Source organism: Aeromonas eucrenophila (assembly GCF_000819865.1).
GTDB lineage: Bacteria > Pseudomonadota > Gammaproteobacteria > Enterobacterales > Aeromonadaceae > Aeromonas > Aeromonas eucrenophila.
Genome location: NZ_CDDF01000001.1, coordinates 57,672 through 115,342, shown reverse-complemented (window position 1 = coordinate 115,342; position 57,671 = coordinate 57,672). Strand labels below are relative to the sequence as shown.

At 60.8% G+C, this 57,671-nt stretch carries 45 protein-coding genes and 1 tRNA gene (2 of these 46 cut by a window edge); 28 read left to right on the top strand and 18 right to left on the bottom strand.

Annotation, left to right across the window (positions count from 1 at the left end):
• Positions 1-245, bottom strand: the start of a protein-coding gene (locus tag BN1124_RS00415; protein ID WP_042638082.1) for a DUF5718 family protein. Its footprint begins 601 nt before the window's first position; 245 of the gene's 846 nt are visible here — the first part of the coding sequence; its start codon is at positions 243-245; the stop codon falls past the left edge of the window.
• A 268-nt stretch (positions 246-513) separates the two neighbouring features.
• On the opposite strand from BN1124_RS00415, the gene cyaB reads away from it, so the two are divergent.
• From cyaB to BN1124_RS00395, 4 genes are all read left to right on the top strand, one after another.
• Complete coding sequence (gene cyaB, locus BN1124_RS00410) at positions 514-1,068, top strand: class IV adenylate cyclase (protein WP_042638080.1); 555 nt, start codon at positions 514-516, stop codon at positions 1,066-1,068.
• A gap of 11 nt (positions 1,069-1,079) precedes the next feature.
• Positions 1,080-1,472 carry an NUDIX hydrolase gene (locus BN1124_RS00405; RefSeq protein WP_042638078.1) on the top strand — a complete coding sequence of 131 codons (393 nt, stop codon included), beginning with the start codon at positions 1,080-1,082 and terminating at the stop codon, positions 1,470-1,472.
• Positions 1,473-1,755: 283 nt separating this feature from the next.
• On the top strand, positions 1,756-2,262 hold the full coding sequence (locus BN1124_RS00400) for a GNAT family N-acetyltransferase (RefSeq protein ID WP_042638076.1): 507 nt from the start codon (positions 1,756-1,758) through the stop codon (positions 2,260-2,262).
• Between the two features lie 112 nt (positions 2,263-2,374).
• Entirely contained in the window at positions 2,375-2,689 is a 315-nt protein-coding gene (locus tag BN1124_RS00395) for an antibiotic biosynthesis monooxygenase family protein (RefSeq protein WP_042638074.1), read from the top strand.
• A gap of 40 nt (positions 2,690-2,729) precedes the next feature.
• Here the strand turns inward: BN1124_RS00395 and pdxY are convergent, their stop codons facing one another.
• The 3 genes from pdxY to BN1124_RS00380 form a co-directional block, all read right to left on the bottom strand.
• Entirely contained in the window at positions 2,730-3,593 is an 864-nt protein-coding gene (pdxY, locus tag BN1124_RS00390; RefSeq protein ID WP_042638072.1) for a pyridoxal kinase PdxY, read from the bottom strand.
• A 368-nt stretch (positions 3,594-3,961) separates the two neighbouring features.
• Positions 3,962-4,717: a DUF429 domain-containing protein gene (locus BN1124_RS00385; RefSeq protein WP_042638070.1), complete on the bottom strand. Its 756-nt coding sequence runs from the start codon at positions 4,715-4,717 to the stop codon at positions 3,962-3,964.
• Positions 4,718-4,794: 77 nt separating this feature from the next.
• A complete protein-coding gene (locus tag BN1124_RS00380; RefSeq protein ID WP_042638069.1) occupies positions 4,795-5,358 on the bottom strand; it encodes a VC2662 family protein in 564 nt (187 codons plus the stop codon).
• Positions 5,359-5,663: 305 nt separating this feature from the next.
• Here BN1124_RS00380 and BN1124_RS00375 point away from each other — a divergent pair, with 305 nt between their 5' ends.
• The 4 genes from BN1124_RS00375 to ybcJ all read left to right on the top strand — a co-directional run bounded on the left by BN1124_RS00375 (position 5,664) and on the right by ybcJ (position 8,706).
• A complete protein-coding gene (locus BN1124_RS00375) occupies positions 5,664-6,014 on the top strand; it encodes a phasin family protein (RefSeq protein ID WP_042638067.1) in 351 nt (116 codons plus the stop codon).
• A gap of 92 nt (positions 6,015-6,106) precedes the next feature.
• Positions 6,107-7,903: a class I poly(R)-hydroxyalkanoic acid synthase gene (locus BN1124_RS00370; RefSeq protein ID WP_042638065.1), complete on the top strand. Its 1,797-nt coding sequence runs from the start codon at positions 6,107-6,109 to the stop codon at positions 7,901-7,903.
• Positions 7,900-8,298, top strand: a complete 399-nt coding sequence (locus tag BN1124_RS00365) for a MaoC family dehydratase (RefSeq protein ID WP_042638062.1) — start codon at positions 7,900-7,902, stop codon at positions 8,296-8,298. The genes BN1124_RS00370 and BN1124_RS00365 overlap by 4 nt, the downstream gene beginning before the upstream one ends.
• A 174-nt stretch (positions 8,299-8,472) precedes the next feature.
• Positions 8,473-8,706 carry a ribosome-associated protein YbcJ gene (ybcJ, locus tag BN1124_RS00360; protein ID WP_042638060.1) on the top strand — a complete coding sequence of 78 codons (234 nt, stop codon included), beginning with the start codon at positions 8,473-8,475 and terminating at the stop codon, positions 8,704-8,706.
• Between the two features lie 71 nt (positions 8,707-8,777).
• Here the strand turns inward: ybcJ and BN1124_RS00355 are convergent, their stop codons facing one another.
• Positions 8,778-9,251, bottom strand: a complete 474-nt coding sequence (locus BN1124_RS00355; RefSeq protein ID WP_042638058.1) for a DUF4442 domain-containing protein — start codon at positions 9,249-9,251, stop codon at positions 8,778-8,780.
• Positions 9,252-9,801: 550 nt separating this feature from the next.
• On the opposite strand from BN1124_RS00355, the gene BN1124_RS00350 reads away from it, so the two are divergent.
• On the top strand, positions 9,802-10,983 hold the full coding sequence (locus BN1124_RS00350) for a hypothetical protein (RefSeq protein ID WP_048822913.1): 1,182 nt from the start codon (positions 9,802-9,804) through the stop codon (positions 10,981-10,983).
• Positions 10,984-11,042: 59 nt separating this feature from the next.
• Here the strand turns inward: BN1124_RS00350 and BN1124_RS00345 are convergent, their stop codons facing one another.
• From BN1124_RS00345 to BN1124_RS00335, 3 genes are all read right to left on the bottom strand, one after another.
• On the bottom strand, positions 11,043-12,794 hold the full coding sequence (locus tag BN1124_RS00345; RefSeq protein ID WP_042638056.1) for an ABC transporter transmembrane domain-containing protein: 1,752 nt from the start codon (positions 12,792-12,794) through the stop codon (positions 11,043-11,045).
• 106 nt (positions 12,795-12,900) lie between these two features.
• Positions 12,901-14,637: an ABC transporter transmembrane domain-containing protein gene (locus tag BN1124_RS00340; protein WP_042638054.1), complete on the bottom strand. Its 1,737-nt coding sequence runs from the start codon at positions 14,635-14,637 to the stop codon at positions 12,901-12,903.
• Positions 14,638-14,778: 141 nt separating this feature from the next.
• A complete protein-coding gene (locus BN1124_RS00335; RefSeq protein ID WP_042638052.1) occupies positions 14,779-17,580 on the bottom strand; it encodes a hybrid sensor histidine kinase/response regulator in 2,802 nt (933 codons plus the stop codon).
• 140 nt (positions 17,581-17,720) lie between these two features.
• Between BN1124_RS00335 and trxC the strand changes: the two genes are divergently transcribed.
• Together trxC and BN1124_RS00325 are read left to right on the top strand one after the other, a co-directional pair.
• Positions 17,721-18,161, top strand: coding sequence for a thioredoxin TrxC (trxC, locus tag BN1124_RS00330; protein ID WP_042638050.1), 441 nt, complete (start codon positions 17,721-17,723; stop codon positions 18,159-18,161).
• Between the two features lie 154 nt (positions 18,162-18,315).
• Positions 18,316-19,701 carry an SLC13 family permease gene (locus tag BN1124_RS00325; protein ID WP_042638048.1) on the top strand — a complete coding sequence of 462 codons (1,386 nt, stop codon included), beginning with the start codon at positions 18,316-18,318 and terminating at the stop codon, positions 19,699-19,701.
• Between the two features lie 195 nt (positions 19,702-19,896).
• On the opposite strand, the gene BN1124_RS00320 is transcribed toward BN1124_RS00325, so the two are convergent.
• Both BN1124_RS00320 and BN1124_RS00315 read right to left on the bottom strand, forming a co-directional pair.
• Positions 19,897-22,371, bottom strand: coding sequence for a glycogen/starch/alpha-glucan phosphorylase (locus BN1124_RS00320; RefSeq protein ID WP_042638046.1), 2,475 nt, complete (start codon positions 22,369-22,371; stop codon positions 19,897-19,899).
• A 396-nt stretch (positions 22,372-22,767) separates the two neighbouring features.
• Complete coding sequence (locus BN1124_RS00315) at positions 22,768-22,965, bottom strand: DUF4250 domain-containing protein (RefSeq protein ID WP_005323525.1); 198 nt, start codon at positions 22,963-22,965, stop codon at positions 22,768-22,770.
• Positions 22,966-23,198: 233 nt separating this feature from the next.
• On the opposite strand from BN1124_RS00315, the gene BN1124_RS00310 reads away from it, so the two are divergent.
• Positions 23,199-23,690, top strand: a complete 492-nt coding sequence (locus BN1124_RS00310; RefSeq protein WP_042638041.1) for a cell division inhibitor — start codon at positions 23,199-23,201, stop codon at positions 23,688-23,690.
• Between the two features lie 225 nt (positions 23,691-23,915).
• Here BN1124_RS00310 and BN1124_RS00305 read toward each other — a convergent pair whose 3' ends face one another.
• Positions 23,916-25,439 carry a fumarate hydratase gene (locus tag BN1124_RS00305; RefSeq protein ID WP_042638039.1) on the bottom strand — a complete coding sequence of 508 codons (1,524 nt, stop codon included), beginning with the start codon at positions 25,437-25,439 and terminating at the stop codon, positions 23,916-23,918.
• 208 nt (positions 25,440-25,647) lie between these two features.
• Here BN1124_RS00305 and pabB point away from each other — a divergent pair, with 208 nt between their 5' ends.
• The 3 genes from pabB (at position 25,648) to BN1124_RS00290 (ending at position 29,163) form a co-directional block, all read left to right on the top strand.
• A complete protein-coding gene (gene pabB / locus BN1124_RS00300) occupies positions 25,648-27,033 on the top strand; it encodes an aminodeoxychorismate synthase component I (protein WP_082041380.1) in 1,386 nt (461 codons plus the stop codon).
• A 50-nt stretch (positions 27,034-27,083) separates the two neighbouring features.
• The gene (locus BN1124_RS00295) at positions 27,084-27,650 is read left to right on the top strand and encodes a CoA pyrophosphatase (RefSeq protein WP_042638915.1); all 567 of its coding nucleotides are present in this window, start codon (positions 27,084-27,086) and stop codon (positions 27,648-27,650) included.
• Positions 27,651-27,864: 214 nt separating this feature from the next.
• Complete coding sequence (locus BN1124_RS00290; protein ID WP_042638037.1) at positions 27,865-29,163, top strand: serine/threonine transporter; 1,299 nt, start codon at positions 27,865-27,867, stop codon at positions 29,161-29,163.
• Positions 29,164-29,844: 681 nt separating this feature from the next.
• Here the strand turns inward: BN1124_RS00290 and sstT are convergent.
• Positions 29,845-31,092, bottom strand: a complete 1,248-nt coding sequence (sstT, locus tag BN1124_RS00285) for a serine/threonine transporter SstT (RefSeq protein ID WP_042638035.1) — start codon at positions 31,090-31,092, stop codon at positions 29,845-29,847.
• Between the two features lie 340 nt (positions 31,093-31,432).
• Between sstT and BN1124_RS00280 the strand changes: the two genes are divergently transcribed.
• The 4 genes from BN1124_RS00280 (at position 31,433) to BN1124_RS00265 (ending at position 38,668) form a co-directional block, all read left to right on the top strand.
• Positions 31,433-33,355 carry a RecQ family ATP-dependent DNA helicase gene (locus BN1124_RS00280; protein WP_042638913.1) on the top strand — a complete coding sequence of 641 codons (1,923 nt, stop codon included), beginning with the start codon at positions 31,433-31,435 and terminating at the stop codon, positions 33,353-33,355.
• Between the two features lie 563 nt (positions 33,356-33,918).
• Complete coding sequence (locus BN1124_RS00275; protein WP_042638034.1) at positions 33,919-35,841, top strand: PrkA family serine protein kinase; 1,923 nt, start codon at positions 33,919-33,921, stop codon at positions 35,839-35,841.
• A gap of 24 nt (positions 35,842-35,865) precedes the next feature.
• A complete protein-coding gene (locus BN1124_RS00270) occupies positions 35,866-37,137 on the top strand; it encodes a YeaH/YhbH family protein (protein WP_042638032.1) in 1,272 nt (423 codons plus the stop codon).
• Between the two features lie 10 nt (positions 37,138-37,147).
• Complete coding sequence (locus BN1124_RS00265; protein WP_042638030.1) at positions 37,148-38,668, top strand: SpoVR family protein; 1,521 nt, start codon at positions 37,148-37,150, stop codon at positions 38,666-38,668.
• Positions 38,669-38,723: 55 nt separating this feature from the next.
• Here the strand turns inward: BN1124_RS00265 and fadR are convergent, their stop codons facing one another.
• The gene (fadR, locus tag BN1124_RS00260; protein WP_042638027.1) at positions 38,724-39,437 is read right to left on the bottom strand and encodes a fatty acid metabolism transcriptional regulator FadR; all 714 of its coding nucleotides are present in this window, start codon (positions 39,435-39,437) and stop codon (positions 38,724-38,726) included.
• Between the two features lie 335 nt (positions 39,438-39,772).
• On the opposite strand from fadR, the gene nhaB reads away from it, so the two are divergent.
• Together nhaB and dsbB are read left to right on the top strand one after the other, a co-directional pair.
• Positions 39,773-41,347 (top strand): Na(+)/H(+) antiporter NhaB, encoded by a 1,575-nt coding sequence (gene nhaB, locus BN1124_RS00255; protein WP_042638025.1) that lies wholly within the window; start codon positions 39,773-39,775, stop codon positions 41,345-41,347.
• 85 nt (positions 41,348-41,432) lie between these two features.
• Entirely contained in the window at positions 41,433-41,954 is a 522-nt protein-coding gene (gene dsbB / locus BN1124_RS00250; RefSeq protein WP_042638023.1) for a disulfide bond formation protein DsbB, read from the top strand.
• A 264-nt stretch (positions 41,955-42,218) separates the two neighbouring features.
• Here dsbB and BN1124_RS00245 read toward each other — a convergent pair whose 3' ends face one another.
• The 3 genes from BN1124_RS00245 to uvrB form a co-directional block, all read right to left on the bottom strand.
• The gene (locus tag BN1124_RS00245) at positions 42,219-42,866 is read right to left on the bottom strand and encodes a DedA family protein (RefSeq protein WP_042638021.1); all 648 of its coding nucleotides are present in this window, start codon (positions 42,864-42,866) and stop codon (positions 42,219-42,221) included.
• Between the two features lie 146 nt (positions 42,867-43,012).
• Positions 43,013-43,270, bottom strand: a complete 258-nt coding sequence (locus BN1124_RS00240) for a YkvA family protein (protein WP_042638019.1) — start codon at positions 43,268-43,270, stop codon at positions 43,013-43,015.
• A gap of 10 nt (positions 43,271-43,280) precedes the next feature.
• On the bottom strand, positions 43,281-45,293 hold the full coding sequence (gene uvrB / locus BN1124_RS00235) for an excinuclease ABC subunit UvrB (RefSeq protein WP_042638017.1): 2,013 nt from the start codon (positions 45,291-45,293) through the stop codon (positions 43,281-43,283).
• Between the two features lie 133 nt (positions 45,294-45,426).
• Between uvrB and BN1124_RS00230 the strand changes: the two genes are divergently transcribed.
• From BN1124_RS00230 to BN1124_RS00220, 3 genes are all read left to right on the top strand, one after another.
• Positions 45,427-45,502, top strand: a tRNA-Asn gene (locus tag BN1124_RS00230).
• 775 nt (positions 45,503-46,277) lie between these two features.
• Entirely contained in the window at positions 46,278-47,963 is a 1,686-nt protein-coding gene (locus BN1124_RS00225) for an aspartate:alanine antiporter (protein ID WP_042638015.1), read from the top strand.
• 192 nt (positions 47,964-48,155) lie between these two features.
• Positions 48,156-49,685 carry an MltF family protein gene (locus tag BN1124_RS00220; protein WP_033130047.1) on the top strand — a complete coding sequence of 510 codons (1,530 nt, stop codon included), beginning with the start codon at positions 48,156-48,158 and terminating at the stop codon, positions 49,683-49,685.
• Positions 49,686-49,864: 179 nt separating this feature from the next.
• Here BN1124_RS00220 and BN1124_RS00215 read toward each other — a convergent pair whose 3' ends face one another.
• The gene (locus BN1124_RS00215) at positions 49,865-51,076 is read right to left on the bottom strand and encodes an ROK family protein (protein ID WP_033130048.1); all 1,212 of its coding nucleotides are present in this window, start codon (positions 51,074-51,076) and stop codon (positions 49,865-49,867) included.
• Positions 51,077-51,181: 105 nt separating this feature from the next.
• Positions 51,182-52,849: a methyl-accepting chemotaxis protein gene (locus tag BN1124_RS00210; RefSeq protein WP_042638011.1), complete on the bottom strand. Its 1,668-nt coding sequence runs from the start codon at positions 52,847-52,849 to the stop codon at positions 51,182-51,184.
• Positions 52,850-52,973: 124 nt separating this feature from the next.
• Here BN1124_RS00210 and BN1124_RS00205 point away from each other — a divergent pair, with 124 nt between their 5' ends.
• The 4 genes from BN1124_RS00205 to glpC form a co-directional block, all read left to right on the top strand.
• Positions 52,974-53,429 (top strand): YchJ family protein, encoded by a 456-nt coding sequence (locus BN1124_RS00205; RefSeq protein WP_082041379.1) that lies wholly within the window; start codon positions 52,974-52,976, stop codon positions 53,427-53,429.
• A gap of 274 nt (positions 53,430-53,703) precedes the next feature.
• The gene (gene glpA / locus BN1124_RS00200) at positions 53,704-55,374 is read left to right on the top strand and encodes an anaerobic glycerol-3-phosphate dehydrogenase subunit A (protein WP_042638007.1); all 1,671 of its coding nucleotides are present in this window, start codon (positions 53,704-53,706) and stop codon (positions 55,372-55,374) included.
• Entirely contained in the window at positions 55,371-56,648 is a 1,278-nt protein-coding gene (gene glpB / locus BN1124_RS00195; RefSeq protein WP_042638005.1) for a glycerol-3-phosphate dehydrogenase subunit GlpB, read from the top strand. Before glpA ends, glpB begins: the two co-directional genes overlap by 4 nt.
• Before the next feature lie 103 nt (positions 56,649-56,751).
• Positions 56,752-57,671 carry the 5' portion of an anaerobic glycerol-3-phosphate dehydrogenase subunit GlpC gene (gene glpC / locus BN1124_RS00190; protein WP_042638003.1) on the top strand. 283 nt of this gene lie beyond the right edge of the window, so 920 of the gene's 1,203 nt are visible here — the first part of the coding sequence; it begins with the start codon at positions 56,752-56,754; its stop codon lies off the right edge, out of view.

The following is a 57,671-nucleotide window of genomic DNA, read 5'->3' as shown; positions in this document are numbered from 1 at the left end:
ATCTGTACCTTCTCATCGCCGCTCACCGCCGCCTCCGGCAGGAAGATGGCGTCGCCGCTCAAGGGGAAGACGCCGAGCTGGCCCGGGTGGGAAGGTACATAGAAGGGGAACAGCGCCTTGGGGGCCACCTTGTCCACCACCTTGACGGCGACGAAGTCCGCCGCCTCGCCCGCCTGCTCCAGGTGGCCGGCAAAGTTGCCCGCCACACCCAATCCGATAAAGTTGCTCAATTGCGTGATCTGCATCTATGGCTCCACTCGCGTCGGCCTGTTCACCGCCGCTGTCGTTGTTCATGGGCGGCACCCTACCGCCAAAGAGGGGCTTATTAGAGCACAGCCCCAGAGCGGCGCCCAGCCACCCTGCCGCGGGCTGTGCGCCAGCCCGAATTTTCACGAACCAGGTGCGCATAAAGGCGGCGATCAGCATCAGGCTGTGATCCAGGCGCTTGGGCGAGGCTCGCGCTTTTGCTAGTCTGCCCTATTCATTTGCCGTCTTGTCGTCGAGCACATTGCCATGAGCACACATTTTCAGGGTCGTTTCGAGGTGGAGTTCAAGTATCGCCTCACCGATCGCACCGCCTTCCTTGCCACTCTAGGGCGCCTCAACCCCGAGGTGATGCTGGAGGACAATCATGAGCGGGACTGCTACTTCGACACCCCCGAGCGCACCCTGGCACGCCTGGACAAGAGCCTGCTGATCCGCATCATGCAGCCCTCCGGCATCCGGCTGTGGATAGTCAAGGGACCGGGGCCGGATCGCTGCGAGGCGGTCAATATCAGCGACACGGACAAGGCCATCAGCATGCTGCACAGCCTGGGCTACCAGCAGGTGCTGACCATCGACAAACGGCGCAGCATCTACTTCCTCGGCCCCTTTCACCTGACGTTGGATCACCTGGCCGGGATCGGGGATTTTGCCGAGCTGGCCATCATGACCGACGACGAGTCGGCCCTGCCCGCTTATCGCCAGCAGTTGCTGACGCTGGCAACCGAGCTCGATCTCCACCACGAACAACGGGAGACCCGCTCCTATCGCACCCTGTGCGAGCAGCAGGGTTCACTTAAATGACAGGAGTTTGCATGATAGACAAACTGGCATGGCTCAGTTTCCAGGATAAAAAGCTGCTGTGCGCGCGTTCCCACGGCAAGGAAATCTACTACATCCCCGGCGGCAAGCGTGAGCCCGGGGAGAGCGACGAGATGGCCCTGATCCGGGAGATCGACGAGGAGCTGGCGGTCAGCCTGAGTCCGGACACCCTGCGCTTCGCCTGCGAGTTTAGTGCCCAGGCCGATGGCAAGCCGGACGGCGTGCTGGTCAAACTGCGCTGTTACACCGGCGAGGCGGATGGCGCCCCCACCGCCTCGGCGGAAATAGCCGAGCTGCGCTGGCTCGACAGCCGCCATCTGGACGAGATCTCCCCCGTCTCCCGCCTGCTGTTTAAATGGCTCGCCGAACAGGGGTTGATCCGCTAGGCAAAGGCCATGGACAAGATCTCACCTGTGCCTCTCGCCTGCAGTTTCACTGGCTCGCCGAGCAGAAGCTGATCCGTTAAGCAAAGGTCATGGACGAGATCTCTCCTGTACCTCTCGCCTGTTGTTTCACTGGCTGGTCGAGCAGGGGCTGATCCGCCAGGTGCTGGTACGCTGGATCAGGGATCTCCGCTCCCTCCTGCAGTTCTACTGGCTGGTGAAGCGGACGTTAATCCGTTAACATCTGATTTTATTGTAAAAAATTCATAAACAATGAGGAGTGTCGATGGAGATCCTTGAGGTCGATAGCACCAGAGGCATCAAGCCTGCGTTGATCAGCCTGCTGCAAGACAGCGTGGCCAACGGTGCCTCCGTGGGCTTCTTGCCTCCCCTGCAGGAAGAGCAGGGGCTGGAGTACTGGCAAGGCATAGAAGCCGAGCTGGCCGACGGGGTGCGCAGACTCTGGGTGGCCTTCGATCAGCATCACCTGGTCGGCGCCCTGCAATTGTCGCTCTGCACCAAGGCCAACGGCGGTCACAGGGCCGAGGTGGAAAAACTCATGGTACACAGCCAGGCTCGCGGCAAGGGAGTGGGCCGCGCCCTGATGGAGGCCATGGAGCAAGGGGCCCGCGACGCCCATCGCACCCTGCTGGTGCTGGACTCCCGGGTGGGCGATGTGGCCTCCAGCCTCTATCGCCAGCTCGGTTATCAGGAGGCGGGCCAGATCCCGGCTTTCGCCAAAAGCGCGGACGGCACTCTGGCGGCGACCCAGTTCTTCTACAAGCAGCTGTGAGTCAGGCGTCATCGACGCCCCCAATAAACAAGGCCAGCCGCGAGGCTGGCCTTGTTTATTGCGCCATAGCTTGTTGAAATGACGCTTCTTTTGACTCAGGCAAGGAGCCATCATGATATTGGAAGTCGCCCCGCTGAAAATCATCCCGGGCCAGAGCGCCGCCTTCGAGCAGGCCTTTGCCCAGGCGCAGCACATCATCAGCGCCATGCCGGGCTACGCCGGCCACCAGTTGCAGCGCTCATTGACCGATCCCCACCGCTACCTGCTGCTGGTCAACTGGCAGCGGCTCGAGGATCACACCCAGGGCTTTCGGGGCTCCCCCCAATACCAGCAGTGGAAGGCGCTGCTGCACCACTTCTACGATCCCTTCCCCACGGTCGAGCATTTTCAGGCGGTCGCCTTGGGGGAAGCTGCGCAGGAGAGGTAAAAATTGATCAGCCCGCCATGTGGCGGGCTGATCCTCCTCCTCAGGCCAGTCGCTCGGCCCTGTGCTCAATCTGCGGCTCGGCGAACGCCGATTGTGCATCGATGAGCTGCAGCTCGTAGGCATCCGCCTGCCAGGTGCGCAGCAGCACGGCATCCACCGCCGCATTGGTGCGCTCGAAGGCGGCCACCGCCTCGAAGCCCGCCTGCAGGTTCGCCAGCATCAAGGCGCTGATGAGATCCCCCACCCCCACCGGTTGGCGGGCAAACTCGTAGAGCGGGCGGGCGATCAGGTAATCCCCCTCGTTGGTGGCCAGCAACATCTCGAAACGCCCGGCCTGGCTCGCGGCGCGGCCAAGGTGCTTGACCAGCACCATCTTCACCCCCCTGGCCAGCAGCCGATGAGCGGCGGCGCGAGTCTGGGCAAGATCCGCCAGCTGGGTATCGCACAGGGTCTCCAGCTCCAGCAGGTTCGGCGCCATGATGTCCGCCACCGGCAGAGCCTGCTCGGTCAGGAAGCGGGTCACGCCGGGGGCGACGATGCAACCCTTCTCCGGGTGGCCCATCACGGGATCGCAGAAATAGATGGCCGCCGGATTGGCCGCCTTCACGGCCGCCACCACCGCCAGGATCTCGTCCCCCTGCTCGGCCGAGCCGAGATAGCCGCTCAGCACCGCATCGCACTGCCCCAGCACCTCGATATCCCCCAGACCTTTGCACAGCGCCTGGATGTGGCCCGCCGGCATCGCCATCCCCTGCCAGCCAGCCGCGTACTGGGTGTGGTTCGAGAACTGCACCGTGTTGATGGGCCAGACTTCCATGCCGAGACGGCGCATGGGAAACACGGCGGCGCTGTTACCGGCACAACCAAACACCACGTGGGACTGGATAGAGAGAATGCGTTTCATCGAAACCACCACAGAAGAAGGATGAGGAAAGCAGGCAATATATCGGATGAAGAGACGGCTCTTCCAGTGATTCCCGGCGCGACGCACCATTTGTACTTTAAAATCATCCGCCAGCGGCATATTGGCCGCCTTGCTCCACCCCGGTGTCTGCCTTGCCGGGTGTTTTCGGGGCACGGGTCCTCGGCAGTCTGATTTGGTGGTTTGACATTCTTGCTTGATGGCATATGAGAGCGATATTTCAACGCCCTCATTTGAACGCCAGCGATGGCAAGATTCAGGTTATTTCAGAAGCATGGAGAGAAGAGAGCCGGCAGTGTTGGCTGCCGGCAAGGTACAGAAGGTATCGATAAGCGCTCTAGGCTAGGCCTTCACTCCCGGGCGAAGTGGTAGACCCAGCCCTCGTCCAGAGGGAAATCGGCGGGTGCCGAGACCAGGGGTGGCAACGAGGTAACAGCCCCCTTGGCGGCATATTGCAGCGCCATCAGGGCGCAGAGGGCGGCGTCGTAGCGATCCGTCCCCGGCACGAGATCGGATGGCAGCTGATCTGCTATCTCCCCTCTCGCCATCGAGGCCTTGCCAGCCACCTTGGCCAGGGCCGGATAGACCTCCAGCACGGCGCGATCGGCCTCTAGCGTCCGGCTTGGCACCAGTTGCAAGTCCGCGAGGCGCGGCAGCATGGAGAGCGCCAGGGTGGCGTTGTTGCCAAGCCTGTCGAAGGTGGCCGACAGCGGCTTCTTGCCGTACTGCTGATGCAACCAGCGCTCGCAGTCCCTATAGGCGTAAGGATTGTCTATTTCCCGCTGGGGCACGGCGCAGGGTGCTCCCCTCCCCGCCAGCAGCTCGGCGAACGCCCGTGGAAAGGCGAGCGGCGCATCGATTCCCAATGCCAATTGCGGACAAGCCAGCACCTGCATCAACCCTATCTCGTCTTGCAGCGCCGGGCGTAGCAAGGCGTCCAGATCCGGGGCAACCCGGGAGCTCAACCTGAACAGGGGCGAAACCCCCAGCCAGCACAATCGCTGCTCACGGGCCTGCCAGCCCACCACGGCCACCGCCTGGGCGTTGCCTTGCCAGCCTCTCACATCCCAACCGATGCCGATGGCATCCATATGACCAGTCGTCATCTCACATCACTTCTCTGCACCATTGATGCAGCACAGGGTAATGCCTGTCCTCGCCAATGCAAGGCCGGGATCCCGCCTTAGAAGGATTTCTTGAAGTTGATGAGGGGCAAGATGGGGAAGATACCGTTCTCGGCGTAGTTCGCGAGGCCAATCTGCAAGCCATCGAGGTGTTTGGTGGCGTTGATGAAGCCGAGTTGGAAAGTGGTGCGCTCGGCATAGTTGATGAAGCCCAGGTTGGCCAGGGCGTTGCCCTTGGCGATGTTGACCGCCCCCCAGTTCAGGCCCTGCACGTTGTTGGTCAGGTTGACGAAGCCGAGGTTGACCCCGGTATCCTGCCCTTCGTGCCAGTTGACGGCGTTGATGGCGACCCCGCCAAACTGATGGCGCACCCGGGCGGCGCCGAAGAAGATGCCCAGCTGCAAGCCGGTGAACTGATCCACGTCGGAGAGCGCGAACACCGGCAAGTCGATACCCTTGACCTGACCGGTCCGGCCATACAGGAAGGAGGCGCGCGCCCCTTCGACCTGATGGGATGCCGGCAGATTGACACCGGGCAGCGAGATCTGGATCGGCGTGCTGGCATGGGCGGTGCCAGCCAGGGCCAGCGTGCCGCAACCAAGCAGCAGGGCAAGGGATTTCATCGAGGTATTCCTTAACAGTCTGAACGTCTTGCCAGACTATCAGTGCCGAGCCGGTGGCACGAGGCCCGGCCGGTCGCCCTGCGTCACCTCCCGTCTGAATCCATTCCCGACCGCTACCGCTGTCATCAAATTTCAAACACAAATTAACACTTATGTCATTTACATCAATCCACGTTTGGTTGCAGAATGGTTAAACGCGTGTTTGAACAGAGCAAACAATGCGTGACCATGGATGACAAGTTGTACCCATCAAAGAGAGCCCACTGGCTCATAACAATACTGTTCTGCCGAAATGGAGACGCATGATGAATATGGATATCCTCAAGAGCTTTACCGAGCAGATGCAAGGTTTCACCTCCCCGCTCACCCGCTACAACCAACTGCTGGCCAGCAACATCGAGCAGCTGACCCGGTTGCAACTGGCCTCCGCCAGCGCCTATGCCGAGCTGGGATTGAACCAGCTGCAGGCCGTGGGCAAGGTGCAGGATGCCCAGAGCCTGGCCGCCCTCGGCACAGTGCAACTGGAAACCGCCAGCCAGTTCTCCCGCCAGATGCTGGATGATATCCAGAAACTCAATGCCCTGGGTCTGCAGTTCAAGGAAGAACTGGATGTCCTGACCGCGGATGGCATCAAAAAGAGCACGGGCAAGGCCTGATAACCCCTGGCTGCCCACTCGGGCAGCCACATCTCCCCACGACTCCATGCGACGGGCTTGTTCCCGCCACGGGCGTGGGTGAAGGAGAGAACATGAGCCAATCATCTTACGGCCCGCTGTTCGAGGCCCTGGCCCACTATAACGACAAGCTGATGGGCATGGCCAAGGCCCAGACCGAGCGCACCGCACAGGCGTTGCTGCAGACCAATCTGGACGATCTGGGCCAGGTGCTGGAGCAGAGCAGCCAGCAGCCCTGGCAGCTGATCCAGGCGCAGATGGGATGGTGGCAGGATCAGCTCAAGCTGATGCAGCACACCCTGCTCAAGAGCGCAGGCCAGGAGAGCGCCCCCGTGATCAGCCCGGAGCGCGGCGATCGCCGTTTCAAGGCCGAAGCCTGGAGCGAGCAACCTATTTTTGACTACCTCAAACAATCCTATCTGCTGACCGCCAAGCACCTGCTGGCCTCGGTGGACGCGCTGGAAGGGGTGCCCGAGAAGAGCCGGGATCGACTGCGGTTCTTCACCCGCCAGTACATCAATGCCATGGCCCCCAGCAACTTCCTGGCCACCAACCCCGAGCTGCTCAAGCTGACCCTGGAGTCCGACGGCCAGAACCTGGTACGCGGGCTGGCCCTGTTGGCCGAGGATCTGGAGCGCAGCGCCGATCAGCTCAACATCCGGCTGACCGACGAGTCCGCCTTCGAGCTGGGACGGGATCTGGCGACCACCCCGGGGCGGGTGGTGCAACGCACCGAGATCTACGAGCTGATCCAGTACAGCCCGACCACGGAGACTGTGGGCAAGACGCCGGTGCTGATCGTGCCCCCCTTCATCAACAAGTACTACATCATGGACATGCGGCCCCAGAATTCCCTGGTGGCCTGGCTGGTCGCCCAGGGCCAGACGGTGTTCATGATCTCCTGGCGCAACCCGGGGGTGGCCCAGGCCCAAGTCGATCTCGACGACTACGTGGTGGATGGGGTCATCGCCGCCCTGGACGCCGTGGAAGCGGCCACCGGCGAGCGGGAGGTGCACGGCATCGGCTATTGCATCGGCGGCACCGCCCTCTCCTTGGCCATGGGTTGGCTGGCGGCCCGCCGTCAGAAGCAGCGGGTGCGCACCGCCACCCTGTTCACCACATTGCTGGACTTCTCCCAGCCCGGCGAACTCGGCATCTTCATCCACGAGCCCATCATAGCGGCGCTCGAGGCCCAAAATGAGGCCAAGGGCATCATGGACGGGCGCCAACTGGCCGTCTCCTTCAGCCTGCTGCGGGAAAATAGCCTCTACTGGAACTACTACATCGACAGCTACCTCAAGGGCCAGAGCCCGGTGGCCTTCGATCTGCTGCACTGGAACAGCGACAGCACCAACGTGGCGGGCAAGACCCACAACAGCCTGCTGCGCCGTCTCTACCTGGAGAACCAGCTGGTCAAGGGAGAGCTCAAGATCCGCCAGACCCGCATCGATCTGTCCAAGGTGAAGACCCCGGTGCTGCTGGTGTCGGCCATCGACGATCACATCGCGCTCTGGCAAGGCACCTGGCAAGGCATGAAGCTGTTCGGCGGCGAGCAACGCTTCATCCTGGCCGAGTCCGGTCACATCGCCGGCATCATCAACCCGCCAGCCGCCAACAAGTACGGCTTCTGGCAGAGCGGTGCCGAGGCCGAGACCCCGCGGGACTGGCTCGATGGGGCGACCCACCAGGCCGGCTCCTGGTGGCCCGAGATGATGAGCTTTATCAGCAGTCGGGATGAGCAGGCTGACCCCGTTCCCGCCCGCGAGCCGTCCGAGGGGCTGGAGACAGCCCCCGGCAGCTACGTCAAGGCGCGGCTCAACCCCATCTTCAGCGGCACCACCTGCGGCACTACAGAGGAGGTAACGGCATGAGCACCCTCGCCATCGGCCAGAAGGCCAGCCTGACCAAGCGCTTCGGCGCAGCGGAAGTGAATGCCTTCGCCGGCTTGTCGGAGGATTTCAATCCCCTGCACCTGGATCCGGCCTTCGCCGCCAGCACTGTGTTCGAGCGCCCCATCGTCCACGGCATGCTGCTCGCCAGCCTGTTTTCCGGGCTGTTGGGCCAGAAATTGCCTGGCGAAGGCAGCGTCTATCTCGGCCAGAGCCTCAGCTTCAAACAGCCTGTGTTCGTCGGTGACGAGGTGACGGCGGAGGTGGAGATCATCGCCCTGCGCGATGACAAACCCATCGCCACCCTGGCCACCCGCATCCTCACCCAGAGCGGCGCCATCGCCGTGACGGGGGAAGCCGTGGTGAAATTCGGCTAAGAGCAAGCAGTGCCCACCTCAGGATCATGCGGCCCGGCTCTGCCGGGCTGCATTTTTTATGGTCGCCTGCCCCACTTTTTCTGGTCCAATCCGGCCCTGACCCTTTCCCTGCCGACCCTAACTGCCTAGAATAACCGCCCTGCCGTGCCCGGCATTCATTAGCGAGGATTTTTCATGGAGACGTTTCTGCTCGAAGGCCATCCCTTCGTTGCCCTGTGCGACCTTATCAAGCATCAGGGTTGGGCCGACTGTGGTGGCGCTGCCAAGGCGCTGGTCGGCGATGGCCTGGTCGAAGTGAACGGTCAGGTAGAGACCCGCAAGCGCTGCAAGATAGTGGCCGGCCAGGTGGTCAACTTCAACGGCATGAAGGTGGTGGTCAAAGAAGGGATCACACCGGAGATCGAGTGAGTCTCCACGCCATAGGAGGTGGTATGAGCCCGGCCATGGGCCGAGCCCGCTTCGGGTATTGAGTCTCTGGCTCAGCTGGCCTTGATAGACAGGGTCAGCACGAAGCGCGCCATCGCCTCGTCACCGTTCAGGGATGGGCAGGTGGCCACCACCTGGATGGGGCGATTGATCCGTTGCCCCGTCGCCAGCGACTCGTCGATCATGGCATCGATCGCCTCCCCGGCCTCGCACTCGAAGCGCACGTCCGCCTCGGGTCGCTTCAAAAATTCCCCCTGCACATCCTTGAAGGCGAAATGCACCTTTTTGCGCCGCGTCCGTCCCTTCTCCATCACCAGCAGCCCCCCCACCAGATCGGCACCGGTCGCCAGGGCGCCAAAATACATGCTGCCCAGGTGGTTGCGGGTGCGCCAGCCCAACGGAATGCGGATGCGCAGCGCCTTGGCGTCCATCCGCTCGATGACGGGGGCGCAGAAGCCGATGACGGGAATGTAGCGCCAGGCGAAAAGGCGCAGGGCAAGGTTGGCTTTGAAGCGTTGCAAATCCATATGCGAACTGATCCGATGAGTGATTGTGACCGAAATGTTGCCAGCATCGGGGCCAATAGACAAGCTCCCTTTTCAGCCCCCTGCGTCCACTCGGCGGGATTGAGAATCCACCACCGCTCCTCCCCAAGCCTTGATGCCCCGAGCGGCTAAAAGCGGCGCCGACATAGGCCCACGATTGCCCCCAATACCCCGGTGAGGGCCGCTAACGAGCGTTTTACCCGCCCCAAGGTATTTATTATCCAAATGAAAAGAGGGACTGCATTCGTTTGGTAAATGGCAAAATGGGATGTCCTGGCCCGGATGGGCATTATTTTTGTCTCCCATGGCCCCATTTTTTAAGGGTCGACACCACTGTGTCAGCCCGATGACAGCCCTAGCCGGATGAAAGTTAACGACTATTGCCTCCCCCAACGGTGCTAGCCCGCCCTCCCCCTGCCGCCACTGACAGAAGTCACAGTAACCATCTACCCCATCCCTCGCTAGGCTCTGCTGGCTCGTGAATGGCCAGTTGGCGCCGAGCTACCTTTTCGCACAGCACAAGGATAGAGAGATGGGTAACAATCAACAGTTGTTCAATGGCGGCGAGAGCGCCGGTACCTTCCAGCTCAATTTCAACAACAACCGTGCCTACGAGCTGTTTGGCAAGGAGTACCTCAGGTGCTACGCCAACCTGGCGGCCAAGGGCAAGATGAGCAAACCGCTGCCCTCGGGGCCGCTCAGCTACAACGTCGACTTCGCCATGGATTGTGGCTGCAGCTCGGTGCTGATCGATTTCAACCTCGCCTACAAGAAGACTTTCGGTAACCAGGATCATCAGCTGCCGCAGTTGCGTGCATCCGACTACGAGGCCGAGCTGGTGCTCTGCCAGCTGGTGCGTGAAGCCCCCGCCAACCGCCTGAGCAACAAGGCGCAGTTCGCCGAGGCCGAGGCCTTCTTCAACGACGTGAATCTGCCCACCGTCAAGGCCGTGGCGAACGACCCCTATGCCGATAAAGACGGTCTGGTGGAGTTCATCGTGGCCAACGAGCTGCTGGACGATCCCGCCGTCATGGCCAAGCTGGCCGAGCAGAAAGCCTATCTCATCGCCATCACCTCTGTGGTCACCGCCTACATCAACCGCTACGCCGAGGCCTACGGAGATCAGTACAAGACCGACGCGGATCTCTGGGCCAAGGCGCTGTCCAAAATCCCGCTGATGGGGCCAAGCAAGATCGATCAGCAGAGCTACAGCCGCCACATCAAGGGGATCAGCATCGCCACCGACTTCATCAACTTCATAATGGATGTGGTGGTGAGCCAGGGCACCACGGCGCTGGCTAGCTTCAACAAGTTCCTGCAAAAGCAGGGGGATGCCATTCGCTTCGGGGTGGAGAACAACAAGGACTTCTACAAGACCATCACGGTGGGCATCACGGTGGAGGTGTTCAAGGTGGGCAGCGAGCTGGTCTATGTGCCCAAGATCAAGCAGTACCGCATCAACTTCGACCGCCAAAACACCAAGTTCACCTCCGCCTGCGCCAGCAGCGAGTTCGTGGACATCTACTTCAACTACCTCTACGCGGCCAATGTGTTCGACTATGAGGCGCTGAAAGACCCGGAGATCAAACGCGACTTCGACAACTTCATCCAGAAGCAGCGCAAGGCGCAGATCGAAGAGGCGGACACCTTCTTCAACGACGACTTCCCGCCCCTGCAACCCAAGCTGGTAGCCCGCAGCAAGGCCACCGTTTAGGGTCTCGCCAAACAAAACAGCCGGCATCTGCCGGCTGTTTTTTTGTCTCATGAACGGGCTCAGGCACGCTTCTCTTCCAGCCAGGCACCCTGACTCTGCATCTCGAACAACTGGGCATAGTGTGCCCCCAGCGCCATCAGCTCGCCGTGGGTGCCCCGCTCGTTGACCTGACCGCGGGAGAGCAGCAGGATCTCGTCCGCATCGACGATGGTGGAGAGCCGGTGGGCGATGGCGATGGTGGTGCGACCACGGCGCGCCGCCGACAGTGCCTGGGAGAGAGCGAGCTCGGTCTGGGAGTCCACGCTCGCGGTCGCCTCGTCCAGGATGAGGATGCGCGGATCCCCCACCAGCGCCCGGGCAAAGGAGAGCAACTGGCGCTGACCGGCGGAGAGGTTCTTGCCCCCCTCCTCCATCAGGGTCTCGAGCCCGTCCGGCAGGCTCTGCACGAACCCGGCCAGCTGCACCTCTTCGAGCGCCTGCCAGAGCTGCGCCTGGTCGATGCCGTCACGGCCGAGCCGCAGGTTCTCCGCCAGGGTGCCGACGAAGATGAAGGGATCCTGCTGCACCAGGCCGATGCTGCGGCGCACCGCAGCGAGCGACAAGCTCTCCAGCGGGTGATCGTCGAAGCGGATCTGCCCGCTGCCGATGGGATAGAAGCCCATCAGCAGGCTGATGATGGTGGACTTGCCGCTGCCGGTGTGGCCCACCAGCGCCAGCATCTGGCCGGGTCTGGTGCTGAAACTCAGCTCCCGCAGCACTTGTTGCTGGCCGTCATAGGAGAAGCTCACCCGCTCGAAGCTGACCCGTCCCTGCAGGGTGCAGGGCTCCCCGGCCGTGCTCTCGCGGGTTTCGTCCAGCAGGGCGAACACCCGCTCCCCCGCCACCATGGCCTGCTGCAACTGGTTGAGCTGGTTGGTCATCTCGATGAGGGGCTCTATCATCCGCCCCAGATAGCTGATGAAGGCGTAGAGCACCCCCACCTGAATGGCGCCGCCGGCGCTCAGGCCCTCGTGGGCGAAGAGCGCAAGCAGGCCTATCAGCACCATCATGTAGAAGAGATCGATGAGCGGGCGCAGCAAGATGCCGTTGATCTTCAGACTCTTGAGCCGCGCCGACCAGTGCTGCTGGTTCACCTCGGCGAAGGCTTTGGCGAAATGCCGCTCCTGCACCATGGCCTGGATCACCGGCATCCCCTGCAAAGACTCGTTGAGCCGGCTGTTGATGTCGGAGAGCAGGCTGCGGGTCGCCCGCACCACGGGCACGCTCAGTTTCTGGTAGAGCCACATCACGGCACCGACCGCCGGCAACAGGGTGGCGCACACCAGCATCAGCCGCAGATCCAGCAGCGCCATGGAGAGCAGGATGCCGCACAAGAGCACCACTTTTTGCACCAGCAGCCCAATCACCTGCACATAGAGGTTCATGATGGCCTCGGTGTCGTTGGTGATGCGGGAGATGAGCGAGCCGGATCTGTGCTTGTCAAAATAGCGGGCGGGCAGCCGGATGGCGGTAGCGAACACCTGCTCGCGCAAAGTCTGCACCACCGCCTGGGCGATGCGGTTGAAGCGCAAGGATTGCAGGTAGAATCCCGCCGCCGAGAGCAGCTGCAGGCCGAGGTAGCCCGCCCCGATGGCGGCGATGGCGGGCCATACCAGCTGACGCGGCGCCAGGTAGTCGTCGATAAAGAGCTTGATCAGCAGCGGCCCCGCCACCTCGGCACCGGTCGCCAACAGCAGGCAGATGCCCGCCTGGATGAGCCAGCGCGGGTAGCGGGCACAGTAAGCCAGCAGTCGCTTGATGGTTGGATTCACAGGCTCTCCTCCACGTCTTGCTCGAGTCGTTGATAACGGGCCCTACCGGCATACCAGCCCTGCGGATAAAGAGCACAAAGGGTGAGACACCTTTTCATCATCGAACTCACAGGTTCTCCTCCACATCTTGCTCGAGTCGCTGATAACGAACCATGTCCGCGTACCAGCCGTTGTGGGCCATCAGGGCGCCGTGATCACCTCGCTCGCCGATCTGTCCCTGCTCCAGCACCAGGATCTCGTCGGCCTGCTCCACCGCCGTCATGCGGTGGCTGACCAGGATGAGGGTGCGTCTGTGGGCCTTGAGCGCCTGCAGGATCTGCTGCTCGGTGTGGGCATCCACCGCCGACAGCGCATCGTCCAGCACCAGGATGGGTGCCGCCAGCAGCAGGGCGCGGGCGATGGCGAGCCGCTGTTTCTGGCCGCCGGAGAGGGTCACCCCCTTCTCGCCCACCTCGGTCTCATAGCCCATGGGGAAGCGGCTGATGTCGTCGTGCACGCAGGCGATGCGCGCCGCCTTCTCTATCTCCTCCCGGCTGGCGTCAGGCCGACCGAGGGCGATGTTGGCGGCGATGGTGGTGGAGAACAAAAACGGCTCCTGGGGCACATAGGCGAACTGGCTGCGCAGCTCGGCCAGCGCCAGCTGGGCGATGGGCACGCCGCCCATGGCTATCTGTCCCGCACTCGGGTTGGCCAGGCGCATCAGCAGCTTGAGCAGCGAGCTCTTGCCCGCCCCGGTGCGGCCCACCACCCCCAGCATGCCGCCGGCAGCCAGACTAACCTCGATACCCGCGAGCAGGGTGCGCGACTCCAGCCGGTAATCCACCCCCTGCAGGACCAGCGGGAAGGGCGTCTTGAGCGGCTGCGGGGAGGCGGGATCGGCGATGTCGCTACGCTCGGCCAGCAGGCTCTCGATGCGCGAATAGGCGGCGCTGCCGCGCTCTATGATGTTGAACAGCCAGGCGATGGCGAACATGGGCCAGATGAGCTGCCCCAGATACATGGTGAAGCTGGTGAGCTCCCCCAGGGTCAGTTTGTCTTGCAGCACCAGGGCGCTGCCGCCGGCCACCGCCAGGAAGTAGGAGCAACCGATGCACAGGTAGATGACGGGGTCGAACTTGGCGTCGATGCGGGCCACCGCCATGTTGCACTCCCCCGCCTGACGGGTCAGCTCGGCAAAGCCCTTGTCTTCCAGGGATTCCACCGCATAGGACTTGAGCACCCGCACGCCGGAGAGGGCTTCCTGGGTCTTGTTGTTGAGACGGGAGAAGGCCCCCTGCGCCGCCTTGAACTCCTTGTAGATCTGGGTGCCGAAGCGGTTCATGAAGAAGGCCATCACCGGCAGGGGCAACAGGGAGAGCAGAGTCAGCTGCCAGGAATACTGGCTGCACATGATGGAGAGCACCAGGATCCCGACGATGAAGGAGTCCACCAGGGTCAGCACCCCCTCGCCTGCCGTCATCTCCACCGCCTGGATGTCGTTGGTGGCGTGGGCCATCAGATCCCCGGTGCGATGGCGCTGATAGAAATCCGGGCTCATGCGGGTGAAATGGGTGAACAGCCGGTTGCGCAGCACATAGGCGAGCCGGTAGGAGGCACCAAACAGCATGACCCGCCACACATAGCGCAGCAGATAGATGACGATGCCAAGCCCCAGCAATCCCGCCAGATACCGCATCAGGGTACCGTTATCGAGATCTCCTTTGGCCACCCCATCCACCACCCAACCCACTACCTTGGGGGGGATCACGGTCAGCAGCGCCACCATCATCAACAGGGAGATGGCGATGAGATAACGCCGCCACTGATCCTTGAAGAACCAGCCCAGCCGCAAAAATACGCTCACATTGTTGTCCTTGCTCGCGGCACCGGGCCGCCATGGGTCTTGAGAGAAGCTCAATACAATCGCCCCCGAGGTGGGGGCGAGGAGAATCGGTCATCATAGCCTGAAGTGGCCGACTTGAGAACGGTTGCTATCTTCGCCGGCTCAGAACCGCTTGTCCCGCGACTCGAACAGCTGGGCGCCGGACTCTTGTTGATCGCCGGTCAGCAGGAAGTGGGACACCTCCTCCCGGGTCTGGTTGAACACCTGCTGCAACTGGTTCAGTTCGGCCTCGGTCAACTCCTCTTGTTGCAAGCGCAGCCGCCACTCCAGCTCACCGGCCAACAGTTGCAGACGCGAGGCGGAGATGTTGGCCGACACCCCCTTGAGGGTATGCAACAGACGGCACGCCACCTCGGGCTGCTGGCGGCGCAGGGCGGAGCGGATGTCCCACAGATCGTCCTTGTGTTCGGACAAGAACAGTTTGAACAGGATCTGCAGCGCCTCCCTGTCCTGCTCCAGCCGGCGCAGCGCATCCTCCAGATCCAGCACCCCCATCAGATCCGGCGGCTTGACCTCGAGGGTGGCCCGTCGCTCGCCGTTGGCTCCCCTCACCCACTGCAGCAGGTTGTTGTAGAGATCCAGCTTGCTGACCGGCTTGGTGACATAGCCGTTCATGCCGACCCCGAGGCAACGCTCCTTGTCCCCGGGCATGACGCTGGCGGTGAGCGCTATGATGGGCACGTCGTGCTTGTCCACCATCTTGCGGATCTGGCGGGTCGCGTCCAGTCCGTCGAGCACCGGCATCTGCAAGTCCATCAGGATCACGTCGAAGGGCTGCTCCGCCACCCGCTCCACCGCCTCGCGGCCGTTGTCCACTACGGTGACCAGAGCCTCGACCCGGCGCAGGTACTCCATGATGAGCTGCTGGTTGACGCGGTTGTCTTCGGCCAACAGCACCCGGGTGCCGTGCAGCAGATCGCGAAAATGCTGTTGATCCCCCTGGGCCTCTGCCTGGCGCACGTTGCTGTCGTGGGAGCTGCCATTGAGCAGCTCGTCCGCCTTGGCCAGCAGGGCATTCTCGGTCATGGGCTTGGCCAGGAAATGGGTCAGTCCCATGCTCTCCATGCGGCCGTGCAGCCCCTCCCTGGACCAGGCGCTGGTCATCAGGATGGGCAGCCGTCGCCATTGGCTGTGTTGATACATCTCGAGCGCCAGATCCAGGCCGTCCTCCTGACCCATGCGCCAGTCGAGGATCGCCAGCCGGATATGGTGCCCATCCTCTTTCAATGCCTGGCGGGCGCGGGAGAGGCTGTTGACCGTGAGCACGGTGGCGCCGGCCCGGCTCAGTATGTCCTTGGCGAGCTCCAGCACCAGCTCGTTGTCATCCATGATCAGGATGAGGGGCTGCTGCTCGAAGAAGACCCGCCGCCCGGATACCCCGTAGACAGCCTGGGACATGGGGATCTCGAACATGAAGGTGGACCCGATCCCGGGCTTGCTCTGCACCCTGATCTCCCCCCCCATCAGCCCCACCAGCCGCTGGGAGATATTGAGCCCAAGCCCGGAGCCGCCGTATTTGCGGGTGTTGCCCGCCTCCAGCTGGGTGAAGGGCTGGAACAGATGCACCTGCTTCTCTGGCGCTATGCCGATGCCGGTATCGCGCACGCTGAAACACACCCGCATGGGGTGCTGGCTGGCGAGGGTGATGGCCACCTCGACCTCCCCTCGCTCGGTAAACTTGATGGCGTTGTTGACCAGATTGACCAGCACCTGACCGAGGCGCAGGGGATCGCCGCGCAGAAAGTCGGGCACGGTAGGCGACTTGTTGATGATGACCTCGATCTGCTTGCGCTCCGCCAGATCGGCAAACATGGCCGCCAGGGAGTCGAGCTGCTCGCTGAGATCAAAGTCGATCTCCTCCAGCGTCAGCTTGCCGGACTCCACCTTGGTGAGATCCAGGATGTCGTTGATGAGCAGCAACAGGGTGTCCGACGAGGACTTTATCTTGTTGAGATAGTCCCGCTGCTGCTGATCGAGATGGGTCTGCAACGCTAGCGTGCTGAAACCGATGATCGCGTTCATGGGGGTGCGGATCTCGTGGCTCATGTTGGCCAGAAAGTCGCTCTTGGCCTGGGCCAGCAGCTCGGCATGGCGGGACAGCTCGCTTAGTTTCTGGTTGCGGCGCCACAGGGTCGCGGCCACCAGCGAGAAGCAGAGCAGAGCGCCCCCCAGCACCATCAGGTAGAACCGGCTCTTCAAGGACGAGGCCAGCTCCAGCTTGCTCTTCTTCCACAGGGGCAGGGATCCCAGCCCCTTCATCTCAATGATCTGGTTGCGCAGGCGATGGTAGTCGATCACCTGGCGGTTGAGCTCCTGGCTGAGCTGGGTGACGGCCAGGATCTGGGGCTGTTGGGAATAGGTCTCGGTGAGCCGTTGTTGCAACGCCAGCAACTGGCGCTGCTCGTTCATGTCCCAGCTGCGCCTGAGGTAGTGGCTCAGCCTGAGCAATTCGGTGAGATCGCGATACTCCGCCGACTCGACCGCCACCTTGGCCATCAGCGACTTGAGCTGGCTCTGGAAGCGAGGCTCCAGATACTCGATGGTCATCTCCATGGTGTAGAGCTTGGCAAGATCCAGCAGATAACCATCGATGTCGCGCTGTAGCGCCAGGGACTGGGGATCATCCACCGAGCCCGGATCTTCACGCACCAGGCTCACGAACTTGTCGAGGTTGTTTGACAGCAGGCTCAGGCGCTGCTGCACGCTGCCGTCGCTCGCCTTCTCGCGCCCCAGCAGATAGACGGTGTCGGTGTTGATCCGGTTCAACACCAGTTCGGCGGCCCCGCTGAGCTCGGAGGCGCGTTGTTGCTGGCTGAGCAATTGCCAGCAATAGGTCGAAAACGCCAGCAGCGATACGATGATAAGGCTCAGGACAACACGATTGACGCGTGCAACACTCTTCATCCCGTCTCGATTCTCTTGTCATGGTCAGCCATCCGGTGACAGATCGCCGACTGTGAAAATTAACTGACCGCTATGTTACCGTTAGTCTGCTCTGCCAATGCAATAAAGATGTTGCCGAGCCATGAATTAAGGAAGCAATTATGTCACTTATCACTACCTATTGTAGCCAGTGCTTTACCCGCAATCGCCTGCCCAAAGAGAAAATGGATTCAAATGCGAGCTGTGGCCGCTGCCACGCCTCCCTGTTCGAAAACACCCCTGTGGTAGGACGCATGGCGCACTTTGACGCCTTGATCGGCTCCGACATTCCGGTCGTTGTCGATTTCTGGGCCAGCTGGTGTGGCCCCTGCCTGCAGTTCGCCCCTCTATTTCAGGAGATGGCCCGCGAACTCGAGCCACACCTTCGCTTCGTCAAGCTCGACACCGAGCAGGAAGCAGCCATTGCCAGCCGCTACGCCATTCGCAGCATCCCGACCCTGATGGTCTTCCAGCGCGGTCAGGTGCTGGCCCAACGCAGCGGCTCCCTGCCAAAGAGCCTGCTCAAGGAGTGGCTGCTTTCCGTCACGGCCCAGGCCAAATGAAAACAAATTGTTTAAATCCTGTTTAATATCAGATCCGTTTGCACTTGACTCTGTGAGTCGCCACATGCTTTGACCACTTCCCCCTGTTTCATACGGGGGGAGAAATGTAATCTCGGCAACACAACAGCAACCATAAATTAACCGAGAAAACAACATGCATACATCTGTCGTCCCCTCTGCCCCATCGCGTTGGCTGGACATCAAGGCCGGGATCGTCATCCTGGACGTCTTGCTGCTCTGTGCCATGCTCGCCTGGCTCCCGTTTGATCCCATGATCAACAAGGGCCTCGGCATCCTGATCTTCATCGCCATTCTCTGGCTGACCGAAGCGGTCAATATCACCATCACCGCGATCGCCATCCCGGTGCTCGCCACCCTGCTCGGGGTGTTTGACATGAGCAAGTCGCTCACCGACTTCGCCAACCCCGTGCTGTTCCTCTTCTTCGGTGGCTTCGCACTGGCGGCCGCCCTCTCCAAGCAGGGACTGGATACCCAGATCGCCGCCAAGGTGATGCAACTCGCCAAGGGCCACCTCGGCTGGGCCGCCATCGTGCTGTTTACCATCACGGCCGCCCTCTCCATGTGGATCAGCAACACTGCCACCGCGGCCATGATGATGCCGCTCGCCCTTGGGATGCTCAAGGGGCTCGACGTGCACAAGGAGCGCCGCACCCTGGTCTTCGTCCTGCTGGGGGTCGCCTACAGCGCCAGCATCGGCGGCATCGGTACTCTGGTGGGCAGCCCCCCCAACGCCATCGCCGCCGCCCAGATGGGCATCGGCTTCACCGACTGGCTGAAATTCGGCATTCCTGTGGTGCTGATCTTCATGCCGGTCGGCATCGGCCTGCTCTATCTGGTGATGCGCCCCAATCTCTCCCACCAGGTCAGCACCGAGAAGGTGACCATAGCGTGGACCGGCCAGCGCAAGGTCACCCTGCTCATCTTCCTCACCACAGTGCTGCTGTGGATCGGCTCCCAGCCCATCGCTGCCGCACTCGGGGGCATTCCCCAGTTCGACACCCTGATCGCCATGGGCGCCATCCTGGCCATCGCCGTCAGCCGGGTCGCCAGCTGGGATGACATCAACCTGAACACCGACTGGGGCGTGCTGCTGCTGTTCGGGGGTGGCCTGACGTTGAGCTCCATCCTCAAGCAGACCGGGGCCAACGCCTTCCTGGCGGAGCACCTCTCCAGCACCCTCGCCAGCATGCCGGTCTTCGTCATACTGCTGTGTCTGGCCACCTTCGTGGTGTTCCTGACCGAGCTGGTCTCCAACACCGCCACCGCCGCCCTGCTGGTGCCGCTGTTTGCCGGGGTGGCCGAGGCGCTGGGGGTCTCTCCCGTCGTCATGTCGGTGCTGATCGCCGTCGGCGCCTCCTGCGCCTTCATGCTGCCGGTGGCCACGCCGCCCAATGCCATCGTCTTTGCCAGCGGCCACATCCAGCAGCGGGAGATGATGCGTGCCGGCCTGGTGCTGAACCTGGTGTTCACCGTCATCCTGACCCTGCTGGCCTATTGCTTCGGCGATATCCTGCACTGATCGCCACTCACCTGACGAAGGCCCCTCACGGGGCCTTTTTCATGCCCGACATCTCACGATATCATTACATTCCCCGTCATTACTGAATGATCTGACTGCCTACCTTCAGTATCGATATCGGATTGCACTGATATTCTCGCTGCGAGCGAAATAAAAAACCCCCGCAGTGCGGGGGTTTTGCTGGTCGGATTGCTATCAGCCGACGTTGCAGGCATTCAGGTTCCAGATGTTGTCCACATAGTCCTGGATGGAGCGGTCGGAGTTGAACTTGCCCATGGTGGCCGAGTTGATGATCGCCTTCTTGGCCCAGAGCGCCGGATCCCGATACCAGGTATCGATGAGCTTGTGGGCGTCCGAGTAGGAGGCGAAGTCCGCCAGAGTCAGGTAAGGGTCTCCCCCTTCCAGCAAGGAGCGCTTGATGGAGGAGAGCTCGCCCGGGCGACCCGGTGTGAAGTAGTCGGTATCGAACCAGTCCAGCACCGCCTTGAGCTCGGAGTTCGCGTAGTAGAAGTCATAGGGGTTGTAACCACGCCCCTTCAATGCCTTCACCTCGTCCACGTCCAGACCGAAGATGGCGCAGTTTTCGGCACCCGCCTCTTCCGCGATCTCGATGTTGGCCCCGTCCAGGGTGCCGATGGTGATGGCGCCGTTCAGTGCCATTTTCATGTTGCCGGTACCGGACGCCTCATAACCGGCGGTGGAGATCTGCTCGGACACGTCGGCAGCCGGGATCAGCTTCTCGGCCAGGCTCACGCGGTAGTTCGGCATGAACACCACCTTCAACTTGCCCTGGATGCGGGCGTCATTGTTGACGCGCTCCGCCAGCTTGTTGATGGCGTAGATGATGTCTTTGGCCAGGCGGTAACCGGGCGCCGCCTTGGAGCCGAAGATGAACACCCGCGGGTGCATGTCGTAGTCCGGGTTCGCCAGCAGACGGCGGTAGAGCGCCATGATGTGGATGAGATTCAGCTGCTGACGCTTGTACTCGTGCAGGCGCTTGATCTGGATGTCGAAGATAGCTTCGGCGCTGACGTCGATGCCTGTCTCGGCCTTGATCACCTTGACCAGCTTCTCCTTGTTATTGCGCTTGATGCGCATGAACTGCTGCTGGAACGCTTCGTCGTCGGCAAACTTGGTAACGGCGCGCAGCTTGTCCAGTTGCAGCGGCCACTCCTTGCCCACTACCTCGTTGTAGAGCTCGGCGAGCTCGGGGTTGCAGGCCAGCAGCCAGCGACGGGGGGTCACACCGTTGGTGACGTTGCACATCTTTTCCGGCCAGAGCGCGGCGAACTCGGGGAACAGATCCTCTTTCACCAGCTTGGAGTGGATCTCGGCCACGCCGTTGACCTTGGAGGAGCCGATCACGCACAGGTTGCCCATGCGCACCTTGCGCACCGCACCTTCCTCGATGATGGAGAGCTTGGCCTTGATGGCATCGTCACCTGGCCACTTCGGCTCGACCAGCTGGTTCAGGAACTGGGCATTGATCTCGTAGATGATCTCGAGGTGACGGGGCAGCACCTTCTCGAACAGGCTGACCGACCACTTCTCCAGCGCTTCCGGCAGCAGGGTGTGGTTGGTGTAGGAGAAGACGCGGTAGCAGATGGACCAGGCGGCTTCCCAGGTCAAGTCCTCTTCATCCACCAGCACTCGCATCAGTTCGGGGATGGCCACGGTCGGGTGGGTATCGTTGAGCTGGATGGCGATCTGGGCGGCGAAGTTGGTGAAGTCGCTGCCATGGGCGCGCTTGTAGCGGCGCATGATGTCCTTGATGGAGCAGGCACAGAAGAAGTACTGCTGGATCAGGCGCAGCTCTTTGCCCGCATCGGTGTCATCGTTCGGGTAGAGCACCTTGGAGATGGTCTCGGCCTGGGCTTTTTCCGCCTGGGAGTCGATGTAACCGCCGGCGTTGAACACGTCCCAGTCGAAGAACTCGGAGGCGCGGGATTCCCACAACCGCAGGATGTTGACGGTGTGGCCACCAAAGCCAACCACGGGGATATCCCAAGGCACCCCTTTGATCTTGCGACCGGCGTGCCACACCTTCTTCAGGCCGCCATTGTCGCCGAACACGGTTTCGACATAGCCATAGAGCGGGATCTCCTGCACGGATTCGGGGCGGCAGATCTCCCAGGGGTTGCCATATTCACGCCAGGAATCCGGGCGCTCGATCTGGCGGCCATCCTGGATTTCCTGACGGAACAGGCCGTGTTCGTAGTGGATGCCGTAGCCGACCGCCGGGTAGTTCAGGGTGGCAAGGGAATCGATGAAGCAGGCGGCCAGACGGCCCAGGCCACCGTTGCCGAGGGCCATGTCGGGCTCTTGTTCACAGAGGTCGGTCAGTTCCAGACCGAGTTCACCCAGGGCCTCTTCGCAGGTCTTGTACAGGGAGAGGTTGTGCAGGTTATTGGAGGTCAGGCGCCCCATCAGGAACTCGGCAGAGAGATAGTGAATAGCACGGGTATCTTTCTTGAAATGCGTCTGCTGAGTACGAGTCAGGCGTTCGTACACCTGTTCGTTGACGGCGGCGGCGGTCGCTTTCCACCACGCTTCCGGCGAGGCTTTCTGTTCGCTTGTCCCCAAGGTAGAACGCAGGTGACGCACGATACTCGCCTTGAGCTGATCTTTATCCAGTTGGAGATCCTGGTCTGTCTTCTTCTTGGTAGCCATAAACCATTTTCCTTCGTTACAAATAAAAATTGTTATCCCATTTGGGGACCGGCGCTGTTGTTATCTCATAATATGTTCCGGCGTGGGCATACTAGCTAAAGCCGGTGGGTTAAAAGTTAACGTGAGTCACATTTTAACGCATAAAGATGACAGTTAAAGCATGAAAACCCTTTCCTTAAACCCACCTGAGCGAAATAAAAATTCAGATAAAAATCATGCAGTTAGTAATTAACCACCAAGATAAACTCATGAATAGGTTTTCAGCGATTGCACACGTCTGAAAATACGTGAAAATAACGCCGAGTGCTGCGTTCGCTGAAACCGATTTCAATGCTTGGGGCATCCGTCAGGCAATAAAAGGAAGGTGCCCCAGTTGGGGCACACTTCGTGAGCGAATTAACCATGAGCCTTGAACTGGTTGCTCATGGGATCGTAGTGATAGCCAATCTGCTGCAAACGCGTGGCCAGCTGATCCTCTGTCATGTCGTAGTAGGCCAACAACTCTTCCAGACCATCGCACTCCAGCCGCAGCTTCTCATTGATGATCCCGAGCAGAATATTGGCATCCAGCCGTTGCAAGGTGCTGACATCCATCTTGGTCTCTCCTCTTGCCATACAGACTGTATAACCATGAGCGTCTGCCCTCGCTTTGTCCATAGTGCAAAAAACACCCACCTCATAGTTGCTAAAAATATCCTTTCTATTCAATCAAGTAGCGCATCATCTTGTTAATCCGCTCACATTTTTAACCACAAATGACTTGTCACCGGCCTGAGATAGAACTACTGTACACCCATACAGCATGGTTATTCATACAGGACACCAATATGAGCCAGCCCCTGAGTCACCTCCCCTCCTCTCCCTCTGTCGGCCTGATCAATCCTTGGCCCACCCGCCATCAGAGCAAGCTGGAGCATGAGCCTCGACTGGCAGGTGATTTTGAGGAAGCGCCGCTGCTTGATGAGTTGGGGCGGCTGAGCCAAAGCGATCGCGGCTGGATCCTGCTTATCGCCCCGCCGGGGCTGCCCGTGGCCGAGCAGTGGCAGGCACAGGGGATCAACCCCGCCCGGATACTGGTTGTGCACGGCGCCAAGATCAAAAACTGGCAGCGGGTGCTGGAGCAGAGTCTCGGCAACGGCCACTGCGCAGCCGTGCTGACCTGGCTGCCCGAACAGATAGCACTCGATCGCGTCAAGCTGAATACCCTGGGCCAACGTACCGGCGTGCTGACCCGCTTCTTCAATCCCAAGGATGCGCCCCTCCCTGTCCAGAGCGGTCCCCTCTGCTACGGCGGGCAGGACATCTACCTCAATCATTGAGCGCGGCATCCTCGTTGCACGGCCTCGTATCGAAGAGGGCGCATTCTGAAGATGCAATGTCATGTCCTCCCCTCATCGATAGCTAACACCTCGGACACAAGACACAAACGCGAGGCATAAAAAGAGGCGACCCTGGGGTCGCCTCTTTTCGCCGCTCTTGTCACCAGACAACAGGGCGCTACTTCGTCACTCCGCCATCAAGACGGATGGCTCCCACAATGGGGATTAGGAGAGCTTGACGTCCAGCTCGGCAATCTTGGCCGACCAGTAAGCCGGGCCCGTCTCGTGGATGTTGTTGCCTTGGGAATCGACCGCGACCGTCACCGGCATGTCTTCCACCTCGAACTCATAGATGGCTTCCATCCCGAGATCCGCAAAGGCCACCACCCGCGCCTTCTTGATGGCCTTGGCCACCAGGTAGGCGGCGCCGCCCACGGCCATCAGGTAGACGGCCCTGTGCTCCTTGATGCTCTGCACCGTCTTGGGGCCGCGCTCGGACTTGCCTATCATGCCGATGAGGCCGGTCTCACCCAGCATCATGTCGGTGAACTTGTCCATCCGGGTGGAGGTGGTGGGGCCCGCCGGGCCGACCACTTCGTCACGGACCGCATCGACCGGGCCCACGTAATAGATGAAGCGGTTGGTGAAGTCGACCCCTTCCGGCAAGCCTTCGCCATTCTTGAGCATGTCGGCGATGCGCTTGTGGGCCGCGTCGCGACCGGTCAGGATCTTGCCGGAGAGCAGCACTGTATCGCCGCTCTTCCAGCTGGCGAGCTCGGCCTTGGTGATGCCGTCGACGTTGACACGGCGCACGTTGCCACCGGACTCGCGGGTGATCTCCGGCCAGTCTTCCAGTTTAGGCGGGGCCAGCTCGGCCGGGCCGGAGCCATCCAGCTCGAAGTGAACGTGACGGGTGGCGGCGCAGTTGGGGATCATCACCACCGGCTTGGAGGCGGCGTGAGTCGGGGCAGATTTGACCTTCACATCCAGCACTGTGGTGAGGCCGCCCAGACCCTGAGCGCCGATCCCCAGCTTGTTGACCCTGTCATAGAGCTCGACGCGCAGCTTCTCTTCGGTGGTCTCGGGACCCCGGGCGATCAGCTCCTGGATGTCTATGTGCTCCATCAGGGCTTCCTTGGCGAGCACGGCGGCCTTCTCGGCGGTACCGCCGATGCCGATCCCCAGCATGCCGGGCGGGCACCAGCCGGCCCCCATGGTCGGCACGGTTTTCAACACCCACTCGACCACGTCGTCCGAGGGGTTGAGCATCACCATCTTGGACTTGTTCTCGGAGCCACCGCCCTTGGCGGCGATGCTCACCTCCACCTTGTCCCCTTGCACCATGTCGATGTGCACCACGGCCGGGGCGTTGTCCTTGGTGTTCTTGCGACTGCCCGCCGGATCGGCGAGCACGGAGGCGCGCAAGGGGTTGTCCGGGTTGGTGTAGGCGCGGCGAGTGCCCTCATCCACCATCTCCTGGACCGTCATGTCGCTGTCCCACTGCACCTTCATGCCGATCTTGACGAAACAGGTGACGATGCCGGTGTCCTGGCACAGGGGGCGATGACCCTCGGCGGACATGCGGGAGTTGATCAGGATCTGGGCCAGGGCATCCTTGGCGGCCGGGTTGATCTCACGGTCATAGGCGGCCTTGGCGGCCTGGACGAAATCGAGGGGGTGGTAGAAAGAGATATATTGTAGGGCGTCGGCAATGGAATCGATAAAGTCCTGTTTTTTAATGATGCTCATATCATCCTCACTGGTCCTCGTCTCGGTCAGGCCGAGCGAGGGCTTCCATATGAGCCGAGCCTTCGGCGGGCGGCGGGTGCGCACAGAGCCGGCAGACAACGGCGTGTTTTTATAACGGTGTTTTCTGAAAATGCCGGCCGCCATGATACGCTTGGGCACCCGTACCGGCTAGGGAGCTGGGTGCAAACTGTTGCCTGTGTAACAAAAAATGAAACCAAGACTGCATATTCACCATTTCGATCCACAAACCTCGCTGCACGCCCTGTTTGCACGGCTGCAACACCAACCCTGGGCCATGCTGCTGGAGTCGGCCGGCCCCCAAGGGGCGGATAACCGCTTCGACATCATCAGCGCCGATCCCCTCGCCACCCTGGAAACCCGGGGAGCCAGCACCCTTGTTCAGCGCGCAGGTGCGACCGAGCACCATGATGAGGATCCCCTCAGCCTGCTCGCCAGCACGCAACAGGCCCTGCTCGGGCCGCTGGATCAGGAGCAGCGCGAGCTGCCCTTTATCGGCGGCGCGCTCGGTCTGTTTGGCTACGATCTGGGGCGGCGCTTCGAACGCCTGCCCGTCCAGGCAGAGGCGGATATCCAGCTGCCGGACATGGCGGTGGGGATCTATGACTGGGCGCTGCTGCGGGAGATCGCCACCAACCGCTGGCAGCTGGTGCATTGGGGGGACGAAGCCGGGCTCGCCAACCGACTGCGCTGGCTGGCAGCGCAGACCACCTCCCCTTCGGCCACTCAGACGCCGTTCTCGCTGACCGGCCCCTGGCAGAGCAACATGAGCCGGGCCGAATATGGCGACAAGTTTGCGCGGATCCAGACCTATCTGGCGGCGGGGGATTGCTATCAGATCAACCTGACTCAGCGCTTCAGCGCGCCCTATCAGGGGGATGAATGGGCGGCCTATCTCGCCCTCAGCGCCGCCAACAAGGCCCCCTTCTCGGCCTTTATTCGCCTGCCAGATAGCGCCATTGTGAGCCTTTCCCCTGAGCGTTTCCTGCTGCTCGATGGCCGCCACATCGAGACCAAACCCATCAAGGGCACCCGCCCCCGCCACGGCGATCCCGTCATCGACCAAGAGAGGGCCGAGGAGCTGGCCGGCGCCGACAAGGACAGATCGGAGAATCTGATGATCGTGGATCTGTTGCGCAACGACATCGGCCGGGTGAGCCGCCCGGGCTCGGTCTGCGTGCCGCACCTGTTTGCGGTGGAATCCTTCCCCGCCGTGCATCATCTGGTCTCCACCATACACGGCGAGCTGGACGCACATTGGCAGGGGGTGGATCTGCTGCGGGCCTGCTTCCCGGGCGGCTCCATCACAGGCGCCCCCAAAATCCGGGCGATGGAGATCATCGAGGAGCTGGAGCCGGTGCGGCGCAGCGCCTACTGCGGCAGCATCGGCTACCTGAGCCAGCATGGCCGCATGGATACCAGCATCTGCATCCGCACCCTGATAGCGGAAGCCGGCTGGCTGCACTGCTGGGCGGGGGGCGGCATCATCGCCGACTCGGAGGTGGACGGCGAATATCAGGAGACCTATGACAAGGTGGCCCGCATCCTGCCGCTGCTGGATGCACTGGGCTCATGATGCCGATGCCCACAGACCATAAGGAACCACGCCTCGAGATGGATATCGAGATAGACAGCGCCGATCTGCTGACCCGTTTCCTGCTGCAACGCCCGGCCCCGGCCCATCGACTGATGCTGGCCGGGCTCAAACCGGCGGCCGTCCTGCTGCCCCTGGTGGAGCGACCCGACGGGCTGCAGCTGTTGCTGACCCGCCGCAGCGCCCAGTTGCGCCACCATCCGGGGCAGATAAGCTTCCCGGGCGGGCGCCAGGATCCCGAGGATGAGAGCCTGATCCACACGGCGCTGCGGGAAACCCGGGAGGAGCTCGGGATCCCCGCCTCCCAGATCCACGTCATCGGCAGTCTCACCCCGCTCAACACCATCTCCCTCTACGATGTGCTGCCGGTGCTGGCCATGGTGGATGCCGATTATCAGCTCACCCTGAGCCCGGACGAGGTCGAGCAGGCCTTCGAGGTACCGCTCAGTCATGTGCTCAATCCGGCCAACCACATCGCCCTGACCATTCCCAGAGCCGGCAAGCGCCACACCATCTACTGGATCCCCTGGCAACAATCTTTCATCTGGGGGGCCACCGCCAGCATGATCCGCCAACTTGCCCAGCACCTGTCAAAATAACATTCTGCTAACACACCAAGTTGGGAAATCATTCAATTAACACTCAACTAACATTGCATATGATAAAGAAATTTTGATTTTTTATTCTTTTGATCACATTTCCATAAGAAAGTACGCGTTTTGCCATCACAAAGGTGAATCCGATCAACATTTTTGATTAAAAAAAAAGTATTCTTTCGCCGACTAATTAAAACCACTATTCGGGGTGAGATACATGTCCAATACGGTCACTGGCGCACAGGAAGTTGCAGCCTCAAAAGAGCAGGGAATCGGCTCAGTCCAATCGCGCGGTTGGGGCAAACAAGACACTACCTGGGTGATCAGCCTGTTCGGCACCGCCGTCGGCGCCGGGATCCTGTTCCTGCCCATCAACGCCGGCATGGGCGGCTTCTGGCCGCTGGTGGTAATGGCGCTGCTGGTCGGTCCCATGACCTACCTGGCTCACCGTGGGCTGGCCCGCTTCGTGCTGTCCTCCAAGAACCCCAATGCCGACATCACCCAGGTGGTGGAAGAGCACTTCGGTATCGGTGCCGGTAAATTAATCACCCTGCTCTACTTCTTCGCCATCTACCCCATCGTGCTGATCTACGGGGTCGGCATCACCAACACGGTGGAAAGCTTCCTGGTCAACCAGCTGCAGATGACGGCGCCCCCGCGCTGGATCCTCTCCATCGTGCTGATCATGGGCATGATGTCGGTCATGCTGGCCGGTGAAAAGCTGATGCTGAAGGTGACCGAGCTGCTGGTATACCCGCTCATCGCCATCCTGGCGGGCATCTCCCTCTACCTGATCCCGGACTGGACCGGTGCCGCCCTGGCCCAGGTGCCGTCCGCCAAAGACTTCACCGTCACCCTGTGGCTGACCATTCCGGTGCTGGTGTTCTCCTTCAACCACAGCCCGGCCATCTCCAGCTTCGCCCTGGCCCAGCGCCGCGATCACGGTGACAATGCGGTCGCCAAGTCCGATGCCATCCTCAAGCGTACCGCGCTCATCCTGCTCGGTTTCGTGATGTTCTTCGTGTTCTCCTGCGTGATGAGCCTGACCCCGGCCCAGCTGGCAGAAGCCAAGTCCCAGAACATCGCCGTGCTCTCCTACCTGGCCAACCAGCATGCGAGCCCGATCATCTCCTACTTCGGTCCGCTGGTTGCCTTCGTCGCCATCGTCTCCTCCTTCTTCGGCCACTATCTGGGTGCCCGTGAAGGTCTGAAGGGCATGATCACCCAGCAGATGCGCAGCAGCGGCAAGCAGCCAAACAGCAAGAAGGTCGAGCTGTTCATCATCGCCTTCTTCATCCTGACCCTGTGGGCCGTGGCCATCATCAACCCCTCGATCCTCGGCATGATCGAATCCCTGGGCGGCCCCATCATCGCCACCATCCTGTTCCTGATGCCGATGTACGCCATCAAGCGCGTCCCCGCCATGGCCAAGTATCAGGGCCAGATCAGCAACGTCTTCGTGGCGACCATGGGGTTGATCGCCATCTCCGCCATCCTCTATCAGCTGGTCGGCTAAACCCGCCGTCGATAGCTAGCCGGATATCAAACAATGCCAGTCGGGAAACCGGCTGGCATTTTTTATGGCGCTCATTCTTGGTTGGCGAAGTATCAGGGCCAGATCAGCAACGTCTTCGTGGCGACCATGGGGTTGATTGCCATCTCCGCCATCCTCTATCAGCTGGTCGGCTAAACCCGCCGTCGATAGCTAGCTGGATAACAAGCAATGCCAGTCGGGAAACCGGCTGGCATTTTTTATGGCGCTCACCCTTGGTTGGCGAAGTATCAGAGCCAGGTCAGCAACGTCCTGGGGCGGCCATGGGGTTGATTGCCATCTCCGCCATCCTCTGCCAGCAGGTCGGTTAAACCCGTCGTCGATAACTAGCCGGATAACAAACAACGCCAGTCGGGAAATCGGCTGGCATTGTTTATGGCGCTCACCCTGGACCGCACTCGGGCAGGTATAGAAGCTTCCCCTCACCTCCCCCACACAGACTCGGTCCAGCACCGGATCGCACCTCTCATCCCCGCGCCGCAGCGTGCTGATTGAGTGCGTAGCTTAGAAGACAAGCTGGCTTGAGGAGATCTGCCACACGCTACGGCATCGGCTGTTCATGGAATACCGCACTCCAGCCTCCAACAACACGCATAAAAAAACGCCCTCCTGAGAGGGCGTTTTCGATGGAACAAGACGTTGCTATCAGGCTTCGCGAGAGAGCCGCGCCGCGCCCTGCTGGGCTTCTTCCTCGGCCATGCAGGCGGCCGCGGTGAACAGCACGTCGGTGGAGCTGTTGAGGGCCGTCTCGGCGGAGTCTTGCAATACCCCGATGATGAAGCCGACCGCCACCACCTGCATGGCGATGTCGTTGCTGATGCCAAACAGGCTGCACGCCAGCGGGATCAGCAGCAGGGAACCACCGGCCACACCGGAGGCGCCACAGGCACTGATGGTGGCGACCACGGAGAGCAGCACGGCGGTCGCCAGATCCACTTCCATCCCCAGGGTGTGCACCGCCGCCATGGAGAGCACTGTGATGGTGATGGCGGCGCCGGCCATGTTGATGGTGGCCCCGAGCGGGATGGAGACAGCATAGGTGTCTTCCGGCAGACGCAGCTTCTCACAAAGCGCCATGTTGACCGGAATGTTGGCGGCGGAGCTGCGGGTGAAGAAGGCGGTCACGCCGCTCTCGCGCAGGCAGGTCAGCACCAGCGGATAGGGGTTGCGCTTGATCTTCCAGAACACGATGAGCGGGTTGACCACGAAGGCGATGAACAGCATGCAGCCGATCAGCACCACCAGCAGCTGGGCATAGCCAAACAGCGCATCGAAGCCGGTCTCGGCCAGGGTCGAGGCGACCAGCCCGAAAATACCGAGGGGCGCGCAGCGGATCACCGCCTTGACGATGGTGGAGACCCCGTGGGAGAGATCGGTGATCACCGCTTTGGTGCTCTCACCGGCGTGACGCATGGCGATGCCAAGGCCGATGGCCCAGGCCAGGATACCGATGTAGTTCGCATCGATCAGCGCCTTGACCGGGTTGGTCACCACGTTGAACAGCAGGGTTTGCAGCACTTCGGTGATGCCACCCGGCGGGGTGATCTCGGCGCTGCTCGCCACCAGATGCAGGTTGGAGGGGAACAGGAAGCTCGCCGCCACCGCCACCACCGCCGCCAGGAAGGTCCCCAGCAGGTAGAGCAGCAGAATTGGCTTCATGTTGGTCTTCTGGCCCTGCTTGTGACCTATGATGGCCGCCATCACCAGCACGAACACCAGCAGCGGGGCGACCGCCTTCAGGGCGCCGACGAACAGGCTACCGAGCAGGCCCGCTGCCTTGGCCCATTCGGGCATCAGCATGGCGAGCAGGATACCGAGTACCAGACCGACCAGGATCTGGCTAACCAGACTGGTGCTGTTGACCAGTCGCATGAGGGGGTGTTGTTGTGTCATCAAATAGTCCCTGGGCACTCTCAAAGTGCGTGAATTATGAGTCCTGTTGGCAATGTCCCCGGGCTGCGTCCCCGTCATGGTGACGGCGATCACGGCTGGCAAACCTTCTGCTGGATCAGTCCAAAACCTGTGGCATTGCGGGCATGGAATATCCCATTTACCGTTGTTTTTGGCTATATAATCACTGAAAAATATCAGGGTTACCTCACAAAAAATCTGCAACAATGCGATAACACAATATCAACTACGGTCAAATTATCGCCATGTCGGCCCCTTCCCCGCCAGAACGGGCAGCAGGAGTGCTATCATGCCGCTCTTTTGTCTGCGCTGGAGCCTTGCCATGATCCCCTCTCTGTTGAACCGCCACTTCGGCTTCGATCGGTTAAGACCCGGTCAGGAGGCGGTGATCAGCCGCCTGCTGGATGGCAAGAGTGCGGCGGCCATCTTCCCGACCGGGGCCGGCAAGTCCCTCTGCTATCAGTTGCCCGCCCTGGCGCTCCCCCACTTGACCCTGGTGATCTCCCCGCTCATCGCGTTGATGCACGATCAACTCGCCTTCCTGCAACGCAAGGGAATTGCCGCCGCCACCCTGGACTCCAGCCAAACGCCGGAGGAGAGCCGCCGGGTGATGCAGCAGGCCAGCGACGGCCAGCTCAAGATCCTGATGATCTCGGTGGAGCGTCTCAAGAACGAGCGCTTTCGTCGCTTTATCGCCCAGATCCCGCTGTCGATGCTGGTGGTGGATGAGGCGCACTGCATCTCGGAATGGGGGCATAACTTTCGCCCCGACTATTTAAAGCTGCCGGCCCATCGCCACGAGCTGAATATTCCTCAGGTGCTGCTGCTCACCGCCACCGCTACCCCGGCGGTCATGGCGGACATGCAGGCCAAGTTCGGCATCGACAAGGAGGATCTGGTGGTGACCGGCTTCTACCGCGCCAATCTGGATCTGGGCGTCATCCCGCTGGCCGGCAGCGCCCGCGACAATTGGCTCAGTGAGGAGCTGCGGCGCGATCCTGCGGCACCCACCATCGTCTACGTCACCCTGCAACACACGGCGCAGCAATGCGCCGAGTTGCTGCAACGGGCGGGGATCCGGGCCTGCGCCTATCATGCCGGGCTGGATCCGACCCTGCGCAGCCAGATCCAGCACGATTTCATGGCCGGCAAGCTGGACAGCATCGTCGCCACCATCGCCTTTGGCATGGGCATCGACAAGGCCGATATCCGACGGGTCATCCACTACGACTTGCCCAAGTCCATCGAGAACTACAGCCAGGAGATAGGCCGCGCCGGACGCGATGGCCTCCCCTCCCGCTGCACTGTGCTGGCCAGCCGCGCCCAGTTGCCGGTGCTGGAGAACTTCGTCTATGGGGATACCCCGGACCGAGCCGCTATCCTGACCCTGCTCGAGATCCTGCGACAGAGCGGCGCCGAGTGGGAATTCAGTCTGCTGCGCCTCTCCAATGACACCAACATCCGTCAACTGCCCCTCAAGACCCTGCTGGTCTATCTGGAGATGGCGGGCGTCATTGCCCCGGCCTACAGCTATTTTGCCGAATATCGCTTCAAGTTCGTGCTGGAAAAGCGAGAGATCCTGGCGCGTTTCAATCCGGATCGGCGCCAGTTCCTGGAGCAGCTGTTTGCTTGTGCCCCCCAGGCGCGCAGCTGGTGCACCATGGACTTCGATGCGCTCTGGCAGGGATATCAGGGAGAAAGATCGCGGGCCGCCGCCGCGCTGGATTATCTGCAGCAGCAGGGCTGGATCGAGCTCGAGAGCAAGCAGATGACGGAGGTATATCGGGTATTGCACCAGGATCTGGTCATAGCGCCGCTGGTGGATCAATTGTACGCCCTGTTCGAGCAGAAAGAGCAGAGCGAGTTGGCCCGGCTGCAGGCCTTGCTCAACTTCTTTACTTCGACCACCTGCCTTAGCCATGAACTGGCCAGCTACTTTGCCGATGAACAGGCGCCGAGCCGCTGCGGGCACTGCTCCGTCTGCCGGGGTGAGATTGCCGTTCTGCCCCCGCTGCCGACGCCGAGCTTGCCCAACGAACAGGGCTTGCGCGCCTGGTGCGATCCGCTGGTAGCGCTGTGCCACAGCAAGGAGCCACGCATCCTGACCCGTTTCCTGTGCGGCATAGCCACCCCCTTAACCACCAGGGTCAAGGCAAAGAGCCTGGCAGGTTTTGGCCAGCTGGCCGCCCATCCCTTCGCCGAGGTGCTGGCGGCGGTATCACGGATCTATGCCGCGACGCCTTGACGATGCACCTTGCCAAGTGCCGAAAAAAGAAGACCCCCGCGGATGCGAGGGTCAAGCCAACGGAAACGTGCTTAAACAGAGCTTAGTATCTGCACAGCAACCACTTTCTTGCTAAAGCGATGACTGCTCGACACAGGGCCAATCTAGAGCAGTCACAATGTAGCGTCAATGTAAAAATTAGAGCTTAAACACCAAACGAAACACATTACGTTAACGTAAGCGTCATATTGCTTTGCCTCCTTTCCTCTCCCATCCTTGCCCCGCCTGCGTTGTCGCGTACACAACGCGGGAAACCCTCCTTTCCCGCATCTACCACACAAACATTTATTTTTTATGTCTTTGACATTTGCATCACTGTCATGGCAAAAATAATTTAACAGTCAGTAACATAGGTATGTCATTGACTGCACCTTCCCGCACAAGGATCGGGAAGCTCCCGCGCAAACTTAAACCAATGATGGCGATGGATTACTGGGGGCTGTTGACTAGGCTTAAGAGGCAAACAGAACAAAAGTAGTGATCCACTCTTTTTCAGGGTAAGCGACTATAACGAGGGCTAAGTTATGGGCATCTTCGAGCACTATCAACAGCGGTATGAGAAAGCCAGAGAGGAGGAGTACAGCATTCAGGAATTCCTGGATATGTGCAAACAGGACAAATCCTGCTACGCCTCCGCCGCCGAACGACTGCTGGTTGCCATCGGCGAACCGGAAATGATCGACACCTCGGTCAATCCGCGCCTCAGCCGCCTGTTTTCCAATCGCGTCGTCGCACGCTATCCCGCTTTCAAAGATTTCTATGGCATGGAAGAAGCCATCGAACAGATCGTCTCCTACCTCAAACACTCAGCCCAGGGGCTGGAAGAGAAGAAGCAGATCCTTTATCTGCTGGGTCCCGTCGGTGGCGGCAAGTCATCCCTGGCTGAGAAGCTCAAGTCTTTGATGCAGAAGGTGCCTATCTATCGTATCAAGGGCTCGCCGGTCAACGATCACCCCTTCTGCCTGTTCGATATCGAGGAAGATGGCGAGATCCTGGAAAAAGAGTACGGCATCCCGCACCGCTACCTGCGCCCCATCATGTCTCCCTGGGCGGCCAAACGGCTGCACGAGTTTGGTGGTGATATAACCAAGTTCAAGGTGGAGAAGGTCAATCCCTCCATTCTGGATCAAATCGCCATCGCCAAGACGGAGCCCGGCGATGACAACAACCAGGATATCTCCTCCCTGGTCGGCAAGGTCGACATCCGCATGCTGGAGCATTACGCCCAGGATGATGCCGATGCCTACTCCTACTCAGGGGCACTCTGTAAGGCGAACCAAGGGATGATGGAGTTTGTGGAGATGTTCAAGGCCCCCATCAAGGTGCTGCATCCTCTGCTGACGGCGACACAAGAGGGCAACTACAACGGCACCGAGGGCCTCTCCGCCCTGCCCTTCGACGGCATCTTGCTAGCCCACTCCAACGAATCCGAATGGCAGCAGTTCCGTAACAACAAGAACAACGAGGCTTTCCTCGACCGGGTCTATATCGTCAAGGTGCCCTACTGCCTGCGCGTCTCGGAAGAGGTGAAGATCTATGAAAAACTGCTGTTCAACAGCGAATTGACCGATGCCAAGTGCGCACCGGGCACCCTTGAGCTGCTGGGTCAGTTCTCCGTGCTGTCGCGCCTGAAAGAGCCGGAAAACTCCAGCCTCTACTCCAAGATGCGGGTCTACGATGGCGAGAGCCTGAAAGACACGGATCCCAAGGCCAAGAGTTATCAGGAGTATCGCGACTATGCCGGCGTGGACGAGGGCATGAACGGCCTGTCAACCCGCTTCGCGTTCAAGATCCTCTCCCGGGTGTTCAACTTCGATCATGCGGAAGTGGCTGCCAACCCGGTACACCTCTTCTATGTGCTGGAGCAGCAGATAGAGCGGGAGCAGTTCCCGCAGGAGCTGCACGATCGCTATCTGGAGTTCATCAAGGGCTATCTGACCCCGCGCTACGTGGAGTTCATCGGCAAGGAGATCCAGACCGCCTACCTCGAATCCTACTCGGAGTACGGGCAGAACATCTTCGATCGCTACGTCACCTATGCCGACTTCTGGATCCAGGATCAGGAATACCGCGATCCGGAAACCGGCCAGCTGTTCGATCGGGCATCCCTCAACAGCGAGCTGGAAAAGATTGAAAAGCCGGCGGGGATCAGCAATCCGAAAGATTTCCGCAACGAAATCGTCAACTTCGTGCTGCGTGCACGGGCTAACAATGCAGGCCGTAACCCCAACTGGACCAGTTACGAGAAGCTGCGCACCGTGATTGAGAAGAAGATGTTCTCCAACACGGAAGAGCTGCTGCCGGTTATCTCCTTCAACAGCAAAACCTCGGCCGAGGAGCAGAAGAAGCACGATAACTTTGTCGAACGGATGATGGAGAAAGGCTACACCCGCAAACAGGTGCGACTGCTCTCCGAATGGTACCTCAGGGTACGCAAGTCATCCTGACCCTGACCAGTTCAAGGGGGAGTTATGGCGCATTTTATCGACCGCAGGCTCAACGGCAAAAACAAAAGCGCTGTCAATCGGCAGCGCTTCATCCGCCGCTACAAGAAGCAGATAAAACAAGCGGTCTCGGATGCTGTCTCCAAACGCAGCATTCAGGACGTGGACAAGGGTGAGAGCATCAGCATCCCGACCAAGGACATCGGCGAACCCCATTTCCATCAGGGACAAGGTGGCAAGCGGGAGATGGTGCACCCCGGCAACGATCAATTCGTCTCTGGCGACAAGATTGACCGCCCCAAGGGAGGGGGCGGTGGTCAGGGTGGTGGCGAAGGCCAAGCCTCGGATCAGGGGGAAGGGGCGGACGACTTCGTGTTCCAGATCTCCAAAGATGAGTATCTGGATCTGCTGTTTGAAGATCTGGAACTGCCGCGGCTGCAAAAAACCCAGCTCAACCAGCTGATGGAGATGAAAACCTACCGGGCGGGCTACACCTCCAACGGGGTGCCGGCCAACATCAACGTGGTGCGTTCACTGCAAAACTCGCTGGCACGGCGCATGGCCTTGCAGGCTGGCAAGAAGCGTCTGCTGCGCGAGCTGGAAGAGCGGCTCGCCCTGCTCGCCTGTGAGCCCAACGATCACTTTGCCGAGATGGCACAACTCGAGAAGGAGATCCGTGAACTGAAACGGCGGATCGATGCCGTGCCCTTCATCGACACCTTCGATCTCAAGTTCAACAACTTCGTCAAACGGCCCGTCCCCTCCAGCCAGGCGGTGATGTTCTGCCTGATGGACGTATCGGGCTCCATGGATCAGGCCACCAAGGAGATGGCCAAACGCTTCTATATCCTGCTCTATCTGTTCCTGAGCCGGACCTACAAGAACGTGGAGGTGGTCTATATACGCCACCACACCCAGGCCAAGGAGGTGGACGAGCACGAGTTCTTCTACTCCCAGGAAACCGGCGGCACCATAGTCTCCAGCGCGCTCAAGATGATGAACGACATCATCAACGAACGTTACCCCGCCAATCAGTGGAACATCTATGCGGCGCAAGCCTCGGATGGGGATAACTGGGCCGATGACTCGCCGCAATGTCGGGAGATCCTGATGCGCGACATCATGCCGAGGGTGCGTTACTACTCCTATATCGAGATCACCACCCGCGCCCACCAGACCCTGTGGCACGAATACGAGTCTGTGGCCGGTCAATTCCCCCACTTCGCGATGGAACACATTCGCAAGGTTGAGGACATCTATCCGGTCTTCCGGGAGCTGTTCAAGAAGCAAGCGGCTTGAGGGACGTCATATGGTAGAAACCGCGAGAAAAATAGCGCCGCTGGACGATGGTCCTGACTGGAACTTCGATCTGCTGGAAACCTATCACCAGGAGATTGCCCGGGTCGCCAGGTTTTACAAGCTGGATACCTACCCCAACCAGATAGAGGTGATCACCGCCGAGCAGATGATGGATGCCTACTCCAGCGTGGGCATGCCCATCGGCTATCAGCACTGGTCGTTTGGCAAGCGCTTCATCCATACCGAGCGCAACTACAAACGCGGCCAGATGGGGCTGGCGTATGAAATCGTCATCAACTCGGAACCCTGCATCGCCTATCTGATGGAAGAGAACACCATGCCGATGCAGGCCCTGGTGATGGCCCACGCCTGCTATGGCCACAACTCTTTCTTCAAGAATAATTACCTGTTCAAGGCTTGGAGTGACGCCTCCTCCATCATCGACTATCTGCTGTTTGCCAAAAACTACATCACCGAATGCGAGGAAAAACACGGCATCGATGCGGTCGAGCGGCTGCTCGACTCCTGCCACGCCCTGATGAACTTCGGGGTGGATCGCTACAAGCGGCCCCAGAAGATCTCGCTGGCAGAAGAGAAACGACGCCAGAAAGCGCGGGAAGACTACCTGCAGACCCAGGTCAACGAGCTGTGGCGCACCCTGCCCAAGCAACACAAGGCCTCCGGCGTCGAGGACAGACGCTATCCCCCTGAGCCACAGGAGAACATCCTCTACTTCATAGAGAAAAACGCGCCATTACTCGAACCTTGGCAGCGCGAAATAGTGCGAATAGTGAGAAAAATCAGTCAATACTTCTATCCACAGAAGCAGACCCAGGTGATGAACGAGGGATGGGCCACCTTCTGGCACTACAGCATCCTCAATCATCTCTATGACGAGGGGAAGCTCAGCGATCGCTTCATGATAGAGGTGCTGCACAGCCACACCAATGTGGTGTATCAGCCCCCCTACAACAGCCGCTACTACTCCGGCATCAACCCCTACGCCTTGGGTTTTGCCATGTTCACCGATTTGCGCCGCATCTGTGAGCACCCCACCGAGGAGGACAGATACTGGTTCCCCGACTATGCCGGGACCAACTGGGTCGAGACCCTGCACTTCGCCATGCAGAACTTCAAGGACGAGAGCTTCATCAGTCAGTTCCTGAGCCCCAAGGTGATGCGCGACATGAAGCTGTTTGCCATCGATGACGACGATCTGAAGAACTACCTCAAGGTGTCGGCCATTCATAACGAGGAGGGTTATCGGATGGTGCGCAGCGCCCTGTCCGCCCAATACAACCTGAGTAATCTGGAGCCCAACATTCAGGTCTACAACGTGGCTGTGAAAGGTGATCGTTCTCTCACCCTTCGCTATGTCCCTCACAACCGGATCCCCCTTGGCGAGTCGCGCCACGAGGTACTCAAACACCTGCATCAGCTGTGGGGGTTTGATGTGATTTTGGAGCAAGACAACGGGGAGCTGCCCGCCGACATCATAGGGCGCTGCCCGGAGCGCAAGGTGAGTAGTTGACATCGAGGCATAAAAAAACGCGCCAGATGGCGCGTTTTTTCTTTGCGTAAAGGACTCAATTATCGCACAGGTTGCTCGGCATATCCTGGCGCAGACGGGTCCACAACTTGCCAGATTCGATGCCGTACTGGCGCACCGTCATGAACACGGCCTCGTGGTTCTTGGTCTCAGCCAGACCCAGCAGCGTCTTGTAATAGGCGTCTGCCGTCTCACGAGCCTGCTTGTCTGAGAAGTAGTAACGACCGACTCGGCTATACAACCCCTTGAAACCGTTCAGGATCAGGGCGTAGATAGGGTTACCTGAGGCAAACGAGAGCTGATGATGCAGACGATAATCGAACTCCGCATAAGCTTCCGGTGAGTTTTCCACCCCTTGTGCCGCGCGCAAGATCTCGGCCGCCTGCTCGGGGTTATTGCGAATGGCACCGCGAATAAAGATGGTGCAGATGTTGGTACGGGCAGACAGCAGCTGCGCCACCAGATCCGGTACCTTGTCCTGATCGAGGCGTGCCAGGGTCTCCAGAATATTGAGGCCCGAGGTTTCCCAGAAATTGTTGACCTTGGTCGGTTTGCCGTGCTGGATGGTGAGCCAGCCATCACGGGCAAGACGCTGCAGCACTTCGCGCAAGGTGGTACGAGTCACGCCAATCAGCTCGGACAGTTCGCGCTCCGCCGGCAGAATGGATCCAGGAGGAAAGCGATTGTTCCAGATGGACTCGATGATGTATTCCTCGGCAAACCCTGCGGGGCTCTGCGCTTTTATGACCATGTAGTGACTCTGTTGTAGTGCGTAAAAAGGCTCACGAATAATAGCAAAGCCGGTCATGCTAGCAAGCAGAAGGTCAGTCCTCTGCTCACATTAACCCGATCTTTTTGTTAAAAAGTTGTATATAAAAACGCAATGGGTTTCAGCCAAGACTGGTTTGTGGCGATAAAAACGCCTCTCGGCTGGGCAATCACCACCACCTTTATTTATAGTTATCGCTCCCTTGATTAAAATCATGTGTAATCAATTTGATAAGGGTGACTATCCGGATGTTCGGGTCGGGTATGGCTCGACTGCATAGACGCAGATACCAACAACAGAAACAGAGAACCATCATCATGCCAATCAGCCTAGGGCGCGCGTTTGCAAAGAATTTTTTGGGCAATGCCCCTCAGTGGTACAAGCTTGCCATCGCCTCATTCCTGCTGATCAACCCGATCGTCTTCCACTATGATCCTTTCCTGGCCGGCTGGTTACTGGTTGTCGAATTCATCTTCACCCTGGCCATGGCGCTCAAATGCTACCCATTGCAACCCGGCGGCCTGCTCGCCATTGAAGCCGTGCTCATCGGCATGACCTCGGCCAACCAGGTCAAGCATGAACTGGTAGCCAATATCGAGGTGCTGCTGCTGCTGGTATTCATGGTGGCGGGCATCTACTTCATGAAGCAGTTGCTGCTCTATGTCTTCACCAAGATGTTGGTCCGCATCCATTCCAAGACGCTGCTGTCCCTCGCATTTTGTCTGGTCTCGGCCTTCCTGTCCGCCTTCCTCGATGCCCTCACCGTGATCGCCGTGGTGATCAGCGTCGCCACCGGTTTCTACGCCATCTATCACAAGGTGGCCTCACGGGATGAGTCCGGCAGCCTGCACGACGATGACAACGGCCTCGATGAGCCAAGCCGCCAGCACCTGAACGAGTTTCGCGCCTTCCTGCGCAGCCTGATGATGCATGCCGCCATAGGTACCGCACTGGGAGGCGTCTGCACCCTGGTGGGCGAGCCACAAAACCTCATCATAGGCGAGCAGGCTGGCTGGCATTTCGGGGAGTTCGCCATCCGCATGGCACCTGTGACCATACCCGTGTTCATCTGTGGCCTGCTGACTTGCGTGCTGGTGGAGAAGTTCCGCTGGTTTGGCTATGGCACCAAGCTGCCAGAGCCGGTGCGCCGCATCATGGAAGCTTACGAGCGTGACGAAGACGCGCAGCGCTCCCCCCAGGAGAAGGCCAAGCTGATCGTGCAGGCCCTGATCGCCCTCTGGCTGATCATGGGTCTCGCGCTGCACCTGGCGGCCGTGGGCCTGATCGGCCTGAGCGTCATCGTGCTGGCGACCTCTTTCACCGGCATCACCGAGGAGCACGCCCTCGGCAAGGCGTTCCACGAGGCCCTGCCCTTCACCGCGCTGCTCACCGTCTTCTTCAGCGTGGTGGCGGTGATCATAGATCAACAGCTGTTCAAGCCGGTGATCCAGTGGGTGCTCGCCGCCAAGCCAGAGGACCAGCTCGCTCTCTTCTATCTGGCGAACGGCCTGCTCTCCATGGTCAGCGACAACGTCTTCGTCGGCACCGTCTACATCAACGAGGTGAAGACGGCCCTGCTCAATGGCGCCATCAGCCGTGAGCAATTCGATCTGCTGGCGGTGGCTATCAACACCGGCACCAATCTGCCGTCGGTCGCCACCCCCAACGGTCAGGCGGCTTTCCTGTTCATGTTGACCTCGGCCCTGGCCCCCTTGCTGCGGCTCTCTTACGGCCGCATGGTCTGGATGGCCCTGCCCTACACCCTGGTGCTGGGACTGGTTGGCTTCTTCGCGGTGGAACAACTGCTCGCTCCTGCCACGGAATGGTTCTACCAGGCCGGCTGGTTGATGCAGAGCGGCACCCTGCCAACCCCAGTCCCCCTGTCACACTGATGATGGAAGGGTCCTCGCGGACCCTTTCTTTTTACATCCGGCTCTGCTCTAATTCAGCCACTGTTTTCTCTGTGAGATCAATCAGATGATCGAATTTCTTCGCCGTATTGCCAGCCATCGACTGGCCTGGGGATTACTGGCCGCTTCCGCTCTGTCTTTCGAGCTGTGTGCCCTCTTCTTCCAGCATGTGCTGGGCTTGCACCCCTGTGTCATGTGTATCTATGAACGGATCGCCATCCTGGGGGTGATCGCGGCCGGCCTGCTCGGCATGGTGGCGCCCCAGAAATGGTATGTCCGTTGGAGTGCGATGCTGCTGTGGGGCTATAGCGCCTTCTGGGGCCTGAAACTGGCGCTCAAGCATGTTGATTACCAGCTGAACCCCTCCCCCTTCAACGTCTGCGAAGGCTTCGTCGACTTCCCGAGCTGGGCGCCGCTCGATCAGTGGATCCCCTGGCTGTTTTATCCGGATGGCGATTGCAGCGAGATCAGCTGGCAGTTCCTCAGCTTCTCCATGCCCCAGTGGTTGATCGTCATCTTCGCCGCCTACCTACTGGTGTTTGTGGTGGTGGCCGTCGGCAACCTGATCAAGGGTCGTTGCTGCAACTGATGCCCTCGACAGAGACGAAAAAGGGAGCCAACGGCTCCCTTTTCTTTGCCCGATCTACGGCTCGATATGACTCAGCACTAGGCTCAGTTTCTCCCCGCCACCCCTCACTAGGCTGGCAGCCATCTTCACCGCCTATCTGCTGGCGTTTGTGATGATGGCCATCGGCAATCTGGTCAAGGACAGTAGCCGCAACTGATGCATTCGACAGCGATGAAAAAGGGAGCCACTGGCTCCCTTTCTTATGATTTTTTGTTGCCCGTGATCTCAGGGCTTGTCGGCACCGCGCCTCGCCTTCACCATGCCGATGACCATGGGCAACAGCGAGATCAGGATGATGCCGAAGATGAGCAGCGTGAAGTTCTGGCGCACCACCGGCAAGTTGCCGAAGAAGTGGCCCGCATAGACGAAGCTGATGACCCACAGCAGGGCCCCCACCAGGTTGAATGCCAAGAAGCGTGGGTAGGTCATGGCCCCCATGCCCGCCACGAAGGGGGCGAAGGTACGCACTATCGGCATGAAGCGGGTGATGATGATGGTCTTGCCACCGTGCTTGGCATAGAAGGCGTGGGTCTTGTCCAGATAATCCCGGCGGAAGATCTTGGAGTCCGGATTGCGGAACAGCTGCTCACCGAAGAAGTGACCTATGGTGTAGTTCACCACATTGCCGAGCACCGCGGCGACGATCAGCACGGCCGCCAGGGTGTGCACATCCAACACGCTCCCCACGGTGAGCGCGCCGGCGGCAAACAGCAGAGAGTCGCCGGGCAGGAAGGGGGTCACCACCAAGCCGGTTTCACAGAAGATGATGAGGAACAGGATGGCGTACACCCAGACACCATAGTTTTCAAACAGCTCTTTCAGATGCACGTCGACGTGCAGCACAAAGTCAATCGCGAACAGGATCAGATCCATTTATTTATACCCATGAAGTGAACGGCGAGGAGTCTACGCCAATGGCTTGCGTGCCACAATCAGCGGCGCCCGTGCCCAGCCGGAAAATCTGGCCCATGCAGCCCGAGCGCCCTTCCCTGACATAAAGAGGGATGCAAAGGCTCTCTTTATTCCCGCGCATCCAGCCCCCGCCTGACCTCGGCGGGCAGACAGGACTCCCAGCCCCAGAGCAGCAACAGCAGCAGGCTGATGTCATCGAACCAGCCAAACAGCGGCACCACGTCCGGGATGAGATCCACCGGGCTGATGCCGTAGATCAGGATGAGGATCACCAGCCCCTTGGCCCACCAGGGGGTGGCCGGGTGGCGAAAGCCAAAATAGAGGCGACGCAGCCGCCGCCAGATGAGCCAGTGTTTTTTACTCAACGTTTGTTACTCAACTCTCGATCAACTCGCTGCGCAGCCGCTGGATCTGATCCCGCATGGCCGCCGCCTGCTCGAACTCCAGGTCCCGCGCATGCTGGAACATCTGCTCTTCCATCCGCTTGATCTCCTTGGCGATCTCGCTGGCGGAGCGGACATGGTATTCCCCTTGCGGCTCGGCCGCCTTGCGACTGCCTCTCCCCGCTTTGCCGGCAGTGCGGCTGGCCCCCATGTCCATCACATCGCTTACCGACTTGTTGAGGCCCGTCGGCGTGATGCCGTGCTCGAGGTTGTGGGCATGCTGGAGGGCACGGCGCCGCTCCGTCTCCTCGATGGCCACCTTCATGGAGTTGGTGATGGTATCGCCGTACAAGATGACCTTGCCGTTGAGGTTGCGAGCCGCCCGGCCTATGGTCTGGATCAGCGATCGGGTAGAACGCAGGAAGCCCTCCTTGTCCGCATCCAGGATGGCCACCAGCGACACCTCCGGCATGTCGAGCCCTTCCCGCAGCAGGTTGATGCCCACCAGCACGTCGAACTTGCCGAGCCGCAAGTCGCGAATGATCTCCACCCGTTCGACGGTGTCGATGTCCGAGTGCAGGTAGCGCACCCGTACGTCGTGATCCGCCAGGTATTCGGTCAAGTCTTCCGCCATCCGCTTGGTGAGGGTGGTGACCAGCACCCGCTCCTCCACCGCAACCCGCAGCCGGATCTCGGACAGCAGATCGTCCACCTGGGTGGTCACCGGACGCACCTCGATCTCGGGATCGAGCAGACCGGTCGGGCGCACCACCTGCTGCACCACGTCGCCGCCGGACTTCTCCAGCTCGTAAGGGCCAGGGGTAGCCGAGACAAACACCGTCTGCGGCATCAGCGCCTCGAATTCGTCGAACTTGAGCGGCCGGTTATCCAGCGCCGAAGGCAACCGGAAGCCGTACTCCACCAGGGTTTCCTTGCGGGATCTGTCGCCCTTGAACATGGCGCCGATCTGCGGCACCGTGACGTGGGACTCGTCGATGATGAGCAGACCATCCCCCGGCAGGTAGTCAAACAGGGTGGGAGGCGGCTCGCCGGGGGCGCGCCCCGACAGATAGCGACTGTAGTTCTCGATGCCGGAGCAGTAGCCGAGCTCCTGCATCATCTCGATGTCGAACTGGGTGCGCTGGCTGATGCGCTGCTCCTCCACCAGCTTGTTGAGGGAGAGCAGCTGCTCACGGCGTCCCTTGAGCTCTTCCTTGATGTGGTCGATGGCACCCAGGATGGTCTCGCGCGGCGTGGCGTAGTGGGTTTTGGGGTAGATGGTGTAGCGCACCACCGTCTGCTCGATGGCGCCGGTCAGGGGATCGAACTGGGAGAGCCGCTCCACTTCCTCGTCGAACAGCTCCACCCGCAGGGCCAGCTTGTCCGATTCTGCGGGGTAGATGTCGATCACCTCCCCCCGCACCCGGAAGGTGCCACGGCTGAAGGCCACATCGTTGCGGGTATATTGCAGCTCGGCTAGGCGGCGCAGAATGTCCCGCTGGTTGATCACATCCCCGACTTTGAGGTGCAGCATCATGCTGAGATAGGCCTGGGGGTCTCCGAGGCCATAGATGGCCGACACCGAGGCGACGATCACCACGTCCCGCCGCTCCAGCAGCGCCTTGGTGGCCGACAACCGCATCTGCTCGATGTGATCGTTGATGGAGGCATCCTTCTCGATGAAGGTGTCCGTGGTCGGTACATAGGCCTCGGGCTGGTAGTAGTCGTAATAGGAGACGAAGTACTCCACCGAGTTCTCGGGGAAGAACTCCTTCATCTCCCCATAGAGCTGGGCCGCCAGCGTCTTGTTCGGCGCCAGTATCATGGTGGGTCTATTGAGGGTGGCGATCACGTTGGCCATGGTAAAGGTCTTGCCCGAGCCGGTGACCCCGAGCAGGGTCTGATGGGCGAGCCCGGATTCGATGCCATCGAGCAGCCGAGCGATCGCCGCGGGCTGATCCCCCGCCGGTTCAAACTGGCTGGCCAACTGAAATAACTTGCTCATCACGACTCCCGGCAAAAAACAGCAAGTGAGCAGTGTACCCCGAGTTGCCGGGCCTGGGTATCCACTCGACCTGCCCAGCAGGCTATTGACCTCGAAAAGCGAGCTCTGTATAGTGCGTCTCCTTGCCTGATGTTCCCCCGTAGTTCAGTCGGTAGAACGGCGGACTGTTAATCCGTATGTCACTGGTTCAAGTCCAGTCGGGGGAGCCAATCTCCTCACCACCTCGGTGCAAGTTATCCACTTTAGTGCTTTCCTCTGCCAATTTTAATGCACAAGCCGTCTCTCACGGCGACACTCCCATTTGATCCCCCTCTCCCGAGCGACAGCGTTTTCTGCTGTTGCATATAACTATATGATTTTTATAGGAACATTTTTTTACCGGTATTTTTTGAACAGCGCTTGCACCCCAGCATTGGCGCGGCCTACAGCCTGATCGCCAAGTTTCATTAACAGGGTTATCCACAGATTCTGTGGGTAAGTGCGTCAAAGCCAAGAGGCGCCTAGGTTGGCAGCGATTGTCTCCGCTTTGGCAAGACGAAACGTCTCGCTCCCCATTTTCTGCTGTTTTTCCCCTCCCCCCTAAATGGGGCCAATGCTGGCATTCAGAGCCCTCTGTCCCGGACTTTTTTTCGCCATGCCCCGTGCCATGGGTCACCCACTAGCAGGCAGGGAAAAGGGCTCCTTCATGGCCTTTCTACCCAACCAGTCAAAAATGCTGAAAAGCATGCTCAGTTGCGCCCCAGGCAGCAGGTAATAAATTGTCCACAGGGGCCGGGCGCCCTCGCCCCCCGATAGCAGAAATCACTAATTGACAGCGACACTGGCAGTGGGAAATAGAGGTCTTTCCCCTCGGGAGCCGGGTCATGATCCCTGCTCGGCGGCAGCATGCCCACTTAACTGCCTGTTAATCCGCTTTTGGACTTCTTTCTTGATAAGGGATCCTGCACAATATCGGCCCCACTTTTTTCCTCGGTTTTTCCGGGCATGACCATAGATTTCGTGACACTTCTACATCAAAGCGACTCCCTGCTGCTGTTCGTGGTATTGGCCTTTGGCCTGCTGCTCGGCAAGGTTCGCCTCGGCAACTTCCAGATTGGCAACACCATAGGGGTGCTGTTCACCGCCCTGCTGTTCGGCCAGATGGGATTCGAGTTCACCGCCACCACAGAGAATGTCGGCTTCATGCTGTTCATCTTCTGCGTCGGCATCGAAGCCGGCCCCCACTTCTTCAGCGTCTTCCTGCGCGACGGCATTCACTACATCACCCTCACCCTGGTGATCCTGCTGACCGCCCTGCTGCTCACCGTGGGGCTCGCCAAGTTCTTCAACCTGGGCCCCGGCATGGCGGCGGGGATCCTGGCGGGCTCGCTCACCTCGACCCCGGCGCTGGTCGGCGCCCAGGATGCCCTGCGCAGCGGCCTGCTCAACCTGCCCCACCAAACCGACATGCAGTCGGTGCTCGACAACATGGGTATCGGCTATGCGCTGACCTATCTGGTGGGCCTGGTGGGACTGATGCTGGTGGTGCGCTACCTGCCCTCCCTGGCCCGGTTGGACTTGAACACGGAGGCGCAGAAGATAGCCCGCGAACGGGGGTTATCCGATAGCGAGAACCGCAAGACCTACCTGCCCATCATCCGCGCCTACAGGGTCGGCCCCGAGCTCGCCGCCTGGATCGGTGGCCGCACCCTGCGGGAGACCGGCATCTATCCCCATACCGGCTGCTACGTCGAGCGCATTCGCCGCAACGGCATCTTGGCGAGCCCGGATGGCGACGCCATCATCCAGGAAGGGGACGAGATAGCCCTGGTCGGTTACCCGGAGAGCCACGAGAAGCTCGACGTCAACTACCGCAACGGCAAAGAGGTGTTCGACAGGAACCTGCTGGACCTGCAGATCGTCACCGAAGAGATAGTGGTGAAGAACGATGCCGTGGTCGGCCGCCATCTGGTGGAGCTCAATCTCACCGAGAAGGGCTGCTTCCTCAATCGGGTGGTGCGCTCCCAGATAGAGATGCCGTTCGATCGCAACATCATGCTGCAGAAGGGCGACGTGCTGCAGATCAGCGGCGAGAAGCAGCGGGTTAAGCTGCTGGCCAACAAGATAGGTTTCATCAGCATCCACAGTCAGACCACGGATCTGGTAGCCTTCACCACCTTCTTCGTGCTGGGCCTGCTGATCGGCTCCGTCTCCCTGGTGTTCGGCCAGATCGAGTTCGGCCTCGGCAATGCCGTCGGCCTGCTGCTGGCGGGGATCCTGATGGGCTATCTCAGAGCCAACCACCCCACGGTCGGCTATGTCCCGCCCGGTGCCCTGCGCCTTGCCAAGGATCTCGGCCTCGCCGTCTTCATGGTGAGCACGGGCCTGAAAGCGGGTGGCGGCATCCTGGATCACCTGAGCGAGGTCGGTGCCGTGGTGCTGTTCTCCGGCATGCTGGTCACCACACTGCCGGTGCTGGTGGGCTACCTGTTCGGGGTCTGGGTACTGAAGATGAACCCGGCCCTGCTGCTCGGGGCCATCACCGGCGCCCGTACCTGCGCCCCGGCCATGGACGTGGTGAACGAGGCAGCCAACAGCTCCATCCCGGCGCTCGGCTATGCGGGCACCTATGCGGTGGCCAACGTCATGCTGACCCTGGCGGGCTCCTTTATCATCGGCTTCTGGTTTTAAACCGAGCCGTCTCAGGATCTCAAAACAGGAAGGAGCCCAAGGGCTCCTTCTTTTCTATGCGTATTTCCCTCCCATCCATCCCCTGTTTTGAATAGTGAAAATCGTGCTATCAACTCTTCGTTACCAAACCCAATGAGCTAAAGGGCCACCAAGGCGCCGCTTACACTCAATAAAACGAGTGAGGTGAACGTTATGAAATACTTATGGATTGTCATGATCTGGGCGCTCTGCTCCCTGACCCCGGCCTGGAGCGCCGAACCCGCCAAGCAAGCCGCGGCAGAGGAGGAAAATCGCAGCGCCCTGACCTTTGCCAGCGCAGAGTTGTCCAAACCCATGCTGGGGGATCTCGATGCCATGCAGGAGCGACGCACCATCCGGGTGCTGACCACCTACAACAAGACCGGCTACTTCATCAACAAGGGAGTGCAGCGTGGTGTCACCTACGATGCCTTCATGCAGATAGAGAAACGGCTCAACGAGCAGTTACGCAAAGACAAAGCCATCAAGCGTCACCTCAAGCTGCACATCGTCTTCATCCCGGTCGCCCGCGAGGCCCTGCTGACCTCGCTGATCGCGGGCAAGGGCGACATCGCCGCCGCCAACCTCACCATCACCGACAAGCGCAAGCAACAAGGTGTCGAGTTCTCCGACCCCCTGATAGAGAACGTGCGCGAGCTGCTCATCTCGGGCCCTCAGTCTCCCAAGGTGGAGAGTGCTGCCGATCTGGGGGGCCAGAGCATCTTCGTCAGGCCTTCGTCCAGCTATTTTGAGAGCCTGGTCGCCTACAACGAGGCCCGCAAGGCGGCGGGCGAGCCCCTCATCGACATCAAGCCGGCCTCGGAGGAGCTGGAAGATGAAGATCTGGTGGAGATGGTCAATGCAGGCTTGTTGCCCTTCATCGTCATGGATGAACACAAGGCCCGCTTCTGGAAGAAGATCTTCCCGGCCATCCAGATCCACGAGCAGCCGGTATTTCGCGATGGCGGCGTCATCGCCTGGGCAGTGCGCAAGGAGAGCCCCCAGCTGCTCGCCATGCTCAACGAACAGATCAAAGCGCTGCGCGGCAAGGCGACGGGAGAAGAGATCCTGAGCCGCTACCTCAAGCAGAACAAGTTCGTCAAGAGCGCGGCCGCCGACGCCGAGCGCAAGAAGTTCCTGCAGGTGGTGGATCTGTTTCACGAGTATGGGGATCGTTACGACGTGGACTGGCTACTGTTGGCAGCCCAGGGGTATCAGGAGTCGGCCCTCAACCAGAAGGCGCGCAGCCACGTCGGCGCCATCGGCATCATGCAGATCATGCCCACCACCGGCAAGGGATTGAAGGTGGGTGACATCCGTAAGATCGAGCCCAACATCCATGGCGGCGTCAAATACATGCGCTGGATGATAGATCACTACTACGCCGACGAACCCATGACCGCCCTCGACAAGGCGCTGTTCTCGTTCGCTTCCTACAATGCCGGCCCCGCCCGGGTGGCGCGACTGAGAGCAGAGACCCAGAAGCGCGGGATGGATCCCAACGTCTGGTTCCATAACGTGGAGTACGTGGCGGCGGAGAAGATAGGCCCGGAGACGGTCACCTATGTGGGCAACATCTACAAGTACTACATCGCCTACAAGCTGGTGATGGAGCAGCTTCAACTCAAGCAGAAAGCCACCGAGGCCATCAAGCTGCAGAACCAGGCCACCGACAAGGCGCCCCCTGAGAAAGAAAAATCCTAGCCTCGGCCAGTTCGGGGGGATCTGTGCCCAGACAGCGATGGGGTTTCTACCAGAAGAAGCCCCATTTTCATGTCAGTCCGGCATCAATAGTGATCACCAGCGGCCTCTTACACCGGCCGTACAGCAGGGTTGCCCCTTGCGGTGCCGCAGCAAAGCCCTGTGGCAGTCAGGCGAGAGTGTTACGCGTCCTTGTCGCTTCGCAGCAGATCGAGCAGCAGGCTGCCGTCACGCAGGGCCTTGTGTACCTGCACCGAGGTGGGCTTGGTGGGATCTTCGTAGAAGTGGGTGGACTCGATTTGCAGTCGCACCAGGTAATCGGCCGGCAACTGGCTGGCCAGGGACTGGTGCAGCATGGGGAACAGCAGGCGGTCGGCGCGGGTGATCTCCCCCCCCAGCAGCAGCTTGCCCGGGTTGAGCAGGCAGATGAGGTTGGCGAGCACCCGGGAGAGCCGCCCCGCCGCCTGATGCAGTATGTCCTGGCACAGGCTGTTGCCCGCCAGCGCCAGCTCGCACAGCTCGCGGATGTTGACGCTCGCCGGCAGATCGTGCTCCTGCATCCGTTCGCGCAGGTCCCGGTATTGCGCCTCCAGCGCCTGATTGGTCACTAGCGTGCAGGCACAACCGAAGCCGCCGCAGTAGCAGCGCTGACCATAGGGTTCGAGCTGCAGGTGGCTGAGATCGCCGAGCAGGGCCGACTCGCTCTCGATGAGCTGGCCGTTGACCACCATGCCCACCCCTATGTCGTTGTGGACGAACACCAGCACCGCATCGGCGCAGTTCTTGGCGGCGCCCCACTCCCGCTCGGCCTGGATCCAGGTACGCACGTCACCGCTCACCAGCACGGGCACCTCGAACGCCTCCTGCAAGGTCGGCCCCAGGGGCCAGTTGCGCAGATCGTAGAAGGGAAAGTGCTTGACCATGCCGGAGTGGCGCTCCACCTGCCCCGGCAGGCAGAGCGCGATGCAGGCGAGCCGCAGCGCCTTCTTCGGCAGGAAGCCCTCGATGGCCCGCACCAGGCTGGGCAGCAGGGAGGCGCGTTCCTCCTCGCTGAACAGATGGCGATGGCGGGCCAGGGAGTGACCGGCCAGATCGAACAGGGCCATGTCCACATAGCCGCGGCCGAGGCGCATGGAGAGAAACTGGAAGCGACGTTCGTTGATGCGCAGCAGGGTCTGGCGGCGGCCACGCCCCACCGAACTCTCGCCACAGGTGACGACCAGGCCGCCATCAAGCAGCTCGCGGGTGATCTTGGTGATGCTGGCCGGTGAGAGACCGGTCAAACGGGACAGATCGGTACGGGACAGTTCCTTGTGCTCTTCCAGGCTGGCGTAGACCAGACCGTAGTTGAGCTGCCGGATCAAATCGATACTGCCTTTCACGATCTCATTCATAGGGTATGGGGCTAACGAAAAGAACGAATGGCGCGATTTTCCCACATTCTGCGGCGATCCCCAAATTTGCCGTCTGGAAATGACGTCCAGACGGCAAAAATGTGACTAGTAACGGAAGCGGGAGACCAGTTGACGCAATTTGTCACCCGTACCGGCCAGGGCGCGGGTGGTGGTGTTGGACTCCCCAGCCGCCTCGGTCAATTCGCTGACGATCTGCTGGATGGCCACCAGGTTCTTGTTGATCTCCTCGGAGACCGCGTGCTGCTCCTCGGCGGCGGTGGCGATCTGGATGTTCATGTCGTTGATGGTACCGACCGCCGTCACCATGCTGTCGAGGGAGCTGGCGATGTGGCTCGCCTCCTGCACCGTCTCCTGGCTGCGCGCCTCGCTGGCCTGCATCACCTCCACCGCCTGCTTCACCCCGCCTTGCAGCCGTTGCAGCATCTCGTTGATCTCCTTGGTGCTCTGCTGGGTACGCCCGGCCAGGGATCGCACCTCGTCCGCCACCACCGCGAAGCCGCGCCCCTGCTCACCGGCCCGGGCCGCCTCGATGGCGGCGTTGAGGGCCAGCAGGTTGGTCTGATCGGCGATGCCGCGAATGACCTCCACCACAGATCCTATCTTGCCGGTCTCCTGAGCCAGCTGCTCGATGACGCCGGAGGCGGTGTGCACCTCCTCCACCAGCCGGTTGATGCTGCCGATGGCACTGCCCACCACCTCCCGGGCGGCGTCAGATTCCCGGGCCGCGTCGCTGGTCGCCGTGGCCGCGTTGGAGGCACTGGCCGCCACCTCCTGGGCGGTGGAACTCATCTCGGTCACGGCGGTGACCACCTGATCCGTCTCCCGGCCGTGGCCGTGCATCTGCTTGTCGGAGTGCTCGCTCAGGCGATGGAGCTTCTCCACGGCGCCGAGCAGCTGATGGCTGGTCTCCCCCACCTGGCTCACCACCGACTGGATCCGCTCGACGAAGCGGTTGAAGGCACTGGCCAGCTGGCCCACCTCATCCTTGCTCTGCACCTTGAGGCGCTGGGTCAGATCCCCGTCCCCGTCGGCGATGTCATTGAGGGCCGACACCGCATCCGCCAGCGGCCGGGTGACTCTGTTGCTGATCACCACGGTAGCGGCCAGGGTCACCCCCAGGATCAGCAAAATGAGCAGCACCCCGGTTTGCAGGGAGGCGTGCATGTTGCTCTCGCGTTCACTGCGCAGGGCCGCCAGCTCGCTGTCGATGTCATCGATGTAGAAGCCGGTACCGACCACCCACTGGTACTTGTCGAGCACCAGATTGAACGAGAGCTTGGGGGCATCGCGACCGAGGGACGGCTTGTTGGTCCAGTACTCCGAGTAACCGTCCCCCTGCTGCGCCGCCTTGATGATCTCCTGAATGAGCAGGGTGCCCTTGGCATCCTTGTCCTGCCAGCGGTTCTTGCCTTCCACCTCGGGGCGGGTGGGCAGCAGTACAGTATCCCCCTTGAAGTCGTAAACGAAGAAGTAACCATCACTGCCATAGCGCAATGGCCGCAGGATCTCCTTCACTCGTGCACGAGCCTCGGGGCTGTCCGGCGCGGCATACTCTTTCTCGATGGCCGTCTTGGCGAGCATCAGGTAGCTGCTGAGCAACTCCTTGCGCTCCTTGACCGCCTTGTCCCGCGCCACTACCAGTTCAGATTCCAGATCGTTCTTGGAAATCAGATAGTTGCTGAGGTTGACCACCAGGGCCATCAGCAGCACGGGGATAGCGCCCAATAACAGGATCTTCTGTTTCAGAGTCATCTTGTACTTCCTTTAGCCTTTTTTATGTGGGTGTTCCGTTCCTACCAGTTCGACCTGCTGGCCGAAGGGGGGCCGCTTTCGCTACAATCCCGCCACCTTCTATATCGACCCGATAAACTGACTCATGAGCCAATGTCCTTGCGGTTCCGCCCTTTCTCTCCCCCAGTGCTGCGGCGCACTGCACGCCGGCCAAGACGCCACCACCACAGAGCAATTGATGCGCTCGCGCTACAGTGCCTTCGTGCTGGGGCTTGGCGACTACCTGGTGCACAGCTGGCACCCGGATTTCCTGGGAACACTGACGGCGGAGCAGCTCTCCCAGGCCGATACCCACTGGGATGGGCTGGAGATCCTCGCAGCCCAGGGTGGCCCCATTGATGACGCCGGCACGGTGGAGTTCAAGGCCTGGTTTGTGGAGGGAGATGAGCGCCACTGTTTGCACGAACGCTCCCGCTTCGTGCGTTATCAGGGTCGCTGGGTCTACACCGACGGCGAGCAGGATCCGGCGCCGCTGCGGGTGGGCCGCAACGATCCCTGCCCCTGTGGCAGCGGCAAGAAACACAAGAAATGCTGCGGCTGATGAACGGACATCCCGGGCACTCCGCCCGTAGCAGTGAAAACGACATGAAAAACTGATTTTAACAGCATAAATAACAACCAGACTGGCCGTCATTGCGCCAGAGAACAGGGGCCCCGGGCCCCTTTTTCCGTTCTTCCTCTGTGATAACAATCACACTTTGTTCATTAGATTGGCATTTGTGAGCGTTTGCGAACATTAACTTGGCCCATATCAAACATTTTTGACCGGGAAGGCGCCACACTGGCGCCATCTGGAAGAGATGAGACGGTCAAGAATGAAAAGAATAACCACGGAAGTCGTCATCATAGGCGGCGGTGCCACCGGCGCCGGTATCATGCGCGATTGCGCGCTGCGCGGCATCGACTGCGTCCTGCTGGAGCGGGATGACATCGCCGCAGGCACCACGGGCCGCAACCACGGCCTGCTCCACTCGGGGGCCCGCTACGCGGTGACGGATCCGGAATCCGCCCGGGAGTGCATTCAGGAGAACCGCATCCTCAAGCGGATCGCCAGCCACTGCGTCGAGGACACCGGCGGCCTCTTCGTCACCCTGCCGGAAGATGACATCGGCTTTCAAGCCACCTTCATGGCCGCCTGTGCCCAGGCCGGCATCGCGACCCGGCAATTGGATCCCCGCGAGGCGCTGCGCCTCGAGCCGAATGTGAACCCGGCCCTGATCGGTGCCATTCAGGTGCCGGACGGTACCGTCGATCCTTTCCGCCTCGCCGCCGCCAACGTGCTGGATGCGAAGGAGCACGGCGCCCGCATCTTCACCCACAGCAAGGTGCTGGGGCTCTTGCGCACGCAGGACAGGGTCCATGGGGTCAGGGCCATCAACACTCGCACCGGCGAGGCGTTCGAAGTGGAGTGTCAGGAGGTGATCAACGCCGCCGGCATCTGGGGCCAGCAGATCTGCGAGTATGCCGATCTCGGCATCCGCATGTTCCCGGCCAAGGGCTCCCTGCTCATCATGGATTACCGCATCAACCAGATGGTGCTCAACCGCGCCCGCAAACCGGCGGATGCGGACATTCTGGTGCCGGGCGACACCATCTCCCTCATCGGCACCACCTCGAGCCGCATCGATTACCACAAGATCGATCAGCTGAGCGTGGATCCCCAGGAGGTCGAGGTGCTGCTGCGCGAGGGGATCAAGCTCGCCCCCATCATGGCCCGCACCCGCCTGCTGCGCGCCTACGCCGGGGTTCGCCCGCTGGTGGCGGTAGACGGCGACGAGACCGGCCGCAACATCAGCCGCGGCATAGTGCTGCTGGATCACGCAGAGCGGGACGGCCTCAAGGGTTTCAACACCATCACCGGCGGTAAGCTGATGACCTACCGGCTGATGGCCGAGTGGGCCACGGATCTCATCGCCAACAAGCTTGGCAACAGCCGGCCCTGCCGCACCGCCGAGCTCTCCTTGCCGGGTTCCCGGGAGCCGGAGAAGGTCTCCGCCCCCGGCCTCAGCGTCCCGGTCGAAGGCTCGGCCCAGTATCGTCACGGCGAGCGGGTCATCGCGTTTTTCCGGGATAACCCCAAGGCCAACGCCCTCATCTGCGAGTGCGAGATGGTGACCGCGGGCGAAATCGAATACGCCCTGCGGGAGCTGGACGTGGACAACCTGGTGGATCTGCGCCGCCGCACCCGACTCGGCATGGGCCCCTGTCAGGGAGAGCTGTGCGCCTACCGCGCCGCCGGCCTGATGCAGGAGTACGGCAAGGCCGACGGCCGCGAGGCTTGTGTCATGCTGCGCCAGTTCCTGGAGGAGCGCCACAAGGGGACCCGCCCCGTGCTCTGGGGGGATGCCCTGCGGGAGACCGAATTTACCTACTGGATCTACGAGGGGCTGTTTGGCCTCGGCGAATGGACGGCGCCCCAGCTGGTTGCCGCCACCCCGGAGACCGGCACCGAGCCCGTATCATCGACTCAAGGAGAGCCATCATGAAATTCGACAACATCGTTATCGGTGGTGGCATGGCGGGGCTGTCGGCGGCGCTGCGTCTGGCCGAGGCGGGCCAGCGCACCCTGCTGATGGCCTCGGGCCAGAGCGCGCTTCACTTCTCCTCCGGCTCGGTCGATCTGCTGGACGGTCCCGGGGATCCCCGCACCGCCCTGCCCGCCTTCCTGGCCGCGCACCCTGATCATCCCTACGCCAAGGTCGGGCTCGCCAACATAGCAGCGAGCCTCGCGGATCTGCAGCGCCACTGCGCCCTGGAGGGACTGGCCCTGTTTCGCCAGGAGCACAACCACCAGCGGCTGACCCCCATCGGTACCCTGAAGGCCACCTGGCTCTCCCCCGATACCTGTGCCTGCGTCACCGATGCCCCTGTCCCCAACAGCCTGCTGCTGGCGACTCTGGAAGGTTTTCGCGATTTTCACCCGGCGCTGGCGGCGGCCAATCTGGCGATTCAGCCTCGCTTCGCCCACTGCCGGATCCTGACCGGCGAGATCCGGCTGCCCCAGCTGGCCGAGTTCAGCCGCAATCCCCACGAGTTTCGCTCCGCCGACATAGCCCGCCTGTTTGACAAACAAAAGGGCGACCAGCCCGATCTGCTGGCTGATCTGGCCCGCGAGATAGCCCGCATGGTGCGTGAATGCGGCGAGCCGGAGTGCCGCCACATAGTGCTACCCGCCTGCCTCTCCCTGGGGCTGGTCGGCCCACGCCTCGCCGAGCTCGAGAAACGCACCGGCTGCACCATTCGCGAAGTCGCCACCATGCCGCCGTCGCTGATCGGCATGCGGATGCAGGAGGCGCTCAAGCGCCGCTTCCTGGCCCTCGGTGGCACCTTCCTCACCAGCGAGCGGGTGCTGGGCGCCCGCTATGAGGGAGATAGGGTGATCGGGGTTCATAGCCAGAACGGCGACGATCAGCTGTTCGAGGCAGAACACTTCGTGCTCGCCTCCGGCAGCTTCTTCAGCCGGGGGCTCGAATCGCGCCTCGGTGGCATTCGCGAGCCCATCTTCGACGCCGACGTGCTGAGCCTGCCGGAGCGCGACGCCTGGGCCGGTCGCCGCCTGTTCGACCACCACCCCTTCCTGGGCTTCGGGGTCAAGACGGACGCGCAGTTGCGGGTGCTGCGCGGCGGCAAGCCCCTCGTCAACCTCTATGGGGCCGGCAGCGTGCTCGCGCACTACGACCCAGTGCGCGAAGGGTCGGGCTCCGGGGTCGCCGTCGCCACCGGCTGGCAGGCCGCCGGTCATATTCTGGCGGGGGTCTGAGATGACTGCCCTGCCCTATGCCACTGCGGACAGTCGACTGTCCGCCAGATCATCCTATTGCCGCGTCTCTTGTGCTTTCAATCCGGCCAGGGAGGAGTAAATCATGCTACTGGATCACGCCAACCAAACCTTCGATCAGTGCATCAAATGCACCGTCTGCACCGCCTACTGCCCGGTGGCCAAGGCCAACCCCGCCTACCCTGGCCCCAAACAGGCCGGCCCCGACGGGGAGCGGCTGCGCATCAAGAGCCCCGAGCTGTTCGACAGCGCCCTCAAGCACTGCACCAACTGCAAGCGCTGTGAGGTGGCCTGCCCGAGCGGGGTGCGCATCGGTGACATCATCGCCAAGGCCAAGCACAAGTACGGCGGCTTCAAGCCTGGGATCCGCGAGTTCGTGCTCTCCCACACGGATCTGATGGGCGGCATGTCCACCCTGATGGCGCCCGTGGTCAACTTCACCACCGGCCTCAAGCCCATGAAGCTGGTGCTGGACAAGGCCCTCGGCGTCTCCTCCCACCGCGATCTGCCCAAGTACTCCCAGGGCACCTTCCGCGGCTGGTACAAGAAGCAGAAGGCTAACCAGTCCAGCTACAAGCGCCAGATAGCCTACTTCCACGGCTGCTACGTCAACTACAACCATCCGCAGCTCGGCAAGGAGCTGGTGCAGGTGCTCAACGCCATGAATATCGGCGTGCAACTGCTTGCGCGGGAGAAGTGCTGCGGCGTGCCGCTCATCGCCAACGGCTTCATGGACAAGGCCAAGCAGCAGGCAGCGTTCAATATCAAACAGATGGAGAACAGCCTGCTCGGTAACGAGATGCCGCTGTTGGCCACCTCCTCCACCTGCGGCTTCACCCTGAGAGACGAATACCCCCACCTGCTGGAGCAGGACAACCACAGGGTGCGGGATCGCATCTCCCTGGTGACCCGCTTCCTGTGGAACGAGTTCTATCGTGGCAACAAACCGGCCATGAAGCCGCTGGGCTTGCACATTGCCTACCACACCCCCTGCCACCTGGAGAA

What these genes read in the sequence shown, in the direction of transcription:
- cyaB (WP_042638080.1), top strand. Translation starts at nt 514, where the DNA reads ATGAGCACACATTTTCAGGGTCGTTTCGAGGTGGAGTTCAAGTATCGC.
- BN1124_RS00405 (WP_042638078.1), top strand. Translation starts at nt 1,080, where the DNA reads ATGATAGACAAACTGGCATGGCTCAGTTTCCAGGATAAAAAGCTGCTG.
- BN1124_RS00400 (WP_042638076.1), top strand. Translation starts at nt 1,756, where the DNA reads ATGGAGATCCTTGAGGTCGATAGCACCAGAGGCATCAAGCCTGCGTTG.
- BN1124_RS00395 (WP_042638074.1), top strand. Translation starts at nt 2,375, where the DNA reads ATGATATTGGAAGTCGCCCCGCTGAAAATCATCCCGGGCCAGAGCGCC.
- pdxY (WP_042638072.1), bottom strand. Translation starts at nt 3,593, where the DNA reads ATGAAACGCATTCTCTCTATCCAGTCCCACGTGGTGTTTGGTTGTGCC.
- BN1124_RS00385 (WP_042638070.1), bottom strand. Translation starts at nt 4,717, where the DNA reads ATGACGACTGGTCATATGGATGCCATCGGCATCGGTTGGGATGTGAGA.
- BN1124_RS00380 (WP_042638069.1), bottom strand. Translation starts at nt 5,358, where the DNA reads ATGAAATCCCTTGCCCTGCTGCTTGGTTGCGGCACGCTGGCCCTGGCT.
- BN1124_RS00375 (WP_042638067.1), top strand. Translation starts at nt 5,664, where the DNA reads ATGAATATGGATATCCTCAAGAGCTTTACCGAGCAGATGCAAGGTTTC.
- BN1124_RS00370 (WP_042638065.1), top strand. Translation starts at nt 6,107, where the DNA reads ATGAGCCAATCATCTTACGGCCCGCTGTTCGAGGCCCTGGCCCACTAT.
- BN1124_RS00365 (WP_042638062.1), top strand. Translation starts at nt 7,900, where the DNA reads ATGAGCACCCTCGCCATCGGCCAGAAGGCCAGCCTGACCAAGCGCTTC.
- ybcJ (WP_042638060.1), top strand. Translation starts at nt 8,473, where the DNA reads ATGGAGACGTTTCTGCTCGAAGGCCATCCCTTCGTTGCCCTGTGCGAC.
- BN1124_RS00355 (WP_042638058.1), bottom strand. Translation starts at nt 9,251, where the DNA reads ATGGATTTGCAACGCTTCAAAGCCAACCTTGCCCTGCGCCTTTTCGCC.
- BN1124_RS00350 (WP_048822913.1), top strand. Translation starts at nt 9,802, where the DNA reads ATGGGTAACAATCAACAGTTGTTCAATGGCGGCGAGAGCGCCGGTACC.
- BN1124_RS00335 (WP_042638052.1), bottom strand. Translation starts at nt 17,580, where the DNA reads ATGAAGAGTGTTGCACGCGTCAATCGTGTTGTCCTGAGCCTTATCATC.
- trxC (WP_042638050.1), top strand. Translation starts at nt 17,721, where the DNA reads ATGTCACTTATCACTACCTATTGTAGCCAGTGCTTTACCCGCAATCGC.
- BN1124_RS00325 (WP_042638048.1), top strand. Translation starts at nt 18,316, where the DNA reads ATGCATACATCTGTCGTCCCCTCTGCCCCATCGCGTTGGCTGGACATC.
- BN1124_RS00320 (WP_042638046.1), bottom strand. Translation starts at nt 22,371, where the DNA reads ATGGCTACCAAGAAGAAGACAGACCAGGATCTCCAACTGGATAAAGAT.
- BN1124_RS00315 (WP_005323525.1), bottom strand. Translation starts at nt 22,965, where the DNA reads ATGGATGTCAGCACCTTGCAACGGCTGGATGCCAATATTCTGCTCGGG.
- BN1124_RS00310 (WP_042638041.1), top strand. Translation starts at nt 23,199, where the DNA reads ATGAGCCAGCCCCTGAGTCACCTCCCCTCCTCTCCCTCTGTCGGCCTG.
- BN1124_RS00305 (WP_042638039.1), bottom strand. Translation starts at nt 25,439, where the DNA reads ATGAGCATCATTAAAAAACAGGACTTTATCGATTCCATTGCCGACGCC.
- pabB (WP_082041380.1), top strand. Translation starts at nt 25,648, where the DNA reads ATGAAACCAAGACTGCATATTCACCATTTCGATCCACAAACCTCGCTG.
- BN1124_RS00290 (WP_042638037.1), top strand. Translation starts at nt 27,865, where the DNA reads ATGTCCAATACGGTCACTGGCGCACAGGAAGTTGCAGCCTCAAAAGAG.
- sstT (WP_042638035.1), bottom strand. Translation starts at nt 31,092, where the DNA reads ATGACACAACAACACCCCCTCATGCGACTGGTCAACAGCACCAGTCTG.
- BN1124_RS00280 (WP_042638913.1), top strand. Translation starts at nt 31,433, where the DNA reads ATGATCCCCTCTCTGTTGAACCGCCACTTCGGCTTCGATCGGTTAAGA.
- BN1124_RS00275 (WP_042638034.1), top strand. Translation starts at nt 33,919, where the DNA reads ATGGGCATCTTCGAGCACTATCAACAGCGGTATGAGAAAGCCAGAGAG.
- BN1124_RS00270 (WP_042638032.1), top strand. Translation starts at nt 35,866, where the DNA reads ATGGCGCATTTTATCGACCGCAGGCTCAACGGCAAAAACAAAAGCGCT.
- BN1124_RS00265 (WP_042638030.1), top strand. Translation starts at nt 37,148, where the DNA reads ATGGTAGAAACCGCGAGAAAAATAGCGCCGCTGGACGATGGTCCTGAC.
- fadR (WP_042638027.1), bottom strand. Translation starts at nt 39,437, where the DNA reads ATGGTCATAAAAGCGCAGAGCCCCGCAGGGTTTGCCGAGGAATACATC.
- nhaB (WP_042638025.1), top strand. Translation starts at nt 39,773, where the DNA reads ATGCCAATCAGCCTAGGGCGCGCGTTTGCAAAGAATTTTTTGGGCAAT.
- dsbB (WP_042638023.1), top strand. Translation starts at nt 41,433, where the DNA reads ATGATCGAATTTCTTCGCCGTATTGCCAGCCATCGACTGGCCTGGGGA.
- BN1124_RS00245 (WP_042638021.1), bottom strand. Translation starts at nt 42,866, where the DNA reads ATGGATCTGATCCTGTTCGCGATTGACTTTGTGCTGCACGTCGACGTG.
- uvrB (WP_042638017.1), bottom strand. Translation starts at nt 45,293, where the DNA reads ATGAGCAAGTTATTTCAGTTGGCCAGCCAGTTTGAACCGGCGGGGGAT.
- BN1124_RS00225 (WP_042638015.1), top strand. Translation starts at nt 46,278, where the DNA reads ATGACCATAGATTTCGTGACACTTCTACATCAAAGCGACTCCCTGCTG.
- BN1124_RS00220 (WP_033130047.1), top strand. Translation starts at nt 48,156, where the DNA reads ATGAAATACTTATGGATTGTCATGATCTGGGCGCTCTGCTCCCTGACC.
- BN1124_RS00215 (WP_033130048.1), bottom strand. Translation starts at nt 51,076, where the DNA reads ATGAATGAGATCGTGAAAGGCAGTATCGATTTGATCCGGCAGCTCAAC.
- BN1124_RS00210 (WP_042638011.1), bottom strand. Translation starts at nt 52,849, where the DNA reads ATGACTCTGAAACAGAAGATCCTGTTATTGGGCGCTATCCCCGTGCTG.
- BN1124_RS00205 (WP_082041379.1), top strand. Translation starts at nt 52,974, where the DNA reads ATGAGCCAATGTCCTTGCGGTTCCGCCCTTTCTCTCCCCCAGTGCTGC.
- glpA (WP_042638007.1), top strand. Translation starts at nt 53,704, where the DNA reads ATGAAAAGAATAACCACGGAAGTCGTCATCATAGGCGGCGGTGCCACC.
- glpB (WP_042638005.1), top strand. Translation starts at nt 55,371, where the DNA reads ATGAAATTCGACAACATCGTTATCGGTGGTGGCATGGCGGGGCTGTCG.